Origin of the sequence: Helicobacter ganmani, assembly GCF_003364315.1 — a bacterium.
GTDB classification, from domain to species: domain Bacteria; phylum Campylobacterota; class Campylobacteria; order Campylobacterales; family Helicobacteraceae; genus Helicobacter_D; species Helicobacter_D ganmani.
In genome coordinates this window covers 114,323-171,993 of sequence record NZ_NXLS01000001.1, presented here as the reverse complement: position 1 = coordinate 171,993, position 57,671 = coordinate 114,323, and the positions used below count along the sequence as shown (strand labels likewise).

The following is a 57,671-nucleotide window of genomic DNA, read 5'->3' as shown; positions in this document are numbered from 1 at the left end:
CACACCGCAGTTTTGCCATCGCTAGATTCTCTTTGCGCAATGAAAACCTTTTTGCCTCTAATGCTGTCAATGGAAGTAATTTTGTTGGAGGGTTTTTTGATGCCACAATCTGTAATGACTTCTTGATATTCAGAGAAATCCTCAATCGTTCCATCTTCATATTCTACACGGATAAAACATTCATTGGGTTCAGTATTTTGAAAAATCTCTGTGCAGAGATTGGAGCTACGAATGATTCCTGTATGTGAGTTTGGATTTGCATAATTTGCATTATCTTTAAAACACAAGAAAGGAGAACCAACTTCAAAATAATTTGTGAGGATTTTTTTCCATAAATCCTTTGCTTTAATTGTTTCTTTAGGGATATTTGGGTCTTGTTCATATTGAATATAGCGCGCTTCAAACGCTTTGCCATAAAGGTTGGTTAAATCTGAACAAGTGAGTGAATCAAAGAGATTCCATAAGCCGTCCTCTTGCACTCTTTTCATAAACAAGTCGGGAATCCAAAGTGCTGGGAATAAATCGTGTGTTCTACGTCTTTCTTCCCCGCTATTTTTCTTAATATCCACAAAATCAAAAATATCACTATGCCATGGCTCTAAATAAACAGAAATTGCACCTTTTCTTGTGCCTAACTGATCTACTGCAATGGCAATGTCATTCGTGATTTTCAAAAAAGGAATCACTCCACCCGCTGCATTTCTATGCCCATCAATAAAGCTTCCAAGCCCACGAATTTTGGAGAAATCCCAACCGATTCCACCGCCATATTTGCTCAAAAGTGCCATTTCTTTATAGGAATCAAAAATTCCTTCAATATTGTCTGGCGTGCTTCCAATATAGCAAGAGCTTAGTTGATGACGAGGAGTTCTAGCATTTGAAAGTGTAGGGGTGGCTGCCATAACTTCAAATTTAGAAAGCAAATCATAAAATTGTTCTGCCCAAAAATTTGGGTCTTGTTCATTTTGGGCTAAAAACATAGCAATTCCCATAAACATATGTTGTGGCAATTCAATGGGATTGCCTTTTTTGTCTTTTAGTAAATATCTATCATAAAGCGTTTTTATGCCTAAATAATTAAATTGCAGGTCTCTGTTTGTGTCAATTTTTTTATTTAATCGTTCCAAATCAAATTTTTCTTTCATTCCTTTGACGATGCGATTCTCATTTTCGCCTAGTTCTAGGTATTCGCGCAAGGTTTTATAGCCATTAAAGCCATTAATGCGGTGGTATAAATCATAAAGAAAGAGCCTTGCTGCAACAAAACTCCAATTAGGACAATCAATGTCAATTTTATCTACAGCGGTTTTAATCAGTGTTTGCTGAATCTCTTGTGTAGTGATTTTGTCGCGAAATTGCAACTTCGCATCAACTTCTAATTCACTTTGAGAAACGCCTTCTAGCCCTACAACGGAATCACGCGTGTATTTTTGGATTTTGGTTACATCTAGTGGTTCAATGCGTCCATTTCTTTTGATAACAGTTAGCATAGATTCTCCTCTTATTTACTTTTTCTTTTTCTTTGTGTCGGGTCTAATATTTTTTTGCGGATTCTAATGTTTTTGGGAGTAACTTCCAAAATCTCATCTTCTTCAATCCATTCTAATGCTCTCTCTAGGTTTAAATCTCTTGGTGGTGTGAGTTTAATCGCCTCATCACTGCCACTTGCGCGCATATTAGTTAAATGCTTTGCCTTGATGGGATTCACATCTAAATCGTTTTCTCGGCTATGTTCGCCAATTATCATACCAATATAAACTTTAGTTTGTGGTGGGATAAATAAAACTCCTCTTTCTTGGATATTTCCTAGCGAAAAGGGTGTTGCTTCACCATTTTCCATTGAGATAAGCGCACCATTGCCTCTTGTTTCTACGCTTCCACTAAAGGGGCGAAATTCTAAAAAACTATTATTCATCACACCTTCCCCTTTTGTATCGGTTAAAAATTCGCTCCTATAGCCAATTAACCCACGCGCTGGAATCTCAAATTCTAGTCGTGTATAACCTTCTCCCATAGGATTCATTGCCTTTAGTTCCGCCCTTCTGCGTCCTAATTTTTCAATCACGCTGCCGGCATAATCTTGAGGTGTATCAATAACTAAGGATTCAAAAGGTTCGCATTTTTCCCCATCAATTTCTTTGACGATGACTTCGGGGCGCGAAATACTAAACTCATAATCTTCTCGGCGCAAATTCTCGGCTAGAATCGTGATTTGCAATTCTCCACGTCCATTGACTTTGAATTTTCCTTCGCCTAGCTCCTCAATTTTCATTGCAATGTTTGTTTGCATTTCTTTTTCTAGCCGTTCTTTTAATTTGTTTGCCGTTACATGTTTGCCCTCTAATCCTGCAAAAGGAGAATCATTGACTGCAAAATTTACACTCATTGTCGGCTCTTCTAAGTGCATAGGGTCAAGTGGAATCGGATTGTTGATATCCACAATGGAATCTCCAACATTAATAGAATGGAATCCTGCAAGGGCGATAATGTCTCCCGCTTTGGCTTCTTCAATTTCCGTTCTAGCCAAGCCATAGAACCCAATTAGTTTGGTGATTTTACCTGTTACTTTTTCTCCATTGCTTTTTGCAAGCATTACATTTTCGCCTTTTCTAATCTTGCCATTGAAGATTCTAGCGATTCCAATTTTACCCACATAGTTATCATAATCAAGGGTAAAGATTTGAATTTGTAGAGGATTTGTACTTTCTCCGCTTGGCAGAGGCACATATTCTAAAATCGCATCAAAAAGCGGTTCTAGGTTTTTCTTCTCATCTTCTAATTCTTTTATTGCGTATCCTTCGCGCGCAGCGGCATAAACTACTGGAAAATCTAATTGCTCTTCATTTGCTCCCATTGCCGAAAACAAATCAAACACTTCGTCAATCACGCGGTCAGGTTGTGCGGCGGGTTTGTCAATCTTATTGACAACCACAATGGGTCGGATTCCAAGCGCAAGTGCCTTTTTGACGACAAATTTTGTCTGTGGCATTACTCCCTCTTGTGCATCTACAAGTAATAGCACGCCATCAACCATTTTCAAGACGCGTTCTACTTCTCCTCCAAAATCAGCATGTCCGGGAGTGTCAATAATATTGATTTTTGTTCCTTTATAATTAATTGCAGTATTTTTCGATAGAATCGTGATTCCTCTTTCTTTTTCAATCTCATTACTATCCATTACACGTTCATCTATTTGTTCGTGGTTTGCAAAAGTTCCAGACTGCCTAAGTAGTCCATCTACTAGGGTAGTTTTTCCGTGGTCTACGTGCGCAATCACCGCAATATTTCTGATTTCTTGCATTGTTTTCCTTAAGATTAAAATTAGGTGTGGATTCTAACTAAAACAATCTAAAAAAATAATCAAAAATCTTTGGAATGGCTTTTGCTTATACTCTAGTAATTAAATCTAAATTCTTAGAGAAAGGCGCGTCTATGCTTCCTTTAATAGATATTGAACAAGTCAATCAAAAAAGTGTCATCAAAACTTCAAATGCCCAAAATGTAAGCGAAAGTGAAGGCGGGGGATTTGCCGAAATTTTCAATTTTCTAAGTATGGATAAAAATTCTAAAAAATCAGAGACTAAATCCAAAAAAACTTCTCAAAATTCTCTAGAGATTCCACAAGAGCTTAATAAATTTTCTAAAAATAGTAGCCAACAAAGCAATATTTTGAAGAGTTTAGATGAAAAATACAATCTTTCTAAAAAATTTGTAGAATCGCAAAAGACGGAATCACGGAATAAAAATGTAAAAATAAATATCTCAAATAATACACAGGATACTTTGCCTACAAAGACAACTTTAAAAAGCGCAAGGGATTTGTTGGAATTTTCAAAAACTCAAACTCAAGAGGTAAAAACTCTAAAAGATTTGAATAAGGTTGCGGAGGATTTAAAGTTAAATATCCAAAAAATTAACTTGCAAAAGGACAACACTAATCAAGAGATAAAATTTAAAGGTGTGCCTAAGCGAGAAATGCTTTTGGATAAGCAAATTTTAAAAACAAATGAAAATGTAAAAACAAATACTGCAAATCCAAAAGTAACACAAAAAGAAAGCAAGGAATCTTTGAATATTTTAAGCAATCTCTTGCAAGATAAAGAATTGCTTAACAAAGAATCGTCAAAAGATTCTAAAGCTTCTCCAAACAAAACAGATTTTAAGGCAGAAAACAAAGAATCTTTGAATGTTAAAAATTCAACACAGAATCTTAAAAAAGAGGAAAAGAATCATAAGGATTCTCAAAATGTAGAGAATTTAACGACAACAAAAGAAAAAATAGAATCCAAAACAGATTTTAAGGCAGAAAACAAAGAATCTTTGAATGTTAAAAATTCAACACAGAATCTTAAAAAAGAGGAAAAGAATCTTAAGGATTCTCAAAATGTAGAGAATTTAACGCCAACAAAAGAAAAAATAGAATCCAAAACAGATTTTAAAACAAAAGAAGCGGAGAACTTGGAAGCGAAAAACAAATTACAAAAAACAGAGATTAAAAATGCACAAGAAAAAGAAAAGGTAAAAGCGAAAAATATCAAAGAATCCCCTGATAAACCCACAGAATCTTTGCAAGCTAAAGCACAAGAACCTAGTAAAGAGATTCCCAAACAAGAGGTAGGCAAGCAGGATTTTGTAGTGAAAAATGAGATAAAACAGGAGGAAAAGGTAAAAGAAAAAACTAATCAAGAGGAAATGCTTAAAGAATCCCAAAATACAAAAGTAGCTTCACAAAGCAAAGCGACACAAGAATCTTTGCGGAATCCTTTTACTCTTAAAGAACAAAAGGAAGTCAAAGAATCTTTTTTGAAAGAAGAGAAAGAGGATAAAAGAAATATAAAAAATTCAAAAACCACCACAACACAGAGTCTCAATACTCTTGGAAATGCGTTCAAAGAGGAAAATATAAAACAAGACATCAAGCAGCAGGATATTTTCTTAGAAAATCTGCTTAAAACTACTGAAAAATCTGCGCAAAGTTCAAAAGAAACTTCCAAAGAGGCGATGTTGGAAGTAAGCAAAGAGAATACAGAGAAAAAAGCAAAAATCAATCAAGAGATTTATCAGGCAAGCACACAAGCGCAGGTAGAGAATCGTTTGAGTGTGCAAAATACTTTCTTGCATTTTAGCGATAAGCTAAGAGAAGCATTGCAGAATTATCGCCCGCCCATTACTAGGTTGTCCTTAGAGCTCAATCCAGAAAATTTGGGAAGTGTGGAGCTTACGATTACTAAACGCGGAGAAAATGTCTCTGTGCAAATCACTTCCAATCAAACCGCTTTGCAACTCTTTATGCAAAATGCGCAAGAATTTAAAAATAGCTTGAGCAATTTGGGCTTAAATGATGTCAATTTAGAGTTTAAAGATAATGCAGGGAATCTTTTAGATAATGGAGATTTCAATGGTTCTAATGGAGGAAATAGCGGAGGATTTGGCGGACAAAATCAAGGGGAGAATCCTCGCAAAGAGCAGAATTTGACACAAAATTCTGATGAAAATTCGCAAAATACTCAAAAGTGGAATGAAAATAGCTTACATATTTACAAAGAAGTGAATAACCCTTATGCCAAAGTGGCACTTGTGGAGATTAACTTTTCATATTATGCTTAAAGGATAAAGAATGTCATCAACAACTGCAACAGGACTAAATGGAAATTACCAACAACCTCAAACTACAAGCAACACAAGTCGTTCAAGTGGAACAGAGAGTGCAAAGGAAAACGAATGGAAAAATCCATTAGATGATAAAGAGATTCCCAAAGATGAAAGCACAACCGGTGGAAACTCATTGTCTAATGAAGCGTTTATGCGATTGTTTTTAGAACAACTTAAAAACCAAGACCCAACTGCTCCAATGGAGACACAAGAGATTCTAACTCAAACTGCGCAACTCACACAAGTGGAAGCGCAGGAAAAAATGAAAGCCGCAATGGAAAAAATGACAAGCGCAATGGAATCTATGCAAGAAACAAACGAAAAAACTATTGAAGCACAAGAGAAGATGATAGAATCCCAAAAGAAAATGCTAGAATCTTTAGGCTTGCTCTCTGATAGTATTCAAGATAGTAATATTTTGAGTGGTTATAATGCGATTGGCGTAATAGGAAAAATTGCAGAGACAGGTTTAAATACAATCACGCTTGAGAAGAATGAGACAACAAAATTTAGCCTTTACTTTGATGAGCCTATTGATGCAAGTAAAGGTGATCCAAAGATTACTATTGTTACAAAAAAGGTTACCACAGGTTCAGATGGAAAAGAATCTGAAGAAAAAACGATTGTTAAAGAAATCAGTCTTAAAGATTATGACGGGCAAAGTGGTTGGATTGATTTTGAGTGGGATACAAAAGATAGTGGTGGTAGCTATGTAAAAGCTGGGGATTATACGATTAGTGCAGAATATAACTTAGATGCAACAACTAACAAATATTTAAGCACAGAACTTGGACGTGGTGAGGTGCAAAGTGTGCTCTATGACAAAGGTGTGCCTTATTTGAAACTTGGTGAAATGGTAATTCCAATTACTTACGCACATACTTTTCAACCTAAAAGTTAATCATTAAAATGTATGGAAAGGATTTCTAATGGTCGGTGCATTTTATAATGGAATTAGTGGAATTAGAACCCATCAATTTGGGATTGATTCCACTTCTAATAATATCGCAAATGTTAATACGGTGGGTTACCGCGCAAATTTACCAGAGTTTAAAAGTCTTTTTGCAACAAGTATGAGTTATGTGAATGCAAATTCTCCAATTTCTAATGATTACAACTATGGTTCTACCATAGGCTCTAATGCTATCAATGCGAATGATGGGACTTATGTTAGTGCAGAGGGAGACTTTAATGTTGCTTATAGTGGCAAAGGTTGGTTTGTCGTTGGGCTTAACAAAAATGGTGCTTTTGATATTAACGCGCCAGTTTATAATGGAACACAACAAAATTACTTTACACGTGATGGCTCTTTTAGTTTAGATGGTGAGGGTTATTTGGTTAATTCTAGTGGCTATTATATGTATGGGATTAATCTAGGTAAAATTGCAGCTGACGGAACAATGACGGGCACAAATAACTTAGAGGGAGATTATGCAGGACTTTCTGGTTCTAATCTACAACCTTTACAAATTCCCAAAAATCTTACTTATAAGCCTACTTTAACAACAGAAGTGGGATTGTCTATCAACCTAAACCGCACACAAAATCCTAAAGGAATCGGAAATTTAAAAGATGAGAATGATAATTTTAGTATGGATAAATTCCTTACTCAAGACTTGAATGCGTTAATGAACGCTAAAGGAGAGTTACTAGATCCTAAAAATTATAAAGATATTAATATAAGTCTTGAGAGAGGAGGAGTTACGACAAAATACACTTTTACTTATGGTGGAGCAGAAAATGGCTTTAAAACAATAGGCGAATTAATGAATCTTATCAAAGAACAAACCGGTTTGACTTTGGGCTTAAAGCTAGATAGTGAGGGGAACCCTAGCGACTGCTCTTTGTATCTTAGCAATGGGGGAATGCAAGATGTAAAGGTAAGTATTAATGGCAAGCTTGCAGACAAATTGGGATTAAAGTCTAGCAATAATAACTTGGAATCTGCTTTTGGTAGCGCAATTCAAGGCTTTGTGGATAACACAGAATATCAAAATCAAGCACTTGTAAAATACAATGGTATGATTTTCCAAAAAAATGGAGACGGAATCGCTAATGGGAATCCTTTGGATAATCCTGATGGTTGGACGCTTGTAGATAGTAGCGGAGTACCTGCTTATCAAGGAGCGCAAGCAAAAGAGTATAAACAAGATGAACTTGTCATCAGTGAAGGTAAAGTTTATAGAAAATTAACAAACGATGTAACAGAAGTGACTAATCCAATCACAGGAGAAGTTACGATTGCTGCTCCAGAGGAGGACGCAGCAAATTGGGAAGAAGTCGCCAATGCAACCTTAGGAGAAGTGCAAGAATATACCGCAGGGACAACTTACGCGCAAGATTCTATTGTGAGTTACAATGGAATCTTGTATCGCAAAACCAATGGTGCGGGGGATACCAATCCCGCAGAGGATAATAGGGGTTGGAGTATTCTAAGTGTCGCAAGCATTAGCAGCACGCAACTCCAAGTGCCTACCTATGAGACAAACACTGAGATTTATAGTGATTCTGGTGAGAAGTTTATTTTAAAAACGCAATACATTTTAGTGGAACAAGCAAACAGAGATGTAACGCCTGAAGTGTTAGAGCGTTGGGAAGTGCGAAGCAGTATTTATGACGGAGTTGGAAAAGTAATGATTAGCGAGAATCCTACGATTAGTGAAATTACTTTTAATGACGATGGAAGCGCAAATGCTGAAATCTTTGAAGTGCCTTTTAATGGCGGAAACGTGCGTGTGGATTTGACGCAATCTGCTGATGGCAAAACTTCAAGCAACTTTGCTTATGCGGATTCTGATACAAAATCTACTACACAAGATGGTACTGCAGCGGGCACAATGAAAGACATTGTGATTGATGAAAATGGAATCATTATGGTGAATTTCACAAATGGCAAATTAGAGCCAATCGGACGCTTCGGGGTGGCTGCATTTGTGAATGACCAAGGATTGAGTAAAGTGGGTGGAAATCTCTTTCAGATGAATGCACGCACGATTAATGGAGAAACTGCTGTTGTCAGCGGTCCTCCGCTACTTGCTTGGGAAGAGGGTGGATTGGCAGCCTTGAAATATGGAAAAGTTTTAGACCATATGCTTGAAACAAGCAACGCAGATACAGGAACTGCTTTAACCGATTTGATTGTCTATCAAAGAGGCTATCAAATGAGTGCAAAATCTATTACAACTGCCGACCAACTAATGCAAGAGGCAATTCAACTTAAACGCAACTAAGTTTAATTTAACATAGAATCTTTTTGCGATTCTATGTTTATACTACTCCTTTTTAATCTTTTCTTGTAAAACTTATCAAAGCAAGATTTCAATTGAAAAAAAGTAGAATTTGTCAAAAAATTTTGAGGTTAAAAATGAAAGAAAAAGATGTAAGAGCCTTATTTTTAGAATATTTTGCAGGCAAAGGGCATAAAGTATATGATTCTATGCCTTTAGTGCCTGATGACCCTACATTATTATTTACCAATGCAGGAATGGTGCAGTTTAAAGATATTTTTACTGGTAGAATCCCGATTCCATCTCCCAATATCGCAACAAGTGCGCAGACTTGTATTCGCGCAGGTGGTAAGCACAATGATTTAGAAAATGTCGGTTACACCGCGCGGCACCACACGCTTTTTGAAATGCTTGGAAATTTCAGCTTTGGGGCATATTTCAAAAAGGAAGCCATTGCGTATGCGTGGGAATTTGTTACAGAAGTTTTGGGATTTGATAAAAGTGTCTTGTATGTAACAATCCACGAAAGTGATGAGGAAGCGTTTGAGCTATGGAGCAAGCATATTGATACTGCGCGCATTAAGAGAATGGGGAATAAAGATAATTTTTGGCAAATGGGCGATGTGGGACCATGCGGACCTTGTAGTGAGATTTTTGTAGATCAAGGTGCAGAGTTTTTCAATGGACCAGAGGATTATTTCGGCGGAGATGGCGATAGATTCTTAGAGATTTGGAATCTTGTTTTTATGCAATTTGAACGCGACAAAGAGGGGAATCTTAAGCCTTTGCCTAAGCCTAGCATTGATACAGGTATGGGGTTAGAGCGTGTGGTTGCATTGCTAGAGGGCAAACATAGCAATTTTGATTCCTCGCTTTTTATGCCCTTAATTGCCAAAGTAGAAGAGATTACCCGACAAACTTATATATATGAAAGTGGTGCAAGTTTTCGCGTGATTGCAGACCACGCAAGAAGTGTAGCATTTTTACTTGCACAAGGTGTGAATTTTGACAAAGAGGGTAGGGGATATGTCTTGCGCAGAATCTTGCGCAGGGCGATTAGACACGGCTATTTATTAGGGCTTAGAGAACCTTTTGTTTATCAAGTAGTAGGTTGCGTGTGTGAGAATATGGGGGCGCATTATCGTTATTTGTTGGAAAAACAACAAGCTGTTATGCAACAATGCAAGGCAGAGGAGTTAAGATTCTTTGAAACGATTGAAAATGGTATGAATCTTTTTAATAAAGAGTTAGAAAAATTAAAAGACGAAAAGCCAAATCAGCTCTTTAGCGGTGAAGTGGCATTTAAACTCTATGATACTTATGGCTTTCCGCTTGATTTGACGCAAGATATGTTGCGTGAAAATGGCTTTGGCGTAGATGTGGATAGTTTTGAAATCTGTATGAAAGCCCAAAAGGAACAGGCAAAGGCAAATTGGAAAGGGAGCGGAGATAGTGTAAAAGAGGGAGATTTTAAACTATTATTAAGCGAATTTGGAGTTAATGAGTTTGTTGGATATGAAAAGACAGAAGCCCAAAGCCGAATTCTCGCACTTTTGGACGCAAATTTGCAACGCGTAGAAAGTATCAAAAAAGACGAAATGGGCTTTATCTTGCTTGATAGGACGCCCTTTTATCCAGAATCCGGTGGTCCTATGGGAGATAAAGGTGTGCTAATGCATAATAATGACAAAATTGCAGAGATATTAGACACTAAAAAATATTTTGGTTTAAACATTAGCCAAGTCAAGGCGGTGCAGGATTTGAGACTGAAAGAAGGAGTGCTTGCAATTGTGGATTCTATCCGCTTAGAAATCGCTAAACATCATAGCGCGACGCATTTGTTGCACAAAGCCTTGCGAGAGATTTTGGGAGAACATATTACACAAGCAGGTAGCCTTGTAGAATCCAATCGTTTGCGTTTTGACTTTAGCCATTCGCAAAGCCTAAATAAAGAGGAATTGGAAAAGATTGAGCAGAATGTAAATGCACAGATTCTAAGTTCGTATCCGCAAATCTGTGAACAAATGGATATACAAAGTGCGAAAGCAAAAGGAGCTATGGCACTTTTTGGTGAGAAATATGGAACCGAAGTGAGAGTGATTAGTTTTGGCGATTCCATAGAGTTGTGTGGTGGAATCCATGTGCCAAATACTGCATTTATTGGAAGTTTTTACATCGTTAAGGAATCCGGAGTAAGTAGTGGCGTGCGTAGGATTGAAGCGGTATGCGGTAAGGCAGCCTATGAATTGGGCAAAAATGCACTTGACGACATAGAAAAAGCAAAGGAAAACTTAAAAGCACAGAATCTTTTGCAAGGGATTGACAAGCTAAAAGAGCAAGTGCGTGAATTGAAAAATAAAGCAAACAAATTCCCAAACAGCCTAAAGGCAATGAAATCAGAAATTATCAATGGAACAAAACTTATTGTGTTGGAGTTAAAAGAGATTGAGGCAAGTGAGGCAAAAAAGCTTGTAGATAATGCCAAAAACGAAAATGAGAAAGTAGCAATTCTTTTGCTTTCAACAGAGGAGCAAAAAGATAAAATTGGAATTACTGCAGGTGTAAAAGGCGTGGATTTAAAGGCTGGAGCTTGGGTAAAAGAGATTGCTCAGATTTTAGGAGGGAATGGGGGCGGACGCGAGGATTTTGCAACCGCAGGTGGCAAAGATAAACTTAAGATTCCACAAGCTTTGCAACGCGCAAAAGAAATCGCCAAAGAGGCATTGAAGTAGCGTCAAAAAAACATTGAAATTCATTCTAAGCGTGAAGCTTAGAATTTAAAAATTGGAATAATTTGTAGAATCTTTGTTTTGGACTTCTTGAATTAAATTGCGTGTTGCTTCATTAATGGCGGAATTAATTGCATTTTGAATAGTAATTTGGATTTGGTTGGGATTGAGTTTGGATTTCTCTCCAAAAATGACTAAATATTGACTATTTTGATTTTGAATGCTTGATTTTCCACGAAAGATTCTCACTTCATTGGTTCTATGGAAATTAAGTTGAACTTCAAAAACAGCTTGGTCGCTTGTTTGCGAACTCCAAAAACCGCCTTGTTTAGTCTGTGTATTGATATTGCCAAAGACTACTTCTAATTGATAATGATTCTTTTGTGTATTGGTTGTTTCTGCGCTAATTTGTTCAGATTGAATAAAGCAACCACTCTGCGCAAGTGATTTTTCTACCATTTGTTGCACCTGCGTATTAGGAATCGTAAGGTCATTATAATCACCACTTTTTAAACCCATTAGATGATAGCTCGCAATGGGTTCTTGGCAAGTTTTTAAAACACGTGTATTGGGCAAATCATTAAACTTTTGCGCACACGCGCCTAAAAGCAATGCGCTAAAAGTCAGAAAACAACTTTTTTGTATTAGATTTGGGCTTAGTGCTTTTAGAGAGAACATAGATACTCCTTGAATAATGGGAATCGGTGAATTTGAAAGGTTAATTTTAGCACAATTTATTGCTAATTTTTATCAAGATTGATACAATACACCAATAATTTATAAGGTAAAGCATTGCATTTTTTCAAAGGTAAAAAAATCATCATTTTAGAATCTTTATTGTGTATCCTCTTGTGTGTCGGAATCATTTTTTATGCACAAATTAACAAACGAGGATTGCAAAAACAAGACGCTTTACTTTATTATGTGAATATTAGTGGCAAGCAACGTTTGCTTGCTCAAAGAATCGTTTTTTTATCTCAAATTGTTGTTACGAATCGTATTTTGAATCGCAATAATCCCGAAAGCCTAACAGAACTTCGCAGTTGTATTAATCAGCTAAATTCTATTCATATGATTTTGCAAAATTTTGTAATTTCTACAATTATTGGCAATAAAAAAGCTTCTACTTTAGATGAAATCTATTTTGGCGATGGAAATTTGAAGTTTAAAATGGAAGAATTTTTGAATAATGCAAATAAAATATTTTTCTTGCAAACTACACAAGAAGCCTTTCGCATTAATCAAGAACTTTTGCAACAACTAGAAGAGGATAACGGATTGCTTGCGAGCTTAGAGCTTGCAACATTAAGCCAGCAGTTTTATGCACAAAATATCATCAAAGAATCGCAATTTTATCTTCAAATTCTCCTTTATTGCGCATTTTTAATTTGTGGCTTACAAGCTGTTTTAATTTTATGGTTTTTGACACGCAAATTAGATGGATAGGTTTATTTTTTTAAAAAATAAATGAAGCCTCAAGGAGTTTTTATATGCTAAAAAATCTTTTTCCTTTTTTGGCTTTGCTTGTATTTTTTATTTTTCATTTAAGCATCTATTTTTTCTTTATTAAGAAAATCATTAAATTAAAGATTCCACTTTTGGTATTAAAAACTTTTTTGATTTTTAATTTTTTTGGGGTTGTGGTTTATTTTGTGGCGCGTTATTGTGTAGATTTTCCACAAAGTATATATTTTTTAGCTTCTTTATCCATTGGTATAGGATTTGTATTATTTGTCGCAATGTTAGTTTATCAATTTCTTGCATTATTGTTGCGTCTTATAATTTGGTTTTTTCCAAAATTCTCTCAAGAGCGCAGAGGATTCTTTCAAAGGACTTTAAATGCCACAAGCGGAATCTTTGCGTTAGGTTATCTAGGCACGGGATTGGTGGAGGGAAGATTATCTCCCAAAATAGAGCGCATTAAGATTTCATTAAAGAATCTTAAAACACCAATGAGTGCGGTGCAAATCAGCGACTTGCATATTGGAGGATTGATTGAAGAAAATGTTGTACGCCAAATTGTGAATCAAACCAATGCGCTAAAGCCGGATTTTATCGTGCTAACCGGTGATATTATAGACACAGAAGTAGGACGAGTGCATAAAACTATTGCAGAGCTTGGTAAGTTTCAAGCTCCTTTGGGTGTATATTTTGTAACAGGGAATCACGAATATTTCCACAATATCCAACCCTTACTTGAAAGTTTAAAAGCCATTGGAATTAAGACATTGGAAAATGAATGCGTGCAATTAATGAAAAGTATCAACGGACAAAAGGAAGTAGTGTTAAATTTGGCGGGAGTGTATGATTTGTTTGGTCGCAGAATAGGCGTTTTAGAGCCAAATTTGGAACAAGCTTTGCAAAATAGGGCAGAATCCCAACCCTTAATTTTATTAGCGCATCAGCCAAAATTTGCCCTTGAGGTGAGAGAAGAACATCAAGTGGATTTAATTTTGAGCGGACACACGCACGGAGGACAAATTTTCCCCTTTCAATTCCTTGTAAAGCTAGACCAACCTTATTTAGCAGGTTGGTATCAGCACAGCCTAACAACGCAGATTTACGTTAATCGTGGCACGGGATTTTGGGGACCTCCTATGCGCATTTTAGCGCGTGCAGAGATAACTTATTTTGAATTTATTGCAGCTTCAAAAGACTAAAAGCAAATTTCAAAGAAAAGAAAGTATAATTTCGTATTTAAAATTTGGAAATCTATGAAAAACAAGAATCACTTAGTATTTTTATTGTTGTTTATAGCAAATTCTTTTTTTGGATTAGAGTTTTATATCAATAGCGGTAGAGAAGAGAATAGAAACTTTGCTGTTTTAAACCTAATAGACAATGTTCCGTTTGCTTGTGTGGAATCCTATGATAGAGCGTCTGAAGTCAGTGAGATTATTTGCGGATTTGATTCCCCTTTATTATCGCGTTTTCAACGCAGTGAGACTTTATTTTTTTCTATCGTGCCAGAAAGTCTTGAGGATAATACGCAGAGATTCTTTTTGAAAATCAAACCAAAAAATGGCAAAAAAATTAAACTTTATAATACAGAATTTAGCCTTATCTCTAATCAGCCTATCCCGCAAGAACACAACGAAAAATCCAAACGTTGGCAAATTTTAGGTTATGAAAATAAGATTCCATTTTTAAACGACCAGCCAAGCAATGGATTGAATTTTCCTATTTTCTTTGAGGAACATTTACCGAGAGTGGGGGCATTAGATGTGCAAATGCGCCCAATGAATAATGAAGTTGGAGCGGACAAGGATTCTTTCTTGCACATACAATCCTTAATTGCTGAAGAATCCTATACTGAAGCTTTGAATGCAATAGAAGAAATGCTTGCTCTTTATCCTGATACAATCTTTAAACGTGATATTTTATATTTTAAAATTGCTGCATTGGATAGCTTGGGTAAAGAGGAAGATTACGAAGATACAATGATACTAGCTAAAGCTTGGCTAGAAGCTTATCCAACAGATGTTCATGTGCCACAAATCTTATTTATATTGGCAAAAACTTATGCTAAAATGAACTTTTTTGAAGAGGCAAAATACTATTATGATAGGCTTTTTAGCGAGTATAAGGGTGATAAATACGAGCTTCTTGCGCGACTTGATTATGGAGAGAATCTTTATATTAGGGGGGACCGCAAAGTTGTTTTAAATATGTATGAATCTACTTTAAATGAAACGACAGATTTAGAAATCGCTTCTTTAGCATCTATTTTGCTTGGGGATTATTATCGCAAAGCAGAAAACAAAACAGAGGCACAAAGGCATCTTAAAAGTGTCCTAGACGCGAATCCAAAATATTTTCTTAAAGACATTCCAAAGTATTATAATTTGTTACAAGGTTGGGCAGAAGTTGGAATTGTAGATGTGCCTTCGCAAGTGGCAGAAGTAATGTTTGAGGCTTTGGAGGATAAAGATGACCCATTGTATTTGCCACTCCTTAAAAGTATGGCAATATGGTTTGACAAAGCAGGAAATCTTAAAAAAGCACACCAATATTATCAACTTTTACTTAAAGAAACAGAAAGTGAAGCGGAACGACGCGAAGTAAAAAATTTGGACGATAATTTGTTGTTGAATTATAATGAGGATAATGCGACAAAACGATTAGAACATTATGATTATGTAATGGAAAATTATCAAGGCAAAGAAGAAGCCAAAATGGCATTAGAGAAAAAAGCTGAAACCTTGTATGAAACAGGGAATTATCAAGAAATCTTTGCTTTAAGAGAGGAGTTAGAGCGTCAATTAGGAGAGAACCCCGCTGTTTTATTGAATGCGCTTAGTGCATTGACGAGAGATTCTTTAAAGGCACAAAATTGTAAAGAAGCAGCGTATTATGGTAGCTTGTATGCCGAGAGGATTCCATTGCAAAGCAATGAAAAGTTGCAAATGTTGGATTGTTTGAGAGAAAATAAACAATACAATGCGGCACAAAAAATTGCTCAAATAGAATCCCAAAATGCCAAAACAGCTACGGATAAAGAGGATTGGCTCTATCGTTTGGCGTGGGTAGAGTATGAAATGCAAGATTATCCCAAAGCAGCTCTTGCCGCAAGGGATACCTTGAGCTTGTTAAGTAATCCCGCATACAACGATAGTGCTTGGATATTGTTTATGTCTTTGAGTAAGCAAGGAAGGTGGGAGGAAGCGTTTAAGATTTTACCTATGTTGGAAGATAAATTAAAAGATAGCAATCCAATGATTGAGGTTTATAAAGAAGCTTTGCAAAGATCTCTTGCAAACAAAGACGATACAGCAATTAAAGTGTATGCAGGCAAACTGATGGCTCTCCAAAAGCGATATGAACGTTTTGAATATTCCCCTTGGGTTGAATTGGGTATGATAGAGGCTCTCAATCGTGAAGGTAAATTTCAAGAATCCTTAGATTTGCTCAAAAATGTAGAATCTCGTGCTAATTCAGGAAATGAGCAGATTCAAATTTATTATTTACAAGGTTACTTAAACGACAAATTGGGTAATAAAAATGCCGCAATAGAATCTTATAATCGTTGCGAGGCTGTCCAAGCAGAATCGCCTTGGAAAAATCTCTGTATAGATGCTAAAAATTTATTGGAAACTCAAAATGTATCCCAAACTCAAGGACAACCATGAGAGAAGAAATGCAAAAAAATAAACAAAAAGCAATGAAAAATCAGGAAATGAACTTTGAAGATTATCTCAGTATAATTTCAAAATGCTTAGAAAAATTAGAGGAGGAAGAACTTACTCTTAATGAGGGTTTAGCGTTCTATAAAGAGGGTATGGAAAATCTACAAAAAGCACAAAGAATCTTGGAAGATGCGCAATTACAATGCGAAGAACTCAAAATGCAATACAAAAAGGAAAACCAATGAAAATCGCTGCTCTACAACTTTCAAATAATAAAAGTCAAAGTGAGATAGAATCTTATCTTAAGACGGCTGTGGAAGCAAAGGCTAAAATTATTCTTTTTGGAGAATATTTACTTAATCCGTTTTTTAAAAATTTGGAATCTAAAAGACATAAAAAATCACAATGGTTAGAACAAATCAACAAAGAAAATGAAAATTTGTTGCAGCTTTCTAGCAAATATGGAATCATCATTGTAACACCTATTTTAGAAGTGGTTTCCCGCAAACTTTATAAAACGATTCTAATCATTAATAAGGGCAAGGCTTTGCGTTATAGAGCACAGAAACTCATGCCTTATGAGCATTGGAATGAAGAGAAATTTTTTGCCAATACTTCTCCAAAAATCCTTAGAATCCCTCCGATTTTTAGCGTGGGTGGAATTAAATTTTCTGTGCTTTTTGGTTATGAATTGCATTTTGATGAGTTTTGGTTAAAATTTAAAAATGAGAATGTAGATTGTGTATTGCTCCCGAGTGCTTCCACCTTTGATTCCTCTTTGCGTTGGCGTAGTATTATAAAAATGAGGGCTTTTTTGAATAGTTGTTATGTATTGCGTGCAAACAGAATTGGGCAATATGAGGACGCACCGACAAAGACATTGTGGAATTTTTATGGAGATTCTTTGTTTGTCTGTCCTAATGGGGAAGTGATAGATTGCTTAGGTGACCGCGAGGAATTACTGATTGCCGAAGTGGATAAAAAATATTTAAAAGAAATTAAAGAATGTTGGAGATTTCGTTCTTAATTTAAAGCTTTTAGATTCCTAATTTAGTATTATTAAAGTATTTTGAATTGATTCTTGCATTTATGTTAGAATCTCTATTATTTTTTAAGATTAAATTTATAAATTTTAGATATAATTAATGTTTTTTCATTAACTTAAAAATAAATTAAGTTTTATCTACTTCTTGGAGTTTTCTATGTCTGCAAAAAATATCAATCAACAATTAGACGAATTGTTTCAAAGTGAGTTTAAATATGTTTCTTATGAAAAAATTGCACAGGTTTTGGGTAAACTTCCTACCGCTGCACAAGCCAAAAGAGTGAGTGAGCTTGCAAAAAAATACAATAGAAAATTGATGTCTGCTTCTGAAGTAGCAAAAATTCTGAATCAAGACGATGCAAGAAAAATCAAAGAGGATAAAAAACGGCTTTTAGATGAAGAATTAGAAGATGAATTTGACTTTATGAAAGAGCGTGAATTGCTTGAATGGAGTCGCAGTGATAGCCCTGTTAGAATGTATTTGCGTGAAATGGGACAGATTCCACTTTTGACACGTGAAGATGAAGTGGAGCTTAGTAAAAACATTGAACTAGGCGAAAATATTATCCTAGACGCAATTTGTTCTGTGCCTTATTTGATTGATTTTATTTTGGATTACAAAGAAGCTTTAATCAATCGTGAAAGACGCGTCAAAGAGCTTTTTAAAAGTTTTGATGATGACGAGGAGGAGGGCGAAGAAGAGGATTTGGAAGAGGAGGAGGAAGAGGAGAGTGAAAATGAAAAAGGTGAGGATTCCAAGAAACCGATTAGTAAAAAAGACCAAAAACGCGTAGAAAAGGTGTTGATAAGCTTTAAGGCATTAGAAAAAGCAAAGAAAGATTGGCTGAAAACTTGGGAACAAGAAAAGGACAATGAGAGTTGTGAGGATATGTTGTATTTGCTGACTTTGGCGCATAAAAAACAGCTTTTGAAAGAAAAGCTGCTAGACTTGGGACCTACAAGCAAGTTAATTAATGAGCTTGTCAAAGCAATGGAAAATACAATTAAAAGTGATGAGGGTTTTGAAAAGGAATTAAAACGTTTAGAATATCGCTTGCCTTTATTTAATGATATTTTGCTAAATAATCATAAAAGAATCTTGGATAATATTACGGAAATGAGCAAAGCAGACATTACTGCTGCTGCGCCAGAAGCAACGATGGTTTCTACTTATATGGAGATTAAAAAGTTGTTTCAAACCAAAGCAGCAAGTGAGGGGAGCTTTGACTTAGAACCAGAAAAACTTAAGCAAATCTTAGAGCAAATCAAGCGCGGAAAAGACATTGCCGATAAAGCAAAAGCAAAAATGGCAAAATCCAATCTACGCCTTGTTGTAAGCATTGCCAAAAGATATACGAATCGCGGATTACCATTTTTGGATTTGATTCAAGAGGGCAACATTGGATTAATGAAAGCAGTAGATAAGTTTGAGTATAAAAAAGGCTATAAATTCTCTACTTATGCTACTTGGTGGATTCGTCAGGCAATTTCCCGCGCCATTGCCGACCAAGCACGCACGATTCGGATTCCAATTCATATGATTGAAACAATTAATCGGATTAATAAAATTATGCGCAAATTTCTACAAGAAGAGGGTAAAGAGCCGGATTTGGAAAAAATTGCAGAGGGTGTGGGGCTGCCTGTGGATAAGGTAAAAAATGTCATCAAAATCACCAAAGAACCTATTAGCTTAGAAGCACCTATTGGAAATGGTGAAGATGGAAAATTTGGGGATTTTGTAGAGGATAAAAGTTCTGTTGGACCAATGGACCATATCTTAAAAGAGGATTTAAAAAGTCAGATTGATGATGTGCTAGACCAGCTCAATGAACGCGAAAAGGCTGTGATTCGTATGCGCTTTGGATTGCTTGATGATGAATCTGATAGGACATTAGAGGAGATTGGCAAAGAGCTCAATGTAACGCGTGAGCGTGTCCGACAAATAGAATCTAGTGCAATTAAAAAACTAAAACACCCAAAAGTAGGGCGCAAGCTTAAGAATTATATTGAAGATTGATTTGCAATTTAGAAAGCAAAATTTGTCATTTGAAATTATTTATTTTTATAACTGATTGTTTGACTCAAAGTTTAAGGAGTTGCAATGAAAATTCTTGGTTTTGATATAGGCATTACAAGCATTGGTTGGGCATATGTAGAGGGAGAAGAATTAAAAGATTGTGGGGTGAGAATCTTTACCAAAGCGGAGAATCCAAAAAATGGTGATTCGCTTGCTGCTCCGCGTAGAGAAGCAAGAGGGGTTAGACGGAGATTAGCACGGAGAAAAGCTAGACTCAATGCGATTAAAAGACTGCTTTGTAAAGAATTTGGGCTAAATTTAAGCGATTATCTTGCAAATGATGGGGAATTACCAAAGGCATACCAAACAAGCAAAGAACACAAAAGCCCCTATGAGCTACGCACTTTAGCTCTAAGTCAAAAGCTAGATTCTAAAGACTTAGCACGGGTAATTTTACATATCGCTAAACATCGCGGCTATGGGAACAAACACGCAAAAACAGGAAGCGATAAAGATTCTGGAAAGGTGCTAAGTGCGATTAAAGTAAATGAAACAGCTATGAAAGATAAGTATCAAAGTGTAGGTGAATATCTCTATAAAGAATTTTATCAAAAGCTAAGATTAGAAAGTGAGAAAAAAGGTAACAATATTACAAAAGAGTTTAAAAATGTGCGCAATAAAAAAGAAAGTTACGAGCATTGCGTGGCACAAGAGCAAGTAAGGGCAGAGTTAGAGCTCATCTTTGCAAAGCAAAAAGAATTTGGGATAACTTTTAGTGAAAATTTTGAATCACAAATCATAGAAACAGCCTTTTACCAAAAGGATTTAAAAAGTTTTGAAAATAAAGTCGGCAAATGTGTGTTTTATGATGAGCCCCGCGCACCAAAAGATTCTTTAAGCGCAATAGAGTTTGTTGCCCTCACACGCATTATCAATACCCTAAAGAATCTTGAAGAAAAAAGCAAAAATCTTGGCATTGGCGAAGCGTATGGAAAAGATAAGATTCAAGAGATTCTAAAAATTGTGCTTGATAAAGGCGAGATAAGCTATAAAAAATTGCGTGAGATTTTGCACCTTGATGAGTGTATTTTATTTGCGAAAGATTCTAAGCTTGATTATACCAAAGGAATGCAAGAAGCTGAAAAGGCAAAACTTATTGAGTTTAAAAATCTTAAGGCTTTTAAAAAAGCAATGGGCGAAGATTTCGGCAAATTTTCTCGTGAGGAGTTAGATAGTATCGCCATGGATATTGCCCTCATTAAAAGCAAAGAAAATTTAGCTAAAAAATTGCAAAACTATTCCGCATTAAGCAAGGAGCAAGTAGAAGCCTTAAGCAATTTGAATTTTGCAAAACATATTGATTTAAGCTTTAAGGCACTTGATAAGATTCTACCCTTTATGCGTGAGGGGTTGCGCTATGATGAAGCAGTGAAAAAGGCAGGATTGCAAGAACATAGAAAGCATAAGCAAAAGGGTGAGTTTTTAATCCCGCTAAAAGACTATGAACCCTATTTGGCAAATCCAGTCGTTGCAAGAGCATTAAGTGAGTATCGCAAGGTGCTCAACGCACTTTTAAGAAAATATGGAAATGTGCATAAGATTCATTTAGAATTTACGCGCGAAGCAGGCAAAAACTATGATGAACGCAAGAAAATTGAAAAAGAGCAAAGAGAGCATTTTGAGGCGAATCAAAAAGCAATACAGCAATGCGAGATTCTAGGATTACCCATTAATGGCGCAAATATTCTTAAGATGAAGCTTTGGATAGAACAAAAGGAGCTTTGTGTATATAGTGATAGAAAAATTACAAGAGAACATTTGCTAGATTCCAAGGTGTTGGAAGTTGATCATATTTACCCTTACTCACGCAGTTTTGATGATAGCTATATGAATAAGGTGCTTGTGTTTGCTAAGGAAAATCAGGGCAAGGGCAATAAAACACCTTTTGAAGCCTTTGGAAATGATAAAGAGAAGTGGGATAGGATTCTTAGCCTTAGTGCAAACCTTCCTAAACAAAAGCAACGTAGAATCAGCAATAAGGACTTTAAAGATAAAGAACTTGGCTTTATTGCACGCAACATCAATGATACAGGCTATATTGCAAGGTTAGCAAGTCAATGGACGAATCATTGCCTAAAGTTTGAAAATCTAAGTGAAAATGAAGTAAGCATTGCAGGAGAAAAGGGTAGCAAGAATCATCTAGAGGTGATAAGCGGACAGCTCACATCAATGCTTAGGCATTATTGGGGCTTGGGTAATAAAGATAGAAACAATCATCTCCACCACGCAGTGGATGCAGTTATCTTAGCCTATACCAACAATGCGATGATTAAAGCATTTGCAAATTTTAGAAAAAATCAAGAGGAAAATAAGAAAAAATTCTATGCTAAGCAAATTGCAGAATCTGAATACAAAGCTAAAAAAGCATTCTTTGAGCCTTGCAAAAACTTTAGGCAAATGGTGCTAGACAAAGTGGATTCTATCTTTGTCTCCAAACCCCCACGCAAAAGGGCAAGGGGAGCGTTGCACAAGGAGACATTTTATTCTTTTGAAAAATTATGTAATGATAAAGAATATTCTAAAGATAATAAAATGGATTATGGTGGGCAAAAGGGGATAGAAAGAGCGTTAGAGCTTGGCAAGATTCGCCAAGTAGGCACAAAGATTGTGAGTAATGGTGCAATGGTGCGCGTGGATATTTTTAAAGACAAAAAAGGCAAATTCTATGCTGTGCCAATTTATACAATGGATTTTGCACTTGGAATCCTGCCTAATAAAGCAGTAGCCATAGGCAAAGATAAAGACGGAGTGATTAAGGATTGGATAGAAATGGATTCCAACTATACATTCTGCTTCTCACTTTTTAAAGATGATTTAATCTTAGTGAAGAAAAAAGAAATGGAAAAGGCGGAATTGTGTTATTTTGTAAGTTTTGACACATCAACTGCAAGTATTCAAGTAGAGAAACATAATAATAAATTTGAGGGTTTGAGTGAGAATGAAAAGATTTTATACTCTAATGCCACACAAAAAGAAGTGGTGGGTAAAAGCATAGGAATCCAAAATCTTAAAACTTTTGAAAAATACCAAGTCTCTCCTTTGGGTGAAATGCAAAAGGCAGAGTTTGAACCTTGCCAAGATATTGCACTCAAAAGCAGTCCTAAAAGAAAAAATTAAGCGATAAGAATCTAAAGGAGGGCAAGGAATGTTTGATGCCGCATTTCGCACCTTATTTTTAAGCACACCCGCGCGATTAAGCCTAGAGGATAAACATCTTTGCATAGTCCAAAAAGACAAAGAAAGTGTAAAGATTCCGCTTGTAGATATTTTGTGTGTGATGTTAGAATTTCATCAAATCACGCTTACAAATGCGCTGCTTAATGCATTTGCACAATACAAAATTATCCTCTTTGCTTGCGATGAATCGCATTTGCCAAGTGGGCTATTTATGCCATTTTTGGGGCATTTTAGAAGCTTTAGTGTGTTGCAATCTCAAATAGCCTTAAACAGACAAAGAAAGGCGATTCTTTGGCAGCAAATAGTGAAGGCAAAAATTAACAATCAAGCCCTTTTACTAAAAATGCTGCATAAAAAAGAAAGTGAGGAATTAGAAACTTTAGCTAAAAGTGTGAATTTAGGAGATTCAAGCAATAACGAAGCTAAAGCCGCAGCAATTTATTTCAAAGCTCTTTTTGGTAAAAACTTCTCCCGCAAAGTGCAAATTTTTGAAGAGAGTAAAATGGGAACGATAAATGCTGCACTCAATTATGCTTATGCAATTATACGAGGAGTGATTACAAGAAGTCTTTGTGTGAGCGGACTAAATCCTGCACTTGGGATAAATCATAAAAATCAGTTTAATGCCTTTAATTTGGCAGATGATTTGATGGAACCTTATAGAATCTTTGCAGATTCTGTTGTCGTGCAGATGGTTGAAGTTGGGGAATTAGAGGAGAGCTTAAGTTTGCAAAATCGTGCGAAGCTGGTAAGTATTTTGCAGAGTGCGGTTATCGTAGAAAATAAGCTTTATCCACTTACTCGTGCAGGCGTTGTGAGTGCGCAAAGTGTAGTGAAATGCCTTGAGATAGAGAATCTTAAGCTCAAACTTCCGCTATTTTGCGAGGAAAAGAGTAATGGAAGAAAAATTTATGAGAGTGTTAGTGATGTTTGATATGCCAACTTGTAGCAAAAAAGAGCGTAAAGATTATGTAAGATTCCGTAAGAATCTTATCAAAGATGGCTTTATGATGTTGCAATATAGCGTGTATATGAGAATCTGCAAAGGTGTGGCAAGTGCCAATAATTATTTAGATAAGGTGGGCTTGATTGTGCCACCCAAAGGACATATTAGGGCACTAATTCTTACCGAAAAGCAATTTGATAATATGCGATTATTGCTTGGCAAAAGAAGTGAGAATGAAAAAGCAAATGCACCAAGACAGCTTACGCTTTTTTAGGTTAAAGGATAGAGATTCTAAATGCTTAGATTCTTAAAAAGATTTGTTAAAAGGAGGTATCAATAAGATAACTCGGTTTTAAAGGGATTGTAACCCTGCGGAGACCGAAAACTCCTTATTTTAGCCGCTTTTTAAATTCTTTGAAAGGATTGTATCCTAAGTTTTCTTAAAATACCCCTTTTTAAGATATTTTGGACATTCAAAGTCTTTCAAACATTGTAAAATAGAGCCTTTCAAGCAATGTATTTTACCATAAAAGAATTTAGAAAGCGGCTAAAACTCTTATGCAGGACTTATGGATGTTCTAGATATTTTACCATAAAAGAATTTAGAAAGCGGCTAAAACAATCAAGCCATTTTCAAAAATATTTTTAGAATTTTACCATAAAAGAATTTAGAAAGCGGCTAAAACCGGACGCGCGATGCTACAAATTTCTGAAGTATTTTACCATAAAAGAATTTAGAAAGCGGCTAAAACAGGTGCGAGATACGAATCTTTTACGATGTCATTTTACCATAAAAGAATTTAGAAAGCGGCTAAAACACCAAAGAGGGGTAAGTTTGAACAATCTCTATTTTACCATAAAAGAATTTAGAAAGCGGCTAAAACTTGATTCCTGTTCAGTGTTTGGAGGCTGTGATTTTACCATAAAAGAATTTAGAAAGCGGCTAAAACATGGTATTATGTCGCTACTAGAGATAAGAATTTTACCATAAAAGAATTTAAGAAATCAAAACATCTTAAATCCTAGCAAAATACATTTGTCAAAATAGGGGAGGACACACATTGCTTTGATGTCTCCATTAATCCCAATATCACGCAAGGTTTCATAATAACGAATATCAAATTGTAAATGACTATTTGCAGTGGTGGAGATTCCAACTCCGCTTTGTTCATTAAAATAAATAAACCAAGAAATCTTGCTAAATACCAATACAAGTGCGTGAAGTCGGTTTAATGCCTCCTTTTCTTTGGGAGATAACAAATGATAGCCCTCACGACTGACGACGATACGATGACGAAATCGCACGAAATTTCGCTCTAATGTTTGCTCATGCACTTGAGTATAAAATTGGTCAAAATTCATAAAATTAGGCTGTATCAACGAACTTTTAGAATCTTGTGCGCAAGACAATAAGGGAAATAAGAGAAATAGGACTTTAAAGAAAATTTTAAGATTCCATAATGGAATCTTAAAATAAGAATTAAAGCGTTTCAATAATATTTTGGAATTGTTGATAAAAAATTTGATTTGCATTATGGAGTGGCATTGTAATGTCGCCAATCTGGAGTGTTTCTCCACCAAGTATTGCGACTTTGGTTAAACTCAAGTTTGAATTTTTAAGCAAAGAAATAACCCTTTCAAGATTTTGCGATTCTATGGCAAGCAAAATCTGTGTCGGTGCTTCGCCAAAAAGCTCATCAAAGCTAAGCTTTTTTGTGGTTGTAACACCGATATTTCCTCTTATGCAAGCTTTTGTTAATGCTAATGCTAGACCTCCTTGATAAATATCTACTGCTGCTTTAAGCAATCCATATTCATTGGCAACATTGAGGAAATTCCATAGGAAAAGCTCATCTTGCAAATTGATTTTTGCAATCTCGCCTTTGAAAGAATTACCAAAATATTTTGCAACCAAGCTTGCGCCAAATTTTGGCTGGATTCCTTGCGAGGCAAGACGATAGATTTCTAATCCGGCTTCTTTGAAATGTGAAGAAAGGACATTATTCACCGCGTCAATTACGCCCACTCCCGCAATACTTGGTGTAGGATAAATATCTTTGCCGTTGGTTTGATTATAAAGGCTGACATTACCGCTAACAACAGGTGTATTGAGGGTTTTACAAGCCTCTTTAATGCCCTCGCAAGATTCTTTAAATTGCCACATTACTTCTGGATTCTCTGGGCTGCCAAAGTTCAAGCAATCCGTGATTGCCAAAGCACGCCCGCCACGCAAGGAAATATCACGTCCAACTTTTGCCACAGCTTGCTTTGCTCCCTCTCTTGGATTAAGATAGCATAATCGGCTTTGGCACGCTACACTCATTCCTAAACCTTTGCCATTTTCCTTGACGCGAATTACGCTTGCACCGCCCGCTCCACTAGGAATAATTGTATTGGTTTGCACGGTAGAATCATATTGTGTATAAACCCAAGCTTTGTCGCAGATTTCTGGGCTTTTAAGCAGAGATTCAAAAACTTTTTGAGATTCCTGTGTGCGCAAGCTTTTCTCATCTAAAGATACGATAGAATCCAAATAATGCGGATTTTTGCTCACGGGTCTTTCTAGCACAGGTGCTTTTTCACTCAAAGGAGCAATAGGAATCTCTGCGCATTTTTCGTTATACCAAAAGAGTTCCATTTTGCCGCTATTAGTTACTTCACCGATAATTGCACAATCTAATTCCCATTTGGAAAAAATTTCTATAATTCTTGCTTCACAGCCTTTTTTGGCACAGATTAGCATACGCTCTTGAGATTCACTAAGCATTAGCTCATAAGGCGTCATTCCCTCTTCTCGCATAGGCACTTTATCTAAGTGCATTACCATTCCGCTTCCACTGCGTCCTGCCATTTCAAAGCTAGAGCTTGTAAGTCCTGCTGCTCCCATATCTTGGATTCCAACAATTAAATCTTGTTTAAAAAGCTCCAAACAAGCTTCCAAAAGTAACTTTTCAGTAAAAGGGTCGCCCACTTGCACCGTTGGGCGCAAGGATTTAGAATCCTCACTGAAAGAATCACTACTCATTACCGCCCCGCCCAAGCCATCGCGTCCTGTTTTAGAGCCGACATAAATCACAGGGTTTCCGATTCCCTCTGCTTTACCATAAAATATTTCATCATTTTTAACAATTCCAAGAGAAAAGGCATTGACAAGGATATTTCCTTCATAACTAGGTTCAAAACTCATCTCCCCGCCAATAGTTGGCACACCCATACAATTTCCATAACCTCCGATTCCAGCGACAACGCCACGCAACAAATAGCGGTGCTTCGCGCCTATGGAATCTTTCTTGGTAATATCGCCGAAGCGAATGGAGTTTAAGCTCGCAACGACTCTAGCACCCATTGTAAAAATATCACGCATAATTCCACCTACGCCCGTTGCAGCTCCCGCATAGGGTTCAATGAAGCTTGGGTGGTTGTGAGATTCCATTTTAAAGACTGCTCCATATCCTCCTCCAATATCAATGACACCAGCGTTTTCTCCTGGTCCTTGAAGAACCCAAGGAGCGCGTGTAGGAAAGCCATTAAGATAAATTTTACTAGATTTATAGCTACAATGTTCGCTCCACATAGCCGAAAAGATACCAAGTTCTACAAGATTAGGTTCTCGTCCTAAGATACTTAAAATTTTATGATAATCCTCTTGTGCTAATTTATGTTGCTTCAAGACTTGGGATAGGTTTTCCATTTTGTTCCTTACAATAAAAAAATGCAATTTTGTGTCTTTGGTGTGTAAAATTTGCAAAATCAATGAAAGTTTATCAAATGACGCATAAAGTATAGATAAACTAAGATTGAGATAAAGTTAAATTCAGTAAAATATTCGCGTTTTATTTTTAAAACAATTTTTCAGCAGGAATTTTAAGGAGAAATCTAAGATGAAATACATCAAGTTTTTCAAAGAGCTAAACAATAAAGATGTCCCTATTGTTGGGGGAAAAAATGCAAGTATCGGAGAGATGTTTCAAGAGCTTGTGCCAATGGGAATCAAAGTTCCTAATGGTTTTGCGATTACAAGTGAGGCATATTGGTATTTGCTAGATAGTGCAGGGATTCGAGAGAAAATCAAAGAATTGCTTGATGGGATTGATGTAACAGAAATTGATGTATTAAATGTTCGCTCCAAAAAAATTCGCGATATGATTTTTGGCACACCATTGCCAGAAGATTTACGCAAAGAGATTTTAGAAGCCTATAAAATCTTGAGCGAAGAATACAAAATGGAAGAGGCTGATGTGGCAGTTAGAAGCTCTGCAACCGCGGAGGATTTGCCCGATGCGAGTTTTGCAGGACAACAAGACACTTATTTGAGTGTGCAAGGTCAAACGGAATTAATCCATTATGTAAAATCTTGCTTCGCTTCGCTTTTCACAGATAGAGCTGTGAGTTATCGTGCTTCAAGAGGATTTGACCATTTTAAAGTTGCCCTTTCTGTCGGAGTGCAAAAAATGGTGCGTTCAGATAAAGGAAGCTCCGGTGTTATGTTTAGTATTGATACAGAAACAGGCTTTAAAGACGCAGTTTTCATCACTTCTAGTTGGGGGCTTGGAGAAAATGTCGTGGGTGGAACCGTGAATCCTGACGAATTTTATGTCTTCAAGCCTTCTTTGGAGCTAGGAAAACGACCGATTCTAAAGCGTCAGTTAGGATTTAAAAATATTAAAATGGTGTATGCAGCCCCAGGCGCAAAACATCCAACCAAAAACATTGAAACCACTGAAGAAGAGCTTAAAAGCTTCTCGCTAGAAGATGATGAAGTGCTGACTCTAGCGCGGTATGCAATGTTGATTGAGAGACATTATTCTAAGGAAGCGGGTGAATATCGTCCAATGGATATGGAATGGGCAAAAGATGGAAATAGCGGAGAAATTTTCATCGTGCAAGCACGTCCCGAAACTGTGCAAAGCCAAAAGATGAAAAAACAAAGTAATACTTTTGAAAAATATTTCCTTAAAGATAAAGGCGACAAAGAGATTCTGCTAACTGGTAAAGCAGTAGGCGGCAAGATTGGAATCGGAAAAATTCGCGTGATTGATAATATCTCTAATATGGGCGAATTAAAACAAGGAGAGATTCTTGTAACCGATAATACAGACCCCGATTGGGAACCCGCAATGAAAAAAGCGGCAGCGGTAATTACGAATCGCGGGGGGCGCACTTGCCACGCTGCGATTGTCGCACGCGAAATTGGTGTGCCAGCAATTGTTGGGGCAGTGGGTGCAACAGAAAAGTTAGAAACAGGTATGGAAGTTACCGTCTCTTGTGCAGAAGGTGAAGATGGCTTTGTGTATAATGGCGTGTATGAGTATGAAGTAGAAAAAATTGACTTAAGCACATTAGAGCAACCAAAAACTAAAATCTATATGAATATCGGGAATCCTGAAAAAGCTTTTTCATTTTCTATGATTCCAAACAATGGTGTAGGGCTTGCTAGAATGGAATTTATTATTAACAATTACATCAAAGCACACCCTTTGGCATTGATTGACTTGCATAATGGCAATAAAGAATTTGATGGCGTAGAAAGCGTAAGAGAAATTATGTCGGGCTATGCAAATCCAAAAGACTTTTTTGTTAAAAAGATTGCAGAGGGCGTTGGAATGATTGCTTCTGCATTTTATCCAAAACCCGTCATTGTGCGCACAAGCGACTTTAAGTCCAACGAATATTGTCGTATGGTTGGTGGAAAAGATTATGAGCCTAACGAAGAGAATCCAATGATTGGTTATCGTGGAGCAAGTCGCTATTATTCTGAACAATACCGACAAGCGTTTGAATGGGAATGCGAAGCACTTGCTATGGCGCGAAATGAAATGGGATTTTCTAATATGAAAATTATGATTCCATTCCTAAGAACACCTGAAGAAGGGCGCAGAGTGCTTGATATTATGCGCAAAAATGGCTTGGTGCAAGGGGAAAATGGTTTGGAGATTTATGTGATGTGTGAATTGCCTGTCAATGTGGTTTTAGCGGACGAGTTTTTGCAGCTCTTTGATGGATTCTCTATCGGTTCTAACGACTTAACACAACTTACTTTAGGAGTGGATAGAGATGGTGAGTTAGTGAGCCATATTTTTGATGAACGCAATCCAGCATTATTAAAAATGTTTAAAATGGCAATTGAATCTTGTAAAAAACACAATAAATACTGCGGTATCTGCGGACAAGCCCCGAGCGATTATCCGGAAATTGCAGAATTTTTAGTAGAAAATGGCATTACTTCTATTTCTCTTAATCCTGATTCTATGATTGAAACTTGGGACAGAATTGTTCAGCTTGAAAAGAAACTCGGAATCTCTTAAAGGCTAAAAGTAGAGCTTTAAGCTCTACTTGCTTTAAAAAACCTAAAAAAATAAATTAAACTTCGTTTTTGAAATACTTTTATATTTTTGACGTTGTATAATAGTTATTATTTTAAAATTAAGGATTGGTTTGAAACTTGCAGTGTTTGATTTTGATTCCACTTTAATGGACGGCGAAACAATTGATTTGTTAGCACGTGCTAACAACAGCGAAGCGGAAGTAAGTAAAATCACAAAAGAAGCAATGGCGGGTCAATTAGATTTTTATGATAGCTTAAAAAAACGTGTAGCGACTTTAAAGGGTATGCCTTTAGAAAAGGTTTATGCCGTGTGCAATCATTTGCGCTATAATCCGGGCGCGAAAGAATTAATTGCAGAATTAAAAACACGTGATTATAAAATTGTGGTTTTTAGCGGTGGATTTGATGAAGCAGTGAGTGCAGGACAGAAAGCATTAGGTTATGATATGTATTTTAGCAATATTTTGCATCGTAAAAATAATATATTGACAGGAGAAGTAGGCGGAGAAATGATGTTTGCGTATTCTAAAGGGCGCATACTTGAAAAATTGCAAATCTTATTGAATGCGACTTACGAAACAACGATAGTAGTTGGTGATGGCGCAAATGATATTTCTATGTTCAAATATGCTAGTAAAAAAGTAGCATTTTGCGCAAACATAGTTTTGCAAGAGGCTGCAAATATCATTATTGATAAAAAAGATTTAATGCTTATCAAAACATATTTAGATTAAGGAGGATAATATGCAAGAAAGTGCATTGCTTTCACTTTGGTGTGATTTTATAGAAAGAGATTTTTTGGAAAATGACTTTATTAAAATGATTGAGGGCGATTTGATAGAGGGTGCGACAAGTAACCCGACTATTTTCCAACAAGCTTTTTTAAGCGAAAGTTATCAAGCGCAAAAAGATTCTTTGAAAGGCAAAAGCCCAAAAGAAATTTATGAAGCACTTGCCAAAACAGATATTCAACGCGCCGCAGAGTTACTTAAGCCACTTTACGATGCAAATCCCAATGATGGTTATATTAGCATTGAGGTAGATCCTAATCTGTGTGAAGATGCAAAAGCAACGATTGAAGAGGGTGTGCGCTTGTTTAATGATATTGGTTATCCTAATGTGATGATTAAGATTCCAGCTACAAAAGCAGGCTTTGGAGCGATGGGAGAACTCATTGCTCAAGGAATCTCCGTCAATGCAACTTTGGTTTTCAACAAAGAACAAGTAGTAGGTTGTATGGAGGCATTTAAAAAGGGTTACGAACAGCTTAAGCAAACAAGCAAGAAAGAATTAAAAGACTTTCCTCGCGCAGTTGTAAGTATTTTTGTTTCACGTTTTGACCGCAAATGTGATTCTATCCTACAAGAAAAAGGAATCCCAAATGCAACTTTGGGGATTAAAAATGCGCAATATTTATATCATATCCTTAATAGTTATTCTCTCTCTGGCGTGCGGGCACTTTTTGCTAGCACAGGCGTCAAAGGCGAAGACTTAGAGCCTGTGTATTACATCAAGGAGCTCTATCACCCCTATGCAGTGAATACCGCACCACTGACTGCCTTAAATGCTTTTATGGAATTAGGAGATGTAGAGGAAGCCTATTTGCCAGATATGGACGAATTAGAAGAATTTTTTGCGAGTGTGAAAGAAGCGGGAGTGGATTTAAATAAAGTCAGTAAAGAACTATTGGAGCAGGGCTTGGAGGATTTTAAAGTCGCTTTTGGAAAGATTTTAGCAAGTTTGGAATAATTTAAATCAAGTTTTAAAAAAATCCGCTATAATGGCAGGCTTATTTTAATTTTAAGGATACACAATGTTAAGTGGAATAATTAGAGAGAGTATTTCTAAGTCTGATGTCAAGGCTTTAAGAAAAAATGGTTATCTAATTGCCAATATCTATGGAAAAGGCAAAGAAAATATCCATTGTGCTTTTAAACGCAATGCTTTTATTCGTGAAATAAAAAGCAAAACAGATTTAATTTTTGAAGTAGAAGTTGGCGCACAAAAATATCCTGTCGTAATTCAAGAATATCAAAAAGACCCTATTACAAGCGAAATTATCCATGTGGATTTAATGCTTGCACAACAAGGAGTTGAGGCAAAATATTCTGTTAAAGTTCGCACGGTTGGAACTCCAAAAGGTCTCAAAAATAAAGGTGTTTTGATGATGTCTAAAAAACGTATTAAAGTCAAATCCAAACCTGAAAACCTACCAAAAAATTATGAAATCAATGTAACAGATTTAGATGTAGGAGATGTTGTTCTTGTAAGAGATTTGCCAACATTTGAAGGAGTAAAAATTGTTGAACGCGATGATGTAGCAATTGTTGGTGTGATTAAATCCCGCTAATAAAATGTTTCTCATTGTAGGTTTAGGGAATCCGGGTCAAAAATATCAAAACAACAGACACAATATCGGCTTTAAAGTCGTGGATTCCTTAATCTATTCCCTTAATGCCACAAAGCAAAGTGATAAAAACTTTCAAGGTGAAGTTTATAAATCAAATCAAACTATCCTCTTAAAACCTCAAACTTTTATGAATTTATCGGGAGAATCCGTGCAAAGTGTTAGAAATTTTTATAAAATCAGTGAATTTCTAGTCATTCACGATGAGCTAGATTTGCCTTTTGGAGCAGTGAAATTTAAATTTGGTGGAGGAAGTGGGGGGCACAATGGATTAAAATCTATTGATGCTTTATGTGGCAATGAATATTATAGGATTCGCTATGGAATAGGCAAACCCATAGTAAAAGAGCAAGTAACGCATTGGGTTTTAAGTGATTTTGATTCACAAGAGCAAGCAGCAAATCCTGCTTTAATTGCACATTGCACAAAAGCGGCATTAGAAATTACACAATTAGAATCCCCCAAAGAACTAGCTAATAGAATCTCTAGCCTCTTGACTTTAACACCGCAACCCCAAAACAAAGAAGTTAAATGAGCTTATTTTTTCGTTATATTGGATTCTTGTATTTAAAATATTTTTTCTTTTTGTTTGTTTCATTAGAATGTTTTTTCGTTGTGATTGATTTAGTAAAGTATTTAGATGAGCTTCCGAATTCTGCGAATTTAATCGTGCTTTTATTGGTTTATGATTTTATGTATGCGAGTCAATTTATCTTGCCACTTTCTTTGATTTTAGCACAAATTGTGCTTATGATTGTTTTACTTAAAAATTCACAATGGACTGCATTTTTAGCACTTGGTTATTCAAAAATTAAGATTTTTTTGCCAATTTTTATGCTTAGTTTTTTAATGACTTTTTGTTTTATTGCGTTTAATGCAACATCTTTTGCCTATGCAAAAGAGCAGGTAGATTTGATTATTAATGAAGGTTTCTTAGGTAATGTCAAAAGGGATTTATTTGTGAAATACAACAATACTTATATTTACTTTGAAAAGATTTTTCCCTTATTACAAAGTGCAGAGAATGTGCAGATTTATGAGTTTAACACAGACAACAGCCTAATTTTGCGTATGATAGAATCTCAAAAAGCGGTTTTTAATGGGGAAGAATGGAATCTGCAAAATGTTACGATTACAAATTTTGATAACATTTTGCAGATTGGGCAAAATCCGCTGACCATTCAAAACGAAGAGAGTTATACAACCTTGCATGGCTTTAAACCCAAAATTTTGGAAAATATTTATGAAAGAAAGGGTAATATCTCCATTATTGACGCATACGAAGCAATTATGCTTTTAAAAGAGCAGGGGGTTAATACACAAAAAATTCGCGGATTACTTTATAATTTAATCTTTTTTCCGCTTTTTGCACCTCTTGCAATGATTTGTCTCGCTAATTTTACTCCAAACTCTAATCGTTACGCAAATCTAAGCCTCATTACCTTGGAAATGATTTTAGCGGTTTTAATGAGTTGGGGAATCTTTTTTAGTTTTTCAAGATTATCTATTAGTGGTTTATTGCAGCCAGAATTTAGCATTTTATTGCCTATTTTTATGCTATGTTTAGTAAGTTTTTGGGCATTATTTAAAATGATAAAGGCATAAATCTAATAAAGAAGGAGTAAAGATGACGGCACTTTTAAGTGTAAGTGATAAAAGCGGAATTGTAGAGTTTGCAAAAGGCTTGTTAAATCTTGGCTATGAGATTCTATCCACAGGCGGGACATTAAAGGTTTTGCAAGAAAACAATATTCAGGCATTAGATGTCGCAAAATACACGCAAAGTCCAGAAATGTTTGATGGGAGAGTCAAGACTTTGCACCCAAAAATTCACGGCGGGATTCTTTATCGGCGGGAGAACGCAGAGGATAGAGTAAAGGCGCAAGAGTTTGGAATCCGTGATATTTCTTTAGTCTGTGTTAATCTTTATCCTTTCAAAGCCACGATAGAGCGCACAGAGGATTTTGGAGAAATCATTGAAAACATAGATATTGGCGGACCTTCAATGGTGCGTGCTGCGGCAAAGAATTTTGAATCCGTGCTAATCCTCACGAATCCTGCGGATTACAACGAAGTCTTAATGCGGCTTCAAAACAACCAAAATACATTGGAATTTCGTCAAAAGATGATGATTAAGGCTTACGAGCATACTGCGCATTATGATTGCACTATTGCAAATTATATGAATAAGCGATTCAATGACGGATTTGGAGAATCTCATTTTATTGCTGGAAAGCTTGTTGCCCCAACGCGTTATGGAGAGAATCCACATCAAAAAGGTGCGTATTATGAGTTTAAAGATTTTTATTCCAAGACTTTTCAAACGCTTAAAGGTGAAGTGAGTTTTAACAATCTCACAGACATTAATAGTGCGGTGAAAATTGCCTCTAGCTTCGGCAAGCGTCCTTGTGTCTGTATCATCAAACACGCTAACCCTTGTGGATTTGCGCTAAAAGACACTTTGATAGAATCCTACATACAAGCATTAAAGTGCGATTCCATCTCTGCCTTTGGTGGTGTCGTGGCAGTCAATGGAATCGTGGATTTAGAGCTAGCCCAAGAAATAAACAAGATTTTTATTGAGGTGTTAGTTGCACCGCAAATTACGCAAGAAGCCTTAGCACTCTTTGAGACAAAGAAAAAAATCAAACTTTTTGTTTGTGGCGGGGATTATTTAGAAATTCCAAAAGATACGCAAGATTTCAAACATATTGAGGGTGGGTTCGTCTTGCAAGATTCCGATTCCATTACAGAAAATGAAGTCAAAAACGCCAAGTGTGTGAGCAAAACACAGGCGAGTGAATCACAAATACAAGATTTGGAGATTGCCTACAAAGTCGCGAGTTTTGTGAAATCAAATTGTGTTGTGTATGTCAAGAATTCCGCAATGGTTGCTGTGGGTATGGGAATGACAAGTCGCGTAGATGCCGCAAAAGCTGCAATCAAAAAAGCACAAGAAATGGGGCTTGACTTAAGGGGTTGTGTTTTGGCAAGTGAGGCGTTTTTTCCTTTTAAAGATAGCATTGAAGAAGCACATAAAGTAGGTGTGAGTGCAATCATTGAACCCGGAGGAAGTATCCGAGATGAGGAAGTGGTGGAGTGCGCAAACACATATGGAATCGCACTTTATTTCACAGGCAAACGACACTTTTTGCATTAACTATATCTTACACTTTTGCTATGTCCTTGCGGATTCTATTTCCTTGAGAGGCAAAGCCGAAATATGTGTTGTGTTAGCAACTCACTCACCTGCAAATCCAAATTCCACTAAATAGGATACACACAAAAACGAGGGAAACCCGAATTTAAGGATTCATAACCTTACACTTCCATATTTAAGTGGTTTTGCATAGTGTTTTGCAAGGATTCTTGAATCTTATTTTGGATTGTCTGCATATTTGCCCCGCTAATGCTAAAAGTAAAATGAGAATCTCCATTTTGTTTCGCCTCTTGTGCTTTTTGCAGAGATTCTTCCAAGGCTTTTTGCTCCTCTAGTCGCTTTTGTTCTTGCTTTTCTTTCAATCTCTGTTCCTCTTGCTTGCGCGACGCATTTTCTTTTGCTATCCTTCCATCAGGGTCGCTTGAACCGCTTGTTATCATCGTGATTTCTCCTTTAGCGTCTATGCTGTAACTCACTTGCGTGAGAGTGCCTGCAAACATACTTGAATTTAAAGATTGCATTGCTTGCAAGTTCTCCTCTAGCCACTGCATTTTTTCTGGATTTTTCAGTGCTTCTTGCAAGAAAGTAGGGGAAACATTGAGAGTTGCAGGGATTCCTTCAATTGTTTTATCCGCACGATTGACGCCATATTTTTCAGTGATATAGCTTTGCAATTCTTGTAAGGTTTGTGGTTTTTTAGAATCACTTGTAATAGTTGTTGCCGCCATATCCTCTGTTTCAAAATAACTGACAAGTTTTGCTCCTAATGCCGCTGCATTTGCCTTTGCTGCTTGATAACCGCTCGTGTTTGTGTTAATGGGATTCATCATCGCTCCTAAGAATTAATTTAGGAATATATCGGCTTTTTTTTTATTTTAAATAATAGCTAATTCATAATTTCTGTGGTGTTTTTAAGCTTTTGTTTATCAAAATGTGTGTAAATGCGCGAAGTATCCAAACTCGCGTGTCCAAGTGCTTCTTGAACTAGCACCAAATCTTGACTTTTTTGATAGAGTAGGGTGGCAAAACTATGTCGCAACATATGCGCACCATTCTTCTCTTTGCGGATTCCATTTGTAAGCAAAACTTGTTCAACAATGCGGCTAACATAGGCTTGAGTGAGATTCTTGCCTTTTTGATTGCAAAAAACCAAATCATCTTGCACTTCGTTGGGACGAGAGTTTATCCAACTTGAGAAATCGTAATCAATGTTTTTTGCCTTTATCATCACGACGCGAGGCTTATTGCCTTTGCCGCGCACTTGAATGATGAAAAATTCTCCATCTAGCATAATGTCTTTGATTTTCAGATTCAATGCCTCACTGACGCGAATCCCTGTATAAATAATAATTTTTAATAGCAGACGATTGCGCGCACCCAAAGATTCGTGCTTAAAAGGAAAACAATCAATGCCATTTAAAAAGCGACGCACTTCATCTTCATTCATATAAGAGGGTAGTTTTTGTCCGCTTTTACCGCGCAATCCACCCCAATTTTTGAGTTCAATATGGAAATTGTAAGAAGCCCCTTCGTCGTCTTCATTTTGCTTATCAATGAAGCTAAAGAAATTTAAAAGCGTCATACGATAGTTTTTTTTCGTTGCATCTGAAAGCGCACTTGTATGGATAGTTAAAAACTCCTTAAGCATTTCTTCATCTACTTCTTTTAGGCTTGCAAGCCCCAAATAATTTAAGTAATCATAAAGCTTTAAAAGCGGTTGAATATAAGTATTAATACCAATTAATCCGGCATTACGACATTGTTTGCAAATTTCTTTCAAATCTTTAATTTCTACGATTCCACGTCTTAATAAATTCAAAGCAGCAATGATTCCTTTTTTGTCTTTTACTTGATGATTGGATAAGCTGTTGAGTTTGCTATAAACAAAACGTTCCATCCAAAATAATAAATTATTGGGAAAATCATCTTTGAAATCAAGCGGATAACGCATTATAAATCCTTAAATAAAATAAAGTTTAATAAAAAATGAATTTTTGATTATAGCAGAAATCTATGGCAAAAATTTTAATTTTTGTATTGAAAACTATAATTTTCAAACTTTTTTATTTAAAAACACTTATCTCCCTATCAAAAATAGATAACTGGCTATTAAGATTTTATTTATTTTTGACGATATTATTTCATATAAAATCATCAAGGAGAATCCAAAATGGCAATTTCTTTTCAAAATAATTTATTCAAAAATCCTTTTGTTACAAGCGGGATTGAGAATCTTAAACCAAAGGTGAATCAAGAGCGTAACAATAGCGACAAAACAGAAGATAAAAATACCAAGGCAAATACTCAAGACACCAAAGCGACAATGGAGAGTGAAATCAAGCAAAGCCTATTGAATATCAACCCCATAGACAAAGCGCAAAATAGTTTAGCAAATGTGATGTTGAGAAATCTAGCGGACGCACTAGAGGGTGGATACGACGAATATGCCAATATGATGATAGATAGCATTATTCAAAACTCCAAATTGCCCGCTTCAAGTGCCAATGCGCCGGGTAGCTCTAAAGGGGGCGTGTATATAGGCTCAATCTTTAATACTGCGAGTATTGAATTTACACAAAGCCTCACTTATACTTTAAGCTACAATAGCCAAAGTGGAGAATATTCACAAAGTTTGCAATATTCCTCTTCTTTTGTCGCAACTTTTAATGCGGAATTTACCGACAAAAATGGTAATAAGATGAATACACAAAACCAATTTGCATTGGGCAAGAATTTTGAAAATCAACTCACTAATGGACAAGAATCCATTTCCTCTGCCATCAAAAGTCTTTTAGAGGGACAAACTTTCAATATAGATTTTGACGGAGATTTCAACGACTTTGGCGAGGGTTTGCAAAACAAGCTTAACAATATGCTTTTCTTATTTGAAACCAATGATGCTTCTAAAGCACTACAGGATAAAAACTCTAATTTGCAAACATCAAAAGAAGATAAAATGGCTTTCCTACAGAATTTGATTAATTCTAGCCTTGAAATGTTTGTTGGGATTCCTAAAGATAAAGAAAATCAAAACAACCCGATTCTCCAAGATTGGCTCAAAAGTCCAAATACGCTTACAATTTCTACCTCCTATGAACAATATAGCGCACAATGGATAGGCAAAAAGCTTGACAACTCCGAATCTGGCTTGTGGTGGTATGGTTCTTATTCGTCTAAGAGTGCTTCTTTTAAGTTTGAGGCTTAAGGGGATTCCACAACCGCCCTCTCCTAGCCTTTGCTAGAAATCTAATTCGTGCGTCAAATTTTTAAATTTAATATCCTCTAGCTGTTTTTTAATATGTTTATTTTCTTCATTTAAAGAATCTAGTTGTGCCTGAAGTTGAATCAAATTGCGACTCGTATAATAAATATTGTTGCGAATATAAATTTTGGGCATAAAAAGTAAAAAGATTGCAAACATTGCAATCATTAGCATACATACAACCTTAAATGGAATCTCTTTAGAGATAAAATCCACTTCTAAAACAGCTTCTTTTTCTTGCGGATTCAAGCTTGCTGTTTGCTGCGTCTCTGCATTAGAGGACAAATTCGTTTTCAACATTAAATCATCTAACAAAACAAGATTTTCTTTGGAATCTTGAAACAATAGATTTTCTTGAATTGTTGGTGCAGAATCTTGATTTGTTTTTTGATAACGTTCTTCTAAAAAATCTAAATTTTCTTCTAAGATTTCACTTTCTTTTTTGGTGAATCTTTCCCAAAAGCTACATTTTCGTATTTTATCTTTTTGCTCTAAGCGCAAATTTTCATAGGATTCCATTACTCAACACTTCCAAATTCAAAACTGCGTAATTTTGCACTTCGTGAGCGTGGATTTGCGTTTATCTCCTCCTTAGAAGCACACAAAGGTTTTTTGTAGAGATTCCTCCCCTTTTGATGATTATTTCCGCAAACACATCGCATTACCCCACTCCCGCAAATACATTTTCTCTCCCATTCCTTAAAGGCAGTTTTAACCAATCTATCCTCTAGCGAATGAAAAGAGATAATAGAAAGTCTTGCTCCTTTTTGTAGCGGGCAACTCCTTATATTTTCAAGCAGACGCTTGAGTTCTCCTAATTCATCATTTACTGCGATTCTTAAAGCTTGAAAGGCTTGTGTTGCAGGGTGAATCTTTGGGTGCTTAAAGTGCTTGACAATAAGAGAACTTAAGTCTTTTGAGCTTGTAATTTTCTCTATTTTACGCGATTCTATAATCAAACGCGTAAGCTTTTTATACTCTCTAATCTCTCCAAAATCTCTAAAAATTTGCTCCAATTGATTGGGAGTATAATGATTTACAATTTCTTTTGCATTTAAAATTTGTTCTTGATTCATTCGCATATCAAGCGTTTCTGAATCAAAGCAGAATCCGCGACTTCTATCATCAAATTGCAAAGAGGAAACACCAATATCTGCCAAGATTCCAACAAGATTTTTATACAATTCCACATTCTCCAAAAGCTGCCTTAGCACTTCACTATATCTACCAAATTGATAAGAAAATCTCTTTCCAAATCCCCTTAGTCGCTCACTAGCAAAGGTAATAGCGTTTTTGTCTTGGTCAATTCCTATAATTTCAAGTTTGGGATAAGCCCTTAAGAGTGCCTCACTATGTCCCCCAAAGCCCAAAGTGCAATCAATTAGCACCCCACCCTTTTGTATTGGGGGTGTTTGGAAAGATTCTACGACTTGATTTAATAAAACAGGAATATGCGAGATATCCATTGCTACCCTATTCTTGCAAACGGGAAATTTGAGCACCCAATTTTGTGAGCTTTGCTTCCAAATCTTCATAGCCTCTATCCAAATGATAAATTCTATGAATGTTTGTTTCTCCCTTTGCGACGAGACCCGCAAGCACTAAGGCACTAGAAGCGCGTAAATCTGTCGCCATAACATCTGCACCGATTAATTCGCTGATTCCATAGATGGTTGCAGTATTTCCCCGCAAACTGATGTTTGCACCCATTCTTTGCAACTCACTTACATGCATAAAGCGATTTTCAAACAATCTTTCTTCAATAATACTACTTCCCTCACATTGTGTTGCAAGTGCCATAAATTGAGCTTGCATATCTGTGGGGAATCCCGGATATTCTGTCGTAGAAAGCTCAAAGCTATTGCGTTTTTGAGCAGGATAAATTGTAATGGAATCGTGGTTAAAAGTAAGTTTAAAGCCAATTTCCTCTAGCTTAGAAATGACTGCTCCCAAATGATTGGGATTAATTTTGTGCAAGGTGATTTGAGAATTTGTGATTGCTCCAGCACAAAGGTAAGTTCCTGCTTCAATGCGGTCTGGAATCACGGCAATTTTTTCTGGCAATTTTAAGCCTTCCATATTTGTTCCATAGATTTCAATCTCATCACTTCCGATTCCATTAATTTCCATACCACTTTCTTTTAGAATCTCGCAGAGTTGGACGACTTCAGGCTCTTTAGCCGCATTGATAATCGTTGTCTTACCCTTTGCCATTGCAGCTGCCATTAGTATGTTTTCTGTTCCTGTAACCGTGATTTTATCAAAATTAATCGTTGTGCCTTTTAATCCCTCTTTGGCGGTTGCGACAATATAACCTCCCTCAATACGAATCTCTGCACCCATTTTTTCTAATGCTTTAATATGTAAATCTACTGGACGAGCTCCAATCGCACAACCTCCAGGCAAACTAACTTCACAATGTCCAAATCTCCCCAAAAGCGGTCCTAAAACCAAGATAGAAGCACGCATTTTGCGCACAATATCATAAGTTGCTTTTGTGCTGTTGAGTTTGGAGATTTCTACACTTGTTGTGTGGCTATCTATTTCGCAAACTTGACAACCTAGCATATCTAGAAGACTAAAGAATGTCTTAATATCCACTACATTGGGCAAATTTTCAAGAATGACTTTATTTGTCGTAAGCAAGGTTAATGCAATGAGAGGCAAGGCAGAATTTTTTGCTCCTGCGATATTGATTGCTCCTTGCAAACGCGTTTCACCCTTTAATGCTAAAAAATCCATTACATTTCCTTTTTTGATTTATCATTTCTTTTTACCTTTTTTCTCATCACGATTTTTCAATGCTTGACCAATGACGGTTTCAATTTCTTTTTTAAAGTTTGGATTAGCTTTAACAAGATCTTCTCGGTAATTTACCACGCGGTCAATGTCCATTTTGGGACACCAAGAAAGCGCACCGATAAAATCAAGTCGTCCTTGATATTCCTTGCTCTCTTTTCCTATATCCCCAAAATGTAAAAAATGCTGATTGAAAGCAGCTAATGCTTCTTCTAATAATTCTTGTTCAGAATTTTCATCTTTAAAAATAGAAACAAGATAGTTGATGTTATGAAACTTTTTCTCTCGTCCTCTTATCGCCGCAAGATAAGCTTGGATTCTTTCATAAATAATAAATCCGCCCCCAAGCAAAAAAAATGGCATCATCAAGAGACATAAAAACAAAAAGATAAAAAGATAAAAATTAAAACTATACATTTCTTGATTCTATCGCTTTAGCTTATCATAAAAAATATTTGTGGCTTTGACAAAACCATCTACACTTCCGCAATCATAGCGCACACCTTTGAATTTATACCCAAGCACCATACCCTTTTTACATTGTTCTAAAAGTGCATCAGTGATTTGAATTTCACCATTTTTTCCGGGTTTGGTACGATGTAGAATCTCAAAAATATCTGGTGTTAAAATATAGCGTCCAATAATCGCTAAATTGCTTGGAGCTTCCTCTTGACTTGGTTTTTCAATCATATTATCCACAACAAAAACATCTTCATCTATTTTTCTTCCCGCAATCACACCATATTTGCTCACCTCTTCTAGTGCGACTTCTTCTACTGCAACAATAGAGCAACGATATTTTGCATAGATTTTACACATTTGGCTTAATACGCCCTGCCCTCCCTCATTATCACATAAGTCATCACTCAAAATTACCGCAAAAGGTTCATTTCCAACAAGACTTTCTCCAACTAATATTGCGTGTCCTAAGCCTTTCATTTCCATTTGCCGTGTGTAAGAAAAACTGCAAGTCTCCAAAACATTGCGAATATCTTTTAAAAGATTCTCTTTGCTTGTGCCTTTTAGCTGATGTTCTAATTCATAATTAATATCAAAATAATCCTCTAGCGACCTTTTTCCACGTCCTGTAACGATTGCCATATTAAAGATTCCAGCTTCCATTGCCTCTTCCACACCATATTGAATCAAGGGTTTATTGATAATAGGTAGCATTTCTTTGGGTGTTGTTTTTGTTGCAGGCAAGAATCGTGTGCCATAGCCAGCAGCTGGGAATAAACATTTTTTAATCATTTTTTCTCCTTTATAGATAATCCAACAAACCGCTTTGATAAAGTGTATAAAATTGTGCCGCAGTGCGAGGATTGCGTGTGCCTTTTTGAACAGCATATTGTAATGCGATTCTACAAATTTTTTCCCATTCTTTTGTGTCTTTTTCTTTCTTAAAATATCCCGCCAAAACTTCCAAATACTCCGCATTGCCTTGCGTGTAGAATCCTATACACAAAGGAAAGCGGTCGCTTAAAGCGATTTTATCCTCATTTCCTTCATAGCCAAATATCTCGTTCTCATCGTGGAATTCAGGCAACAAATGTCGTCGGTTGGAAGTCGCATAGATTTTTATATTTTTAGGCAAAGATTCTAAACCTCCCTCCAATATGCTTTTAAGGTTTTTATAAGTTTTTTCATCTTGTTCAAAACTCAAATCATCACAAAAAATAATAAATTTATAATGTTTATTGCGCAAAATATCTAAAACCTCTGGCAGAATCTCTAAATGCTCTTTTTCAATTTGCAAAATCCTCAAACCCTCTTTAGCATATTGAAGCAAAATTGCCTTAATCAATGAGCTTTTACCACAACCTCTTGCTCCCCACAACAAAACATTAACCCCTAAATCACGAAACAAAAAGGACTCTGTATTGGCACATAAAAGTTTGATTTCTTTTTCTAATCCAAAAAAGGAATCTAGCCTTTGAGATTCTATCTCACTAATCCCATGCACATAGCCACTTACACGATAGATGGCTGCGACTTGCGATTCTAAATTCCAAGCAAAATCTATCATTCTTTGCCTTTTGTGCTCTTTTTGGTTTTTTTAGCGGTTGTTTTTTGAGGTTTTTGACTATGGTATATCAGCTGTTTATTTTTGTATTCAAAAAATATTTTTCCACCTTTCTCTAAATCTCCAAACAACATCAAATCACTCATCGGATTCTTGATTTCTTTTTGAATCACAAGTGCCAAAGGACGCGCGCCAAGTTCGGTATTGAATCCAACTTCTGCCAAATACTCTCTCGCACTTTTTTCCAAAACGACTTCAATTCCCTTTGCTTTAATTTGTTGATTCAAATCCGCAATGTTTTTTTCTACAATTTTTAAAATTTCTTTTGGACTTAGCGCATTAAAGGCGATAATTGCGTCTAGGCGATTCCTAAATTCAGGCGAAAAAGTCTCTTTAATCGCACTATTAAAGCGCGTGTTGGAATCTTTTTTGAAGCCTAGAATTGGGGATTCTTTAGAACCAACATTAGAAGTTAAAATCAAAATGACTGAAGAAAAGTCTATACTTTGTCCGTTATTGTCGGTTAATTTTCCATAATCCATTACCTGCAAAAAGAGATTCAAGACTTCAGGGTGTGCCTTTTCTACTTCGTCTAAGAGTAGCAAAGTATGTGGATTTTTCTTTATCATCTCTGTGAGAATTCCACCTTTTTCATAGCCAACATATCCTGCCGCTGCACCAATAAGCTGGGAAGTAGAGAATTTCTCCATATATTCGCTCATATCAATGCGCTCAAAGTTGATATTAAGGGATTTTGCAAGCTCTTTTGCAAGTTCTGTTTTACCCACTCCGCTTGGACCGCTAAAAAGAAAAGAGCCTATGGGTTTATTTGGAGTGCTTAACCCTGCTTTGTTGCGTTTTAACGCACTAACGACTTCACTAATGGCTTCGTCTTGTCCGAAGATTCTACTTTTGAGATGTTTTTCCAAGTTTTTAAGCAAGCTTTTATCATTCTTAGTTGCTTCAATTTCCGGAATTTTAGCCATTTTGGCTACCATTTGTTTGATGCTTTGTAGGCTTACCTTTCCACTCCTGCCATCTAGCTTGTAGCTCGCGCCCACTTCGTCCATAATGTCAATCGCCTTATCGGGCAAGAATCGCTCGTGCAGATAACGCACCGATAGTTCTACCATTAATGCGATTCCCTCATCAGTATAGCGCACATTGTGATGATTTTCGTAATATTTTTTCACGCCCTGCAAAATCAAAATGCTTTCCTCTTGGGTTGGCTCTTTTACTTCCACTTTGGCAAAACGACGTGAAAGTGCCTTGTCTTTGTCTAAAAAGGAGCGATATTCCGCATAAGTGCTAGCTCCTATGCAACGTAGTTTTCCGTTACCAAGCATAGGTTTGAGTAGATTGCTTGCGTCCATACTACCACTATTTGTTGCCCCTGCACCAATGAGCATATGAATCTCATCAATAAAAAGCACGACATTCCCGCGCTCAAGCACTTCATCACTTAGGAGTTTAATGCGTTTTTCAAAGTCTCCCCGATATTTTGTTCCTGCCACGAGTGCGCCCATATTGAGCATATAAATTTCAGTTTTATCCAAAGGACTTGCTTCTTGCGTGATTTTAAGGGCTAATCCTTCGGCTACTGCAGTTTTTCCAACACCAGGCTCACCGACTAATAAAGGATTATTCTTCTTCTTGCGCAATAGAATTTCAAAGCATCGACGAATTTCTACTTCTCTCCCGATGACAGGGTCAATCTTGCCCTCTCTTGCTTCTTGCGTCAAATTTGTGCAGAATCTCTCTAATGCGGATTCTGATTGCTCCTCTTGTCTTTGATTGGATTCTACTTTGTCCTCTGTTTTGTCCAAGCCAATATTAAATTCCTCTTGATTTTCTGTGATGTATTCTAGGATATTCAAACGCGTGATTCCTTGCGTTTTAAGAACCTGTGTGCAAAATGCCTTTTCCTCCTCCAAAATCGCAGCAAGCAAATCACTCACTTGCGCTTGTTTGCGTTGTGAGCCTCTTACATGACTTATCATCATTTCAATTACACGCGTAACTGCAAGCGTTTCTTGTGGCATTTCGTTGTTGTCTTTATATTCTGGAAAAGCAGTCAAAAAATGCTCTAAATATCTTTTAACTTGCTGTTTCATTATTTCAATATTTCCGCCACATTCTTGCAAGGCTTTAATGACTTTTTTGTTTTCTAATAAAGCTTGAAAAATATGCTCTAAGGTTAAATATTCGTGTCCTCTAAGCTTTGCTTCCTTTTGTGCATTTTGTAGCACGACATTTAATTCTTTACTAATTTCAAACATAGTTTTTTCTCTTATATTTTTTCTAAAATTGCGCGTAGTGGATATTGCTTTTCTTTTGCCATTTTACGCACTTGCACTGCTTTAATTTCGGCAATATCATAAGGGTAGATTCCACAAACACCCTTACCATTGTGATGAATCTGCAGCATAAGATTGAGCGAATCTTCAAAATTCTTATGAAAGATTTTTTGCAAGACTTCTATTACAAATTCTTGTGTTGTGTAATCATCGTTTAGCAAAATGACTTTATAGCGGATAGGTTCTTGAACTTTCTCTAAAACTTCTGTTGTATTTTCGTATTGTGCGTCTTTTGGCACGGAGATTCCTTTTTGTCTTTATAACGCTGAATAAAAGCTCTAATTATAACGCTTTTTCATTGATTTTTACAAGACATTTGCGCTTTAATTGCAAGAAAAGATTTGATTTGTCGCCTTTAATTATAAAATTTTTATAAATTTTCCTTTAAACCATTGTTTGCAAGAGTTTAGGAATCTTTCGCCTGTTTGATAAAAAACGCTGTTTTGATAGGATAATGCCTCTTGCAAATCACTATATCGCGAAAGTGCTGGAGGCTTTAGTTGTGGATTAAGCGCATAAAGACTTTGGAGGATTTTAAGCTGTTTTTTGTGCAAATAAACAATCCGCGCCATTCTAAAGGGCAGAATCACTTTCTTAAAAATATTTTGCGATTCCACAATGACCACGCCTAGTTTGTAGTTTAAGTGATTTTGCACTCGTTTCTTTGCACCATAGATTTTTTGTGATTCCTCTACTTTTTGCATTCTTGCTTGTAATTGCGATAGCTCATTCTCTAATGGCGATATTTTATTTTTTAATGGCAATAATAATTTGTTTTCTAACTGCAATAACTTGCCCGAAAGTGCCTTTGCATAGTCTTGTAATGCTCTTTCTTTGAGATTGTTTAAAAGCTCTTTTAGTTCTTGATTGAAAATCGGTGTTTGTAGCGCGATTTCCCACCAAGTCGCGTAATAGGGATAAGTAAGAGGCAAATACGCGGTATCTAGTATTTTGCACTCATTTTCCCAAGGTTTCGCACCCAAAAAGGTATAATGCACAATCGCAATTTGCCTGAAAGATTCTTGATATTGCTTGCTTGTATAGCCATAGAGGCAGTTTTTGCTCTCATCAGCACAGAAGTTATCCGCCCTTCCCAATCTCTCTGCGTTGAAATGATTGATAAAGAAATTCCACTTAGGAGGAAGTTTAAGCGTTTCTTTGCCAATGACTGCGTTTAAAATATCTTGGTCGCCTACTCTTGTAATAAAAGTGCGCATAAATTCCAACGCTCTACTCTCTACTTGAGATTCTCTCCATTTCTTAAGGTTAATCAACATAAATCCTGCATTAAAATACTCTTTCCTAAAAGGAAAGACAAAATCCGCTTGTGTGGAATCTCGTGCCTTTAAACGTTTTTCTTGATAAGGATTGCTGCAATCTAGCACAACTGCGGCGATATTTTCCCCCAAATCTAAAGCAAACAATTCCTCTAAGGGTTGTAAAACAAGCATATCTATATCTAAATATAAACATCTGTCAATTTCTTGTGGTAACACAGAAGCGAGTTTGATTCTAAAATATGTCAAATGATTCGTATGATTTGCCCATTTGGGTGAATCCTTAAACTCCTCGCCACTAAGAAAATGTATGAGAATACGACAAGGATAAAGAGCGTTGAGTTCTTTTTCAAGCTCTTGAAGTTTGTTTTGCGTACAGAGCGAAAGAGAATCACTCAAAATATGGAAGCAATAGCCTTGCTCACTAGAGTCTTGCGGGGGGGGGGGGAGAGATTTTAGTTGCCTCTTGTTTACAAGTTTGTTTCAATGCAATTTTAATAATACTCATCATCAAAACTGCATTGTATTTTATGTAATTTTCATCAGCATTAAAGACAATGTGAAACATCAACCCTCTTTATAATTTAAATAATGGCAGAATTATAGCATAAAAGTGTCGCGGTGGTTCATCACACATTCAAACTCATTTTACTTTTTTGTATTTTCTTGAAAATGCAGCCAAGATTCCACCACACGCAATGCAAATCATACCAATGATAACTAAGCCGTGTGGCACTTGGTCTCCTAGAATAATTCCCGCTAAAGTTGCCATAAAGATTGTAACATAAGAAATCGCTCCAATCATTGGTGGATTCCCTAAACTATAAGCTTTGGTCATATAAATTTGCGCATACATAGAGACGACCCCAAGCCCAAAAATCAGCCCCCATTCTTGCAAGTTCGGCATTACAAAAGGTTTAAATAACGCGATAGGATAGTTCTCATAAGGCACAAACTGCATTAAAAGCGGCAAAATAGAACCACTTAGCATCAAAGAACCAATAATAATGCGCGGGTCATAGTTCTTGGCAAGTTCTGCAACAGAAAGATACGCAAGTGCTGCACCAATCCCGCTGTAAATTCCGATTAAGAATCCAAAAAAGCTTAAATCAATGCTTTGAGGATTGGAGATAAGCAAGATTCCGCCAAATCCCATAAAAATAGCTGTCCAAATCCTTAAGGACACGCGCTCGTGAATAAAAATCATACTCAAAAGTGCCAAAAAAATAGGCGAAGTATAAGAAAATGCAAAAGCCGTGCCTAAAGGCATTACAGACATATTATAAAAATATGCCATCATCGCACTTCCTCCTGCAAATCCACGAAAAAAGAGAATAAAAGGCTTGCCACCTTGCTTGGTTTTTGGAGGGTTAAGTATTAAGGCAACAAGAACCCAAAGCAGACCAAAGAAATTCCGAGCAAAAGCCACTTCTATGGCAGGTAAGTTTGGTGTAAGCACTTTGACAAACATTCCCATAGCGGTAAAAAGCAATCCTGCTAAAAGCATTGCAAGAATTGCTTGCTTATTAGATTCCATTATTCTTTCCATAAATTTTTGGCAGAATCGTAAAATCTTATGCCTAAAATTTAGCTAAAGATTTGACAAAGGTGCGTAGCTTAAAGTAAAATCAGACTTTAATTTAAAGGTTTTTAATGGATAAATTTTATGGAAGCATTGCGATTATCGGGCGTCCCAATGCGGGTAAAAGCTCGCTGTTCAACCGATTTTGCAAACAAAGAATTGCGATTACTTCAGAGATTGCAGGCACGACACGTGATGTCAAAAAGGCAACAATTTCTCTGCAAAACTTGCCCTTTTTACTCTTGGATACCGGCGGATTAGAGAGCAAAGATGCTTTGTTTCAAAACGTCTCAAAGCATTCTCTGCAAACAGGTGAAAATGCGGATTTGATTTTGTATCTTGTAGATGGCAAAACCGCTCCCCAAGCAATAGACAAAGAGATTTTTTACTCTCTTGAGCGCAAAAATCCTAATATTTTTTTGGTAGTTAATAAGATTGATAATGACAGAGAAAAACAAAATGCGTGGGAGTTTATGGAGTTTGGCGCAAAACAAATGTTTTTTGTCTCCGTTTCTCATAATCGCGGAATCCTAGAGCTTGAAAACGCGATTCTATCGGCTCTTAAGAATGACGCATTAGAGCAGTTTTTCAATCAAGAAACGCAAGAGGATTTAGAGGAGGGTTTAGAGTTTTCACAAGAAGATTGCGAGGATTCCACACAGCAAGCGCAAGAAGAGTTAATTAATATCGGAATCATCGGGCGCGTCAATGTAGGGAAAAGTTCATTATTGAATGCTTTGCTTAAGGGCGAACGCGCTATCGTCTCCCCTATTGCTGGGACGACCATAGACCCTGTAGATGAAAAAGGAGAAATCAAAGGGCAATTAGTCAATTTCGTAGATACTGCTGGAATCCGAAAAAGAGGCAAGATTGAGGGCTTGGAAAAATTTGCCTTGCAACGCACGCGTGAGGTGCTAGGGCGCACAGATATTGCGCTTTTGGTGCTTGATGCTTCTGCGCCTTTTGTAGAATTAGATGAGAAAATTGCGGGATTGATAGATGAATACAAGCTTGGTGTGATTGTTGTTTTAAACAAATGGGACATTGCGCACAAGGATTTTAAAGGAATCTTAGAGGATTTTAAGTTGCGCTTTAAGTTCTTAGAATATGCCCCGATTCTTACAATTTCTGCCAAAAATGGTCGCCATATCCAAAAACTAGAGGAAGAAATCCTAAAAGTTTATCGCAATTTTGCCTTTAGGATTCCAACTGCAAAGCTTAATGCAATCCTCAAGGAAGCCACCAAGCACCACCCGCTCCCTAGCGACCACGGGAAAATCGTAAAAATCTATTATGCAACGCAATTTGAAATCAAGCCCCCACAAATTGCGCTGATTATGAATCGTCCTAAAAGCTTACATTTTAGCTATAAGCGGTATTTGGTGAATTTCTTGCGCGAACATTTTGATTTTAGCGGAACGCGTATTCTTTTTATTGCACGGGGCAAAAATGATTTTGAGGAGGAGGAATCCTAAAGTATCACATAAAAAATCAGTCTTTCACAAAAAGAAACGATACAACCAAGACATTTGCAAAGATTAAGCCACCCAAAAAGGCAAAAGAATCAAAGATTTGGTGCGAAATAAGGAACAAGATTCCAACGACAAGGAATCCATACACAAAAAGTCGCAAAGGATAAAAAAACATTTTCGCACCTGTTTTGGCATTTTGCGCACTGAAATTTTGCCAAAAGCGCGTTTTTGTAGGCTTGAAGTCCTCTTGCGATTCTACTTGTGGAGATTGTGTGGGAGCTTTGGAATCCTCTTGTAGTCGCGATTCTCCCCAAAATTCCTCTTCCTCCTCTTGCGCCCTTTCTTGCTTACTTTTATAGGCTTCGCTTAAGGCTTCCAATTCCTCTTGACTTGCATTTTGAATTAAGCCTTGAATCTTACGCTTTTGCACATAAAACACAATAGAAACAATTAATGCAAAAGACAGAATCGCAAAGGTGAAATTGAGCGCAAAGATTCCGCCAAAGCCAACCCAAAAGCAAAAACAAACTAATCCAGCAAATACAAAAAACAAAAAGAGCTTTTTCATTTGCCTTTAATCATCATCTTCATCATCAAATGCTTTTGGATTGTTTGCATTGTAGGCATATTTTGGGTCTTTTGCAAGTTCATCTAATTCGCGCTTTTGACGCTTGTAGGCTTTAAAGACATTCAAAATTGCTGCACACACTCCCCATACAACGCCCAGCCAAAAAAGCCAGCGCACGCCAAAGAGTGATTCTAAGCCATAGCCAATCCCTACCCCAATCAGCACAGCAACAACCATTGAGATTCCTAATGCTGCATTAGAATAAGCTAACAGAGCATCTTTGTATTTTAATTCCTCTTTGGGCTTGGAATCCTCACTCTGCGATTCCCCCTGATTGGATTTTTGCGTTTGGTTACCCATATCCTCATTGAATTGCAAATCTTGCTTACTTACCATAAGTGTGAATCTCCAACAAAACCTCTCGTGCTCGTTCCAATACGCCCTCAATGAGTTCCTCATTCATTGCAGCACAAATAAATCCTGTTTCAAACTGCGAAGCGGCAAAATAAACTCCCTTATTCAACATTCCTTGATGGAAGCGCGCAAACATTTCTGTATTACTCTTGAGTGCGTCTTGGAAGTTTCTCACCTTTTTATCGTTAAAAAAGAATCCAAACATACTTCCGCGCACGCAAGTTTGCAAAGGAATCTGAAACTCCGCACAAAGACTTTTCAACCCTTGTGTCAGTTTTAAGGCTAAGCCCTCCAATCTCTCATAGATTTTGGAATCTTCTTTTAGTTTGCGCAATGAAACGAGTCCCGCACTCATTGCCACAGGGTTTCCGCTCAAAGTTCCTGCTTGATAAACTGCGCCTTTGGGGGAAAGCAAATCCATAATCTCCGCTCTCCCGCCAAATGCGCCCACAGGCATTCCACCTCCAATAACTTTGCCAAAGGTTACCAAATCTCCTCGCACTTTATAAAAGGATTGCGAACCGCACAAACTCGCCCGAAAACCACTCATTACTTCATCTAGGATTAATAGAATCCCGTGTTTATCGCAAAGCATTCTTAAACCCTCCAAAAACTCCACTTCACTTGGCACAAGTCCCATATTGCCCGCTATGGGTTCAACAATCACGCAAGCGACACCCTTACCTTGCTTTTGACTTAGAGTAATGCAGGATTCCACACTTGCTAAATCGTTGTATTGCGCGACTAATGTATGTTGCGTGAAATCTTGTGGCACACCCGGTGAGCTAGGATTGCCAAAGGTTGCCATTCCACTTCCCGCAGAGACCAACAAAGAATCACTATGTCCGTGATAGCAACCCTCAAACTTGATGATATCCTCTCTGCCACTAAAGGCACGCGCAAGACGAATCGCACTCATTGTTGCTTCTGTTCCACTTGAAACGAAACGGATTTTTTCTACTTCCTCTACAATGCTAATGACTTCCTTAGCAAGTGCTGTTTCTAAAGTCGTGGGTGCGCCAAAAGACAAGCCTTTTTTCACGGACTCTATCACCGCTTCTTCAATGTCCTTGTCGCAATGACCAAATATCAAAGGTCCCCAACTTTGCACAAAATCAATGTAACGATTTCCGTCCTCATCAATTAAATAAGCTCCACGCCCGTTAGCAATAAAAGGTGGCGTGCCGCCCACGCTTTTAAAGGCGCGAACAGGAGAATTGACGCCACCAGGAATAACTTGTTTTGCTTCATTGAAGTCATTAACGCTATTGAGATGATTTAAAGATTCCATTTTTTTCCTTAACAAATACCATAGCTAAAAGCTATACAACAATTTTAAAAACCCCAAAAAACAGCCTTGCATTTTGTCTTACCTAATCTTATGTGCTACAAATTTGGACATATTATCCAAAATCTCCCCACCCTTGCGAAATCCCAATGCACAAGCTTCATAAGCATAAAAAACATTGGGCTGATAAAGGCTTCCATTATGATGATTTTGCGTTGCAAAAGCCTGATAAATTTCGGGATAGTTATCATACTCTCCGCTACAACTTTTAAGAATCTTTCCTTGTGCGTCCAAAATGCTTACACTCTCTCCCTCCCTTCCAAAGGCATGTTTTTTAACCTGCTTTTGATTGAGTGGCTCGTAGGAAGTTTCAAGCAATAGGGGGTGGTTGGGAAACAAATCCCATAGAATCTTCAACATTCGCTTACTTTGAAACATTAAAGTATAAGCAGGATTCAAAAAGATTGTATTTTTGTTTGCAATCATAGCAGTCATCAGCTGCGCTAATTCCGGCTCATCTACTGCGATACTCTCCCAAGGAATCAGCTTAAACCAAAACTCATAATTCACACCCTCAAGGCTCAAGCCTTCTGTTTCGCTCAATGTTGCCTCGTGCGCATAGCAAAAATTTGTTTCAAATCCCGCTTCTTTTGCGATTACTTCTAAGAGTTTGACGGTGCGCTCCTCCTCCTCACTTCCAGCAATACTAGAAAAGAGAATCTTCCAACCCTCATAAATTTCATTAAAATGGGAAATATCCTCTCCTAGAGTAATCATTCGTTTAAAATTATCTCCCAATGCCTCATAAAGATTGTTAAATTGCAAAGATTCTTTGAATCCATTTTTCTTTAAAAGTGCCCATTGAACGATTGCGCTTTCATATACCATTGTAGGAGTATCTGCATTAAACTCTAGCAACTTAATAGGATTGCCGTCCAATCCTCCTGCTAAATCAAAGCGCCCATACAGATGCCAATGCACTTCCTCCTCCCAACTTCGCTCAATAGCCTCCACAAGATTGAATGGGATTCCAAGCTCAAAAAACAAATCATTATCTATGACATATTGCCCTGCTTCTGCATACATATCATAAAGCTCATTTGCAGCATTGTAGAATCCTTGCGCTTCTTCCTCACTGATTTCTACAATCTCATCACTGACATAAGGCATAGAATCTACATCGGTATGCCAACTAAGCCCCAAGTCCTCCAAATCTGCATTATTAAGCGGTTGCGTATTTAAAATCTGCATTTTTAGCCACCATAACTTTGTCTTGTGCTTGTTGTGGAGCGATTCTGCGTAGAACCTGTGTTGTTTGGAGAATAAAACCCACTTTTTCCTGCTGTTGTTCCTGTTCTTGCATTTGCATTTTGCTTGAAAGAGCTTTGAGAACGTTCATAAGCTTGTGGGGTTTTATAACTTGTTCTTTGTTGGGCTTGATAGTTTTGATTGTTGAAAAGCTTGCTTCCAATCCAACTTCCCAAAATCGCACCTGCTGCACTTGCTAAAATCGTTTCCCCTAGAGATAATCCTGCGCCTGTTGGGTTGGTAAGTTGTGAAGTGCCTGCTTCTATTTTTTTGTTTTCTTCTGCGATAATTTGGTCAATTTCTGCTTGACTTAGGATTCGCTCCGTTCCATTTTCGCGCAAAATCACTCGTGTTTGCGCACTTGGCACTTCGTCAAGAATTTTATAACTTCCATCGGCTTGCCGCTCAATCGTAACGGTTGCACCTCTTTTGGTTGCTTCTTGAATACCACTTTTGTCTGTTTCTTGTGGGCTATCACAACCTACAATAAGAAGCACAGCAGCTAATCCTAAACCACTTTTACTAAATGCACCAACGATTCTTGGGTCAGAGATTTTTTTCAAATATTTTTTCATCTAAATACTCCCAAAATTAAAAGATTCAGCGCATTATACCAAACAATTATAAATAAGTTATAAATAATAAACTCTTGACTTCAAGTTTTTTTGGGAAAAATCCTCATTCTTTTAAAATTTTATTTATTATTTATGATAATTATTTTCATTTAATCTTTTTAATGATAAGATTCTATCTCATTTTTAATCGCCTTAGATTGAAATTTTGAAATGAAGGAGTTTTTATGGATATAAAATCAAGTTTAAGTCTAGTAGGGCTTTTGGCACTTGCGGCAAACGCAAATGCACAGAGCCTAGAAGAAGCAATAAAGGGAATAGATGTCAGCGGATTTTTGCGTTATGAATACGAAGACAATCGTTTTAAGAATCCTCAATTTAACAAAGATGGCGAAAAAAGCGGCGATGTAGAGCATACTTGGCACGCAGAAGCAGAGTTTAAAATCCCTGCTTCAGAGAATATCGCACTTAATCTCGGAATTTATTATGAAAATTCTCAAAACACAAATCACGGCAAAGGCGTGGATTTAAACGAAGATGGCACAATAGAAAATTCGGAATCCTTTTTGGGTTATGGGCTAGGTTCTGGCAAAGATAATAGCTTTGGCGTAAGCACTTTTAATGCAGTGATTACGCCTGATTCCACAAGCACAAATATCACACTTGGCAAAATGCGCTTAGATACACCTCTAAATGATGTGGGAGAGGACAGAGGAACGGGGATTTTGTTTGTTAATAGTGATTTGCCTAGCGTTAGTTTAGTCGCAGGAGCATTTGACTCTTGGGCATTAGATGATACAAAAGATGATTTACCGCAAGAAACAAGCATTACTAAACCGCTCTATCTGCTTGCGGGAATTGGGAATTGGGAGTTTGACTTTGGCAACGTAGAATCACAACTTTGGTATTTCCATATTGATGATATTGTGGATTCCGCATTCTTTTATCAGCTTGGATTCTATCAAGATTTCTTTCATTTAAGCGGACAATACGCCTACACACAAACACAAAGCTCTGGGGTGGCAACTCTCGTGCAAGCTTTGGGTGGAGCTTATAATAGAATGCAAACAAAAAGCGACTTTATCAGCCTTGAAGCCGGTGTAGATTTAGCAAAATTAGAGATTCCATTAGGTTTAAATCTTGGCTACATTACAAACACAAAAGATAATTTCGCAGTCTCTTTGGACGATGAGGGTGCATTGCAAATGGCGGGCGCGGTTTGGTTTGATAATTACGATGCCACAGGAGTGAATTTTTCTGCGATTGGGGGCGCAATCAACAAAAATACAGAAAAAGACTTAGATGTCTTTTATGCGTCTTTGTCTTATGATTTACTTGAGAATCTAAATATTGGAATAGATTATGTCAATGGCAAAAATAAAGTCAAAGATATTCCAAATCGCACTACAACAGACATTGACTTTTATGAAATTACACCAAATCTTACTTGGGGATACAATGAAAACTTAGAAATCTATACCTATTATGCGTTTTTAAAAACAGAGCGTAGCGGAAGTTATATTTCTCCACAAACAGATTCAGAAGATAGAAATCAATTCAAAGTAGAAATTGTTTATGCGTTTTAATGGTTAAATTTTAAGATTCTATGAACTATTCATAGAATCTTGTTTTGGAGGTTAAATGGAAACTTTTATTTTAGGAATTATTTTAGTTGGTGCGCTTTTATACTTTGGCTATAAACTTTACCCTAAGAAAGATAAAGGTTGTGGCTGCGGCTGTGGTGGTGGTTCTTCAAAAAATCCTCGCAAACCGCAAGATAACGCATAATTGTCCTTATAGGCTAAAAAACGAATCCCACATCGTCCTTGCGTGCTATCTCCTTTGTCATTGTGAGCCGATTTATCGGCGTGGCAATTTATAATAAGAATCTCACTTGTTAAGATTCCATTACAAAGTTTTAGGAAATTTGCAAAAATTATTATAAAATATCTTTTTACATCGCTAAAAACTATCAATTATCAAACTTGGACAAATCAATGAAAAAATACCCATTAGGAATCCTACTTTGCGCGACTTGCGATTCTGCCTTTGTGATTGGTGCGCTTTTAGCTAATATCAAGGCAAAATGTGCCGATAAGGTGGATATTTTCTATTTGATTCACGATGGCTTTAGCAAGAGCGACAAAAAAGCCTTAAAACAAATTGCGGGAACAAGCGAAGTTAAGTTTGAAGCTTTTACAAAAGAGGATTTTATCACCAAACTCAACACCTATCGCAAAACACCCATAAATTTGCGCAATGATTCTTTTTTGAATCGTTGGACACATATGGTTTATGCTTGCTTTGAAGGCTTGAAATACCTACAAGAATGTGAATGCGTCATTTATTTGGATTTTGATATTTTGTTGCTCCACGAAATTGGACATTTGAAGCATTTAATGGGAGATTATGTATTAGCAGCCAATCGCGGCAAAAACAAGCTTAAAGCAAGCCTGCCTTCTGCACCGCAAGAGTTTGCGAATCTTGAAATATATAGAACAGGAATTATTGTTTTTAATGATACTTTAGAAAGCCCGCTAGAATGTTATGATTTTATTTATTCCCAAAGTGCAAAACACGCACTAAACGACCAAGCTATTTTTTCTTTGTTGATTTTTGAAAAAAAATTAAAAACTAAAGTGCTAGATAATCGTTATTGTGGAAGTGTGCTGTGGCGCAAGAATCAAAATCCTATTCTCATTCACGCATATGGTTCAAAGAATCGCTTTTGGAATAATCACCTTTGCAACCAAATCTGGCAAGAATGGAATCTGTATTACAAGCAATGGCTAGATGCAAGCGGAAGCCCAAACACAAAGGGATTCATTGCTAACACAACTTATGGCTATGAGAGGATTCGTTATCATCTCTCCTACAA

47 protein-coding genes, 1 pseudogene and 1 CRISPR repeat array (2 of these 49 running past the window's edge) are annotated in these 57,671 nt (G+C 36.7%); of the genes and pseudogenes, 25 read left to right on the top strand and 23 right to left on the bottom strand.

The features are described from left to right. Together CQA43_RS00830 and typA are read right to left on the bottom strand one after the other, a co-directional pair. Positions 1-1,490, bottom strand: the 5' portion of a protein-coding gene (locus CQA43_RS00830; RefSeq protein ID WP_115550722.1) for a ribonucleoside-diphosphate reductase subunit alpha. The gene continues 883 nt to the left of window position 1, outside the view; the window shows 1,490 of its 2,373 coding nt (coding positions 1-1,490); its start codon is at positions 1,488-1,490; its stop codon lies off the left edge, out of view. A gap of 11 nt (positions 1,491-1,501) precedes the next feature. Next, the gene (gene typA, locus CQA43_RS00825; protein ID WP_115550721.1) at positions 1,502-3,301 is read right to left on the bottom strand and encodes a translational GTPase TypA; all 1,800 of its coding nucleotides are present in this window, start codon (positions 3,299-3,301) and stop codon (positions 1,502-1,504) included. A gap of 131 nt (positions 3,302-3,432) precedes the next feature. On the opposite strand from typA, the gene CQA43_RS00820 reads away from it, so the two are divergent. The 4 genes from CQA43_RS00820 to alaS all read left to right on the top strand — a co-directional run bounded on the left by CQA43_RS00820 (position 3,433) and on the right by alaS (position 11,611). After that, positions 3,433-5,607: a flagellar hook-length control protein FliK gene (locus CQA43_RS00820; protein ID WP_181881584.1), complete on the top strand. Its 2,175-nt coding sequence runs from the start codon at positions 3,433-3,435 to the stop codon at positions 5,605-5,607. 10 nt (positions 5,608-5,617) lie between these two features. Further along, positions 5,618-6,553 carry a flagellar hook assembly protein FlgD gene (flgD, locus tag CQA43_RS00815; protein WP_115550719.1) on the top strand — a complete coding sequence of 312 codons (936 nt, stop codon included), beginning with the start codon at positions 5,618-5,620 and terminating at the stop codon, positions 6,551-6,553. 28 nt (positions 6,554-6,581) lie between these two features. Then, on the top strand, positions 6,582-8,882 hold the full coding sequence (locus CQA43_RS00810) for a flagellar hook-basal body complex protein (protein WP_115550718.1): 2,301 nt from the start codon (positions 6,582-6,584) through the stop codon (positions 8,880-8,882). Between the two features lie 134 nt (positions 8,883-9,016). Further along, positions 9,017-11,611 (top strand): alanine--tRNA ligase, encoded by a 2,595-nt coding sequence (alaS, locus tag CQA43_RS00805; protein WP_115550717.1) that lies wholly within the window; start codon positions 9,017-9,019, stop codon positions 11,609-11,611. A gap of 45 nt (positions 11,612-11,656) precedes the next feature. Here the strand turns inward: alaS and CQA43_RS00800 are convergent, their stop codons facing one another. Further along, positions 11,657-12,286, bottom strand: a complete 630-nt coding sequence (locus CQA43_RS00800; protein ID WP_115550716.1) for a hypothetical protein — start codon at positions 12,284-12,286, stop codon at positions 11,657-11,659. A gap of 114 nt (positions 12,287-12,400) precedes the next feature. Between CQA43_RS00800 and CQA43_RS00795 the strand changes: the two genes are divergently transcribed. The 9 genes from CQA43_RS00795 (at position 12,401) to cas2 (ending at position 24,253) form a co-directional block, all read left to right on the top strand. Continuing rightward, positions 12,401-13,054, top strand: a complete 654-nt coding sequence (locus tag CQA43_RS00795) for a hypothetical protein (protein ID WP_115550715.1) — start codon at positions 12,401-12,403, stop codon at positions 13,052-13,054. 44 nt (positions 13,055-13,098) lie between these two features. Next, complete coding sequence (locus tag CQA43_RS00790) at positions 13,099-14,268, top strand: metallophosphoesterase (RefSeq protein WP_115550714.1); 1,170 nt, start codon at positions 13,099-13,101, stop codon at positions 14,266-14,268. Between the two features lie 54 nt (positions 14,269-14,322). After that, entirely contained in the window at positions 14,323-16,737 is a 2,415-nt protein-coding gene (locus CQA43_RS00785) for a tetratricopeptide repeat protein (RefSeq protein WP_115550713.1), read from the top strand. Then, positions 16,734-16,979: an exodeoxyribonuclease VII small subunit gene (locus CQA43_RS00780; RefSeq protein ID WP_245944172.1), complete on the top strand. Its 246-nt coding sequence runs from the start codon at positions 16,734-16,736 to the stop codon at positions 16,977-16,979. Before CQA43_RS00785 ends, CQA43_RS00780 begins: the two co-directional genes overlap by 4 nt. After that, positions 16,976-17,761: a carbon-nitrogen hydrolase family protein gene (locus CQA43_RS00775; RefSeq protein ID WP_115550712.1), complete on the top strand. Its 786-nt coding sequence runs from the start codon at positions 16,976-16,978 to the stop codon at positions 17,759-17,761. The genes CQA43_RS00780 and CQA43_RS00775 overlap by 4 nt, the downstream gene beginning before the upstream one ends. A 175-nt stretch (positions 17,762-17,936) precedes the next feature. Then, positions 17,937-19,796 carry an RNA polymerase sigma factor RpoD gene (gene rpoD, locus CQA43_RS00770; RefSeq protein ID WP_115550711.1) on the top strand — a complete coding sequence of 620 codons (1,860 nt, stop codon included), beginning with the start codon at positions 17,937-17,939 and terminating at the stop codon, positions 19,794-19,796. Between the two features lie 84 nt (positions 19,797-19,880). Beyond that, a complete protein-coding gene (cas9, locus tag CQA43_RS00765) occupies positions 19,881-22,973 on the top strand; it encodes a type II CRISPR RNA-guided endonuclease Cas9 (protein WP_115550710.1) in 3,093 nt (1,030 codons plus the stop codon). Between the two features lie 28 nt (positions 22,974-23,001). Next, positions 23,002-23,967, top strand: coding sequence for a type II CRISPR-associated endonuclease Cas1 (gene cas1 / locus CQA43_RS00760; RefSeq protein WP_115550709.1), 966 nt, complete (start codon positions 23,002-23,004; stop codon positions 23,965-23,967). Further along, a complete protein-coding gene (cas2, locus tag CQA43_RS00755) occupies positions 23,930-24,253 on the top strand; it encodes a CRISPR-associated endonuclease Cas2 (protein WP_245944171.1) in 324 nt (107 codons plus the stop codon). The genes cas1 and cas2 overlap by 38 nt, the downstream gene beginning before the upstream one ends. A gap of 244 nt (positions 24,254-24,497) precedes the next feature. After that, a CRISPR array of direct repeats spans positions 24,498-24,929; the repeat unit is 36 nt; unit sequence ATTTTACCATAAAAGAATTTAGAAAGCGGCTAAAAC. Positions 24,930-24,984: 55 nt separating this feature from the next. Here cas2 and CQA43_RS09985 read toward each other — a convergent pair. Together CQA43_RS09985 and purL are read right to left on the bottom strand one after the other, a co-directional pair. Further along, the gene (locus CQA43_RS09985; protein ID WP_300674480.1) at positions 24,985-25,341 is read right to left on the bottom strand and encodes a hypothetical protein; all 357 of its coding nucleotides are present in this window, start codon (positions 25,339-25,341) and stop codon (positions 24,985-24,987) included. 118 nt (positions 25,342-25,459) lie between these two features. Beyond that, complete coding sequence (purL, locus tag CQA43_RS00750) at positions 25,460-27,670, bottom strand: phosphoribosylformylglycinamidine synthase subunit PurL (RefSeq protein ID WP_115550708.1); 2,211 nt, start codon at positions 27,668-27,670, stop codon at positions 25,460-25,462. Positions 27,671-27,860: 190 nt separating this feature from the next. Between purL and ppsA the strand changes: the two genes are divergently transcribed. From ppsA to purH, 7 genes are all read left to right on the top strand, one after another. After that, a complete protein-coding gene (gene ppsA, locus CQA43_RS00745; protein WP_115550707.1) occupies positions 27,861-30,284 on the top strand; it encodes a pyruvate, water dikinase in 2,424 nt (807 codons plus the stop codon). A 130-nt stretch (positions 30,285-30,414) separates the two neighbouring features. After that, the gene (gene serB, locus CQA43_RS00740; protein ID WP_115550706.1) at positions 30,415-31,038 is read left to right on the top strand and encodes a phosphoserine phosphatase SerB; all 624 of its coding nucleotides are present in this window, start codon (positions 30,415-30,417) and stop codon (positions 31,036-31,038) included. 10 nt (positions 31,039-31,048) lie between these two features. Then, positions 31,049-32,053 (top strand): transaldolase, encoded by a 1,005-nt coding sequence (locus CQA43_RS00735; RefSeq protein ID WP_115550705.1) that lies wholly within the window; start codon positions 31,049-31,051, stop codon positions 32,051-32,053. Between the two features lie 64 nt (positions 32,054-32,117). Continuing rightward, positions 32,118-32,654 carry a 50S ribosomal protein L25/general stress protein Ctc gene (locus tag CQA43_RS00730; RefSeq protein WP_115550704.1) on the top strand — a complete coding sequence of 179 codons (537 nt, stop codon included), beginning with the start codon at positions 32,118-32,120 and terminating at the stop codon, positions 32,652-32,654. 4 nt (positions 32,655-32,658) lie between these two features. Beyond that, positions 32,659-33,246: an aminoacyl-tRNA hydrolase gene (gene pth, locus CQA43_RS00725; protein ID WP_115550703.1), complete on the top strand. Its 588-nt coding sequence runs from the start codon at positions 32,659-32,661 to the stop codon at positions 33,244-33,246. Continuing rightward, the gene (locus CQA43_RS00720) at positions 33,243-34,316 is read left to right on the top strand and encodes an LptF/LptG family permease (protein WP_115550702.1); all 1,074 of its coding nucleotides are present in this window, start codon (positions 33,243-33,245) and stop codon (positions 34,314-34,316) included. The genes pth and CQA43_RS00720 overlap by 4 nt, the downstream gene beginning before the upstream one ends. 22 nt (positions 34,317-34,338) lie before the next feature. Beyond that, on the top strand, positions 34,339-35,871 hold the full coding sequence (purH, locus tag CQA43_RS00715; protein ID WP_115550701.1) for a bifunctional phosphoribosylaminoimidazolecarboxamide formyltransferase/IMP cyclohydrolase: 1,533 nt from the start codon (positions 34,339-34,341) through the stop codon (positions 35,869-35,871). Between the two features lie 161 nt (positions 35,872-36,032). Here the strand turns inward: purH and CQA43_RS00710 are convergent, their stop codons facing one another. Together CQA43_RS00710 and CQA43_RS00705 are read right to left on the bottom strand one after the other, a co-directional pair. Then, positions 36,033-36,698: a hypothetical protein gene (locus CQA43_RS00710; RefSeq protein WP_115550700.1), complete on the bottom strand. Its 666-nt coding sequence runs from the start codon at positions 36,696-36,698 to the stop codon at positions 36,033-36,035. A 59-nt stretch (positions 36,699-36,757) separates the two neighbouring features. Next, positions 36,758-37,822: a tyrosine-type recombinase/integrase gene (locus tag CQA43_RS00705; protein ID WP_115550699.1), complete on the bottom strand. Its 1,065-nt coding sequence runs from the start codon at positions 37,820-37,822 to the stop codon at positions 36,758-36,760. A gap of 219 nt (positions 37,823-38,041) precedes the next feature. On the opposite strand from CQA43_RS00705, the gene CQA43_RS00700 reads away from it, so the two are divergent. Beyond that, the gene (locus CQA43_RS00700; RefSeq protein WP_115550698.1) at positions 38,042-39,076 is read left to right on the top strand and encodes a hypothetical protein; all 1,035 of its coding nucleotides are present in this window, start codon (positions 38,042-38,044) and stop codon (positions 39,074-39,076) included. Positions 39,077-39,109: 33 nt separating this feature from the next. Here CQA43_RS00700 and CQA43_RS00695 read toward each other — a convergent pair whose 3' ends face one another. The 11 genes and pseudogenes from CQA43_RS00695 to CQA43_RS00650 all read right to left on the bottom strand — a co-directional run bounded on the left by CQA43_RS00695 (position 39,110) and on the right by CQA43_RS00650 (position 49,126). Then, on the bottom strand, positions 39,110-39,652 hold the full coding sequence (locus CQA43_RS00695; protein WP_115550697.1) for a hypothetical protein: 543 nt from the start codon (positions 39,650-39,652) through the stop codon (positions 39,110-39,112). Further along, the gene (gene rsmH / locus CQA43_RS00690; protein WP_115550696.1) at positions 39,652-40,599 is read right to left on the bottom strand and encodes a 16S rRNA (cytosine(1402)-N(4))-methyltransferase RsmH; all 948 of its coding nucleotides are present in this window, start codon (positions 40,597-40,599) and stop codon (positions 39,652-39,654) included. The genes CQA43_RS00695 and rsmH overlap by 1 nt, the downstream gene beginning before the upstream one ends. Positions 40,600-40,606: 7 nt before the next feature. Continuing rightward, positions 40,607-41,875, bottom strand: coding sequence for a UDP-N-acetylglucosamine 1-carboxyvinyltransferase (murA, locus tag CQA43_RS00685; protein WP_115550695.1), 1,269 nt, complete (start codon positions 41,873-41,875; stop codon positions 40,607-40,609). Between the two features lie 21 nt (positions 41,876-41,896). After that, positions 41,897-42,349, bottom strand: a complete 453-nt coding sequence (locus tag CQA43_RS00680) for a DUF3800 domain-containing protein (protein WP_115550694.1) — start codon at positions 42,347-42,349, stop codon at positions 41,897-41,899. Between the two features lie 9 nt (positions 42,350-42,358). Further along, entirely contained in the window at positions 42,359-43,183 is an 825-nt protein-coding gene (gene galU / locus CQA43_RS00675) for a UTP--glucose-1-phosphate uridylyltransferase GalU (RefSeq protein ID WP_115550693.1), read from the bottom strand. Positions 43,184-43,193: 10 nt separating this feature from the next. Then, positions 43,194-43,958, bottom strand: coding sequence for a DUF815 domain-containing protein (locus CQA43_RS00670; RefSeq protein WP_115550692.1), 765 nt, complete (start codon positions 43,956-43,958; stop codon positions 43,194-43,196). Then, positions 43,955-46,234 carry an AAA family ATPase gene (locus CQA43_RS00665; RefSeq protein WP_115550691.1) on the bottom strand — a complete coding sequence of 760 codons (2,280 nt, stop codon included), beginning with the start codon at positions 46,232-46,234 and terminating at the stop codon, positions 43,955-43,957. The genes CQA43_RS00670 and CQA43_RS00665 overlap by 4 nt, the downstream gene beginning before the upstream one ends. A gap of 11 nt (positions 46,235-46,245) precedes the next feature. Then, entirely contained in the window at positions 46,246-46,551 is a 306-nt protein-coding gene (locus CQA43_RS00660) for an ATP-dependent Clp protease adaptor ClpS (protein WP_115550690.1), read from the bottom strand. 120 nt (positions 46,552-46,671) lie between these two features. Continuing rightward, positions 46,672-47,997: pseudogene (locus tag CQA43_RS00655) on the bottom strand (glycosyltransferase family 8 protein); the annotation flags it as partial. 16 nt (positions 47,998-48,013) lie between these two features. Then, complete coding sequence (locus CQA43_RS09435; RefSeq protein WP_181881582.1) at positions 48,014-48,157, bottom strand: hypothetical protein; 144 nt, start codon at positions 48,155-48,157, stop codon at positions 48,014-48,016. A gap of 75 nt (positions 48,158-48,232) precedes the next feature. Beyond that, positions 48,233-49,126 carry a DMT family transporter gene (locus tag CQA43_RS00650; protein WP_245944170.1) on the bottom strand — a complete coding sequence of 298 codons (894 nt, stop codon included), beginning with the start codon at positions 49,124-49,126 and terminating at the stop codon, positions 48,233-48,235. A 116-nt stretch (positions 49,127-49,242) separates the two neighbouring features. Here CQA43_RS00650 and der point away from each other — a divergent pair, with 116 nt between their 5' ends. After that, positions 49,243-50,646, top strand: coding sequence for a ribosome biogenesis GTPase Der (der, locus tag CQA43_RS00645; RefSeq protein ID WP_115550688.1), 1,404 nt, complete (start codon positions 49,243-49,245; stop codon positions 50,644-50,646). Positions 50,647-50,662: 16 nt separating this feature from the next. On the opposite strand, the gene CQA43_RS00640 is transcribed toward der, so the two are convergent. The 5 genes from CQA43_RS00640 to CQA43_RS00620 form a co-directional block, all read right to left on the bottom strand. Then, positions 50,663-51,211: a hypothetical protein gene (locus CQA43_RS00640; RefSeq protein ID WP_115550687.1), complete on the bottom strand. Its 549-nt coding sequence runs from the start codon at positions 51,209-51,211 to the stop codon at positions 50,663-50,665. A 6-nt stretch (positions 51,212-51,217) separates the two neighbouring features. Next, positions 51,218-51,607 (bottom strand): AtpZ/AtpI family protein, encoded by a 390-nt coding sequence (locus tag CQA43_RS00635; protein ID WP_245944169.1) that lies wholly within the window; start codon positions 51,605-51,607, stop codon positions 51,218-51,220. Further along, positions 51,597-52,916: a glutamate-1-semialdehyde 2,1-aminomutase gene (gene hemL, locus CQA43_RS00630; protein WP_115550686.1), complete on the bottom strand. Its 1,320-nt coding sequence runs from the start codon at positions 52,914-52,916 to the stop codon at positions 51,597-51,599. The genes CQA43_RS00635 and hemL overlap by 11 nt, the downstream gene beginning before the upstream one ends. Before the next feature lie 78 nt (positions 52,917-52,994). Next, positions 52,995-54,164 carry a glutathionylspermidine synthase family protein gene (locus CQA43_RS00625; protein WP_115550685.1) on the bottom strand — a complete coding sequence of 390 codons (1,170 nt, stop codon included), beginning with the start codon at positions 54,162-54,164 and terminating at the stop codon, positions 52,995-52,997. Between the two features lie 2 nt (positions 54,165-54,166). Beyond that, positions 54,167-54,796, bottom strand: a complete 630-nt coding sequence (locus CQA43_RS00620) for a UPF0323 family lipoprotein (RefSeq protein ID WP_115550684.1) — start codon at positions 54,794-54,796, stop codon at positions 54,167-54,169. A 224-nt stretch (positions 54,797-55,020) separates the two neighbouring features. On the opposite strand from CQA43_RS00620, the gene CQA43_RS00615 reads away from it, so the two are divergent. From CQA43_RS00615 to CQA43_RS00605, 3 genes are all read left to right on the top strand, one after another. Then, positions 55,021-56,379 carry a major outer membrane protein gene (locus tag CQA43_RS00615; RefSeq protein ID WP_115550683.1) on the top strand — a complete coding sequence of 453 codons (1,359 nt, stop codon included), beginning with the start codon at positions 55,021-55,023 and terminating at the stop codon, positions 56,377-56,379. Positions 56,380-56,434: 55 nt separating this feature from the next. Then, on the top strand, positions 56,435-56,581 hold the full coding sequence (locus tag CQA43_RS00610) for a FeoB-associated Cys-rich membrane protein (RefSeq protein WP_115550682.1): 147 nt from the start codon (positions 56,435-56,437) through the stop codon (positions 56,579-56,581). A gap of 137 nt (positions 56,582-56,718) precedes the next feature. Continuing rightward, a protein-coding gene (locus CQA43_RS00605) for a glycosyltransferase (RefSeq protein WP_342767845.1) crosses the window boundary here: on the top strand, positions 56,719-57,671 show its 5' portion. It continues 337 nt past the right edge of the window; the window shows 953 of its 1,290 coding nt (coding positions 1-953); the start codon lies at positions 56,719-56,721; the stop codon falls past the right edge of the window.

Bases quoted from the DNA above. Each gene is read 5' to 3' on its own strand.
- typA (WP_115550721.1), bottom strand. From the start codon at position 3,301: ATGCAAGAAATCAGAAATATTGCGGTGATTGCGCACGTAGACCACGGA.
- CQA43_RS00820 (WP_181881584.1), top strand. From the start codon at position 3,433: ATGCTTCCTTTAATAGATATTGAACAAGTCAATCAAAAAAGTGTCATC.
- flgD (WP_115550719.1), top strand. From the start codon at position 5,618: ATGTCATCAACAACTGCAACAGGACTAAATGGAAATTACCAACAACCT.
- CQA43_RS00810 (WP_115550718.1), top strand. From the start codon at position 6,582: ATGGTCGGTGCATTTTATAATGGAATTAGTGGAATTAGAACCCATCAA.
- alaS (WP_115550717.1), top strand. From the start codon at position 9,017: ATGAAAGAAAAAGATGTAAGAGCCTTATTTTTAGAATATTTTGCAGGC.
- CQA43_RS00800 (WP_115550716.1), bottom strand. From the start codon at position 12,286: ATGTTCTCTCTAAAAGCACTAAGCCCAAATCTAATACAAAAAAGTTGT.
- CQA43_RS00790 (WP_115550714.1), top strand. From the start codon at position 13,099: ATGCTAAAAAATCTTTTTCCTTTTTTGGCTTTGCTTGTATTTTTTATT.
- CQA43_RS00785 (WP_115550713.1), top strand. From the start codon at position 14,323: ATGAAAAACAAGAATCACTTAGTATTTTTATTGTTGTTTATAGCAAAT.
- CQA43_RS00780 (WP_245944172.1), top strand. From the start codon at position 16,734: ATGAGAGAAGAAATGCAAAAAAATAAACAAAAAGCAATGAAAAATCAG.
- CQA43_RS00775 (WP_115550712.1), top strand. From the start codon at position 16,976: ATGAAAATCGCTGCTCTACAACTTTCAAATAATAAAAGTCAAAGTGAG.
- rpoD (WP_115550711.1), top strand. From the start codon at position 17,937: ATGTCTGCAAAAAATATCAATCAACAATTAGACGAATTGTTTCAAAGT.
- cas9 (WP_115550710.1), top strand. From the start codon at position 19,881: ATGAAAATTCTTGGTTTTGATATAGGCATTACAAGCATTGGTTGGGCA.
- cas1 (WP_115550709.1), top strand. From the start codon at position 23,002: ATGTTTGATGCCGCATTTCGCACCTTATTTTTAAGCACACCCGCGCGA.
- cas2 (WP_245944171.1), top strand. From the start codon at position 23,930: ATGGAAGAAAAATTTATGAGAGTGTTAGTGATGTTTGATATGCCAACT.
- CQA43_RS09985 (WP_300674480.1), bottom strand. From the start codon at position 25,341: ATGAATTTTGACCAATTTTATACTCAAGTGCATGAGCAAACATTAGAG.
- purL (WP_115550708.1), bottom strand. From the start codon at position 27,670: ATGGAAAACCTATCCCAAGTCTTGAAGCAACATAAATTAGCACAAGAG.
- ppsA (WP_115550707.1), top strand. From the start codon at position 27,861: ATGAAATACATCAAGTTTTTCAAAGAGCTAAACAATAAAGATGTCCCT.
- CQA43_RS00735 (WP_115550705.1), top strand. From the start codon at position 31,049: ATGCAAGAAAGTGCATTGCTTTCACTTTGGTGTGATTTTATAGAAAGA.
- CQA43_RS00730 (WP_115550704.1), top strand. From the start codon at position 32,118: ATGTTAAGTGGAATAATTAGAGAGAGTATTTCTAAGTCTGATGTCAAG.
- pth (WP_115550703.1), top strand. From the start codon at position 32,659: ATGTTTCTCATTGTAGGTTTAGGGAATCCGGGTCAAAAATATCAAAAC.
- CQA43_RS00720 (WP_115550702.1), top strand. From the start codon at position 33,243: ATGAGCTTATTTTTTCGTTATATTGGATTCTTGTATTTAAAATATTTT.
- purH (WP_115550701.1), top strand. From the start codon at position 34,339: ATGACGGCACTTTTAAGTGTAAGTGATAAAAGCGGAATTGTAGAGTTT.
- CQA43_RS00710 (WP_115550700.1), bottom strand. From the start codon at position 36,698: ATGAATCCCATTAACACAAACACGAGCGGTTATCAAGCAGCAAAGGCA.
- CQA43_RS00705 (WP_115550699.1), bottom strand. From the start codon at position 37,822: ATGCGTTATCCGCTTGATTTCAAAGATGATTTTCCCAATAATTTATTA.
- CQA43_RS00700 (WP_115550698.1), top strand. From the start codon at position 38,042: ATGGCAATTTCTTTTCAAAATAATTTATTCAAAAATCCTTTTGTTACA.
- CQA43_RS00695 (WP_115550697.1), bottom strand. From the start codon at position 39,652: ATGGAATCCTATGAAAATTTGCGCTTAGAGCAAAAAGATAAAATACGA.
- rsmH (WP_115550696.1), bottom strand. From the start codon at position 40,599: ATGGATATCTCGCATATTCCTGTTTTATTAAATCAAGTCGTAGAATCT.
- murA (WP_115550695.1), bottom strand. From the start codon at position 41,875: ATGGATTTTTTAGCATTAAAGGGTGAAACGCGTTTGCAAGGAGCAATC.
- CQA43_RS00680 (WP_115550694.1), bottom strand. From the start codon at position 42,349: ATGTATAGTTTTAATTTTTATCTTTTTATCTTTTTGTTTTTATGTCTC.
- galU (WP_115550693.1), bottom strand. From the start codon at position 43,183: ATGATTAAAAAATGTTTATTCCCAGCTGCTGGCTATGGCACACGATTC.
- CQA43_RS00670 (WP_115550692.1), bottom strand. From the start codon at position 43,958: ATGATAGATTTTGCTTGGAATTTAGAATCGCAAGTCGCAGCCATCTAT.
- CQA43_RS00665 (WP_115550691.1), bottom strand. From the start codon at position 46,234: ATGTTTGAAATTAGTAAAGAATTAAATGTCGTGCTACAAAATGCACAA.
- CQA43_RS09435 (WP_181881582.1), bottom strand. From the start codon at position 48,157: ATGTTTCACATTGTCTTTAATGCTGATGAAAATTACATAAAATACAAT.
- CQA43_RS00650 (WP_245944170.1), bottom strand. From the start codon at position 49,126: ATGGAATCTAATAAGCAAGCAATTCTTGCAATGCTTTTAGCAGGATTG.
- der (WP_115550688.1), top strand. From the start codon at position 49,243: ATGGATAAATTTTATGGAAGCATTGCGATTATCGGGCGTCCCAATGCG.
- CQA43_RS00640 (WP_115550687.1), bottom strand. From the start codon at position 51,211: ATGAAAAAGCTCTTTTTGTTTTTTGTATTTGCTGGATTAGTTTGTTTT.
- CQA43_RS00635 (WP_245944169.1), bottom strand. From the start codon at position 51,607: ATGGTAAGTAAGCAAGATTTGCAATTCAATGAGGATATGGGTAACCAA.
- hemL (WP_115550686.1), bottom strand. From the start codon at position 52,916: ATGGAATCTTTAAATCATCTCAATAGCGTTAATGACTTCAATGAAGCA.
- CQA43_RS00625 (WP_115550685.1), bottom strand. From the start codon at position 54,164: ATGCAGATTTTAAATACGCAACCGCTTAATAATGCAGATTTGGAGGAC.
- CQA43_RS00620 (WP_115550684.1), bottom strand. From the start codon at position 54,796: ATGAAAAAATATTTGAAAAAAATCTCTGACCCAAGAATCGTTGGTGCA.
- CQA43_RS00615 (WP_115550683.1), top strand. From the start codon at position 55,021: ATGGATATAAAATCAAGTTTAAGTCTAGTAGGGCTTTTGGCACTTGCG.
- CQA43_RS00610 (WP_115550682.1), top strand. From the start codon at position 56,435: ATGGAAACTTTTATTTTAGGAATTATTTTAGTTGGTGCGCTTTTATAC.